The organism is Bacillus sp. ISL-57 (assembly GCF_018613135.1).
GTDB classification, from domain to species: Bacteria; Bacillota; Bacilli; order Bacillales; family DSM-1321; genus Peribacillus; species Peribacillus frigoritolerans.
The window spans coordinates 57,672-115,342 of the sequence record NZ_JAGGQV010000020.1; the positions used below are offsets into that span (position 1 = coordinate 57,672).

At 36.7% G+C, this 57,671-nt stretch carries 43 protein-coding genes and 6 pseudogenes (1 of these 49 only partly in view); 17 read left to right on the forward strand and 32 right to left on the reverse strand.

Annotated features, from left to right (window positions below):
* The 7 genes and pseudogenes from abc-f to J7I90_RS22695 all read right to left on the reverse strand — a co-directional run.
* Positions 1 to 1,510: the 5' portion of a ribosomal protection-like ABC-F family protein gene (abc-f, locus tag J7I90_RS22665; RefSeq protein ID WP_214773863.1), read on the reverse strand. Its footprint begins 119 nt before the window's first position; 1,510 of the gene's 1,629 nt are visible here — the first part of the coding sequence; its start codon is at positions 1,508 to 1,510; its stop codon lies beyond the left edge, outside the window.
* Between the two features lie 455 nt (positions 1,511 to 1,965).
* Positions 1,966 to 2,835 carry a cation diffusion facilitator family transporter gene (locus J7I90_RS22670; protein WP_214773864.1) on the reverse strand — a complete coding sequence of 290 codons (870 nt, stop codon included), beginning with the start codon at positions 2,833 to 2,835 and terminating at the stop codon, positions 1,966 to 1,968.
* A gap of 177 nt (positions 2,836 to 3,012) precedes the next feature.
* Positions 3,013 to 4,041 (reverse strand): sensor histidine kinase, encoded by a 1,029-nt coding sequence (locus tag J7I90_RS22675; protein WP_214773865.1) that lies wholly within the window; start codon positions 4,039 to 4,041, stop codon positions 3,013 to 3,015.
* Positions 4,038 to 4,707, reverse strand: a pseudogene (locus J7I90_RS22680) (response regulator transcription factor). Before J7I90_RS22680 ends, J7I90_RS22675 begins: the two are co-directional and overlap by 4 nt.
* A gap of 18 nt (positions 4,708 to 4,725) precedes the next feature.
* The gene (locus tag J7I90_RS22685; protein ID WP_214773866.1) at positions 4,726 to 5,691 is read right to left on the reverse strand and encodes an alpha/beta fold hydrolase; all 966 of its coding nucleotides are present in this window, start codon (positions 5,689 to 5,691) and stop codon (positions 4,726 to 4,728) included.
* A 160-nt stretch (positions 5,692 to 5,851) separates the two neighbouring features.
* Positions 5,852 to 6,403 (reverse strand): dihydrofolate reductase family protein, encoded by a 552-nt coding sequence (locus J7I90_RS22690; protein ID WP_214773867.1) that lies wholly within the window; start codon positions 6,401 to 6,403, stop codon positions 5,852 to 5,854.
* A gap of 72 nt (positions 6,404 to 6,475) precedes the next feature.
* On the reverse strand, positions 6,476 to 7,351 hold the full coding sequence (locus tag J7I90_RS22695; RefSeq protein WP_251025429.1) for an aminoglycoside 6-adenylyltransferase: 876 nt from the start codon (positions 7,349 to 7,351) through the stop codon (positions 6,476 to 6,478).
* A gap of 176 nt (positions 7,352 to 7,527) precedes the next feature.
* Here J7I90_RS22695 and J7I90_RS22700 point away from each other — a divergent pair, with 176 nt between their 5' ends.
* Complete coding sequence (locus J7I90_RS22700; RefSeq protein ID WP_214773868.1) at positions 7,528 to 7,854, forward strand: antibiotic biosynthesis monooxygenase family protein; 327 nt, start codon at positions 7,528 to 7,530, stop codon at positions 7,852 to 7,854.
* A 539-nt stretch (positions 7,855 to 8,393) separates the two neighbouring features.
* On the opposite strand, the gene J7I90_RS22705 is transcribed toward J7I90_RS22700, so the two are convergent.
* Positions 8,394 to 8,951, reverse strand: a complete 558-nt coding sequence (locus tag J7I90_RS22705; protein WP_214773869.1) for a GNAT family N-acetyltransferase — start codon at positions 8,949 to 8,951, stop codon at positions 8,394 to 8,396.
* Between the two features lie 148 nt (positions 8,952 to 9,099).
* The gene (locus J7I90_RS22710) at positions 9,100 to 9,849 is read right to left on the reverse strand and encodes a class I SAM-dependent methyltransferase (protein ID WP_214773870.1); all 750 of its coding nucleotides are present in this window, start codon (positions 9,847 to 9,849) and stop codon (positions 9,100 to 9,102) included.
* A 433-nt stretch (positions 9,850 to 10,282) separates the two neighbouring features.
* On the opposite strand from J7I90_RS22710, the gene J7I90_RS22715 reads away from it, so the two are divergent.
* The gene (locus J7I90_RS22715) at positions 10,283 to 12,073 is read left to right on the forward strand and encodes a laminin G domain-containing metallophosphoesterase family protein (RefSeq protein WP_214773871.1); all 1,791 of its coding nucleotides are present in this window, start codon (positions 10,283 to 10,285) and stop codon (positions 12,071 to 12,073) included.
* A gap of 154 nt (positions 12,074 to 12,227) precedes the next feature.
* Here the strand turns inward: J7I90_RS22715 and J7I90_RS22720 are convergent, their stop codons facing one another.
* The 4 genes from J7I90_RS22720 to J7I90_RS22735 form a co-directional block, all read right to left on the reverse strand.
* Positions 12,228 to 13,124 carry a DMT family transporter gene (locus J7I90_RS22720; protein ID WP_214773872.1) on the reverse strand — a complete coding sequence of 299 codons (897 nt, stop codon included), beginning with the start codon at positions 13,122 to 13,124 and terminating at the stop codon, positions 12,228 to 12,230.
* 695 nt (positions 13,125 to 13,819) lie between these two features.
* Positions 13,820 to 14,644 (reverse strand): ABC transporter permease, encoded by an 825-nt coding sequence (locus J7I90_RS22725; protein WP_034313037.1) that lies wholly within the window; start codon positions 14,642 to 14,644, stop codon positions 13,820 to 13,822.
* 21 nt (positions 14,645 to 14,665) lie between these two features.
* Positions 14,666 to 15,481, reverse strand: coding sequence for an ABC transporter ATP-binding protein (locus J7I90_RS22730; protein ID WP_214773873.1), 816 nt, complete (start codon positions 15,479 to 15,481; stop codon positions 14,666 to 14,668).
* A 28-nt stretch (positions 15,482 to 15,509) separates the two neighbouring features.
* The gene (locus J7I90_RS22735; RefSeq protein ID WP_214773874.1) at positions 15,510 to 16,571 is read right to left on the reverse strand and encodes an ABC transporter substrate-binding protein; all 1,062 of its coding nucleotides are present in this window, start codon (positions 16,569 to 16,571) and stop codon (positions 15,510 to 15,512) included.
* A gap of 847 nt (positions 16,572 to 17,418) precedes the next feature.
* Here J7I90_RS22735 and J7I90_RS22740 point away from each other — a divergent pair.
* Positions 17,419 to 18,636 (forward strand): cytochrome P450, encoded by a 1,218-nt coding sequence (locus tag J7I90_RS22740; protein ID WP_214773875.1) that lies wholly within the window; start codon positions 17,419 to 17,421, stop codon positions 18,634 to 18,636.
* A gap of 315 nt (positions 18,637 to 18,951) precedes the next feature.
* Here J7I90_RS22740 and gloA2 read toward each other — a convergent pair.
* A pseudogene (gene gloA2 / locus J7I90_RS22745) lies at positions 18,952 to 19,325 on the reverse strand (SMU1112c/YaeR family gloxylase I-like metalloprotein).
* 514 nt (positions 19,326 to 19,839) lie between these two features.
* Here gloA2 and yyaC point away from each other — a divergent pair.
* Complete coding sequence (gene yyaC, locus J7I90_RS22750; protein WP_098186968.1) at positions 19,840 to 20,373, forward strand: spore protease YyaC; 534 nt, start codon at positions 19,840 to 19,842, stop codon at positions 20,371 to 20,373.
* 93 nt (positions 20,374 to 20,466) lie between these two features.
* On the opposite strand, the gene J7I90_RS22755 is transcribed toward yyaC, so the two are convergent.
* The gene (locus tag J7I90_RS22755; protein ID WP_214773933.1) at positions 20,467 to 21,777 is read right to left on the reverse strand and encodes a CitMHS family transporter; all 1,311 of its coding nucleotides are present in this window, start codon (positions 21,775 to 21,777) and stop codon (positions 20,467 to 20,469) included.
* 253 nt (positions 21,778 to 22,030) lie between these two features.
* Entirely contained in the window at positions 22,031 to 22,894 is an 864-nt protein-coding gene (locus J7I90_RS22760; RefSeq protein WP_214773876.1) for a LysR family transcriptional regulator, read from the reverse strand.
* 149 nt (positions 22,895 to 23,043) lie between these two features.
* On the opposite strand from J7I90_RS22760, the gene J7I90_RS22765 reads away from it, so the two are divergent.
* Both J7I90_RS22765 and J7I90_RS22770 read left to right on the forward strand, forming a co-directional pair.
* Positions 23,044 to 24,171, forward strand: a complete 1,128-nt coding sequence (locus J7I90_RS22765; RefSeq protein ID WP_214773877.1) for a 2-methylaconitate cis-trans isomerase PrpF family protein — start codon at positions 23,044 to 23,046, stop codon at positions 24,169 to 24,171.
* A gap of 58 nt (positions 24,172 to 24,229) precedes the next feature.
* Positions 24,230 to 24,376: a hypothetical protein gene (locus J7I90_RS22770; RefSeq protein ID WP_164468794.1), complete on the forward strand. Its 147-nt coding sequence runs from the start codon at positions 24,230 to 24,232 to the stop codon at positions 24,374 to 24,376.
* Positions 24,377 to 25,020: 644 nt separating this feature from the next.
* On the opposite strand, the gene tcuA is transcribed toward J7I90_RS22770, so the two are convergent.
* The gene (tcuA, locus tag J7I90_RS22775) at positions 25,021 to 26,532 is read right to left on the reverse strand and encodes an FAD-dependent tricarballylate dehydrogenase TcuA (RefSeq protein WP_214773878.1); all 1,512 of its coding nucleotides are present in this window, start codon (positions 26,530 to 26,532) and stop codon (positions 25,021 to 25,023) included.
* Between the two features lie 268 nt (positions 26,533 to 26,800).
* Between tcuA and J7I90_RS22780 the strand changes: the two genes are divergently transcribed.
* The 3 genes from J7I90_RS22780 to J7I90_RS22790 all read left to right on the forward strand — a co-directional run bounded on the left by J7I90_RS22780 (position 26,801) and on the right by J7I90_RS22790 (position 30,559).
* On the forward strand, positions 26,801 to 27,661 hold the full coding sequence (locus tag J7I90_RS22780; RefSeq protein WP_214773879.1) for a LysR family transcriptional regulator: 861 nt from the start codon (positions 26,801 to 26,803) through the stop codon (positions 27,659 to 27,661).
* A 47-nt stretch (positions 27,662 to 27,708) separates the two neighbouring features.
* Positions 27,709 to 28,833, forward strand: coding sequence for an AbrB family transcriptional regulator (locus J7I90_RS22785; RefSeq protein ID WP_214773880.1), 1,125 nt, complete (start codon positions 27,709 to 27,711; stop codon positions 28,831 to 28,833).
* A gap of 403 nt (positions 28,834 to 29,236) precedes the next feature.
* Positions 29,237 to 30,559, forward strand: a complete 1,323-nt coding sequence (locus J7I90_RS22790; protein ID WP_214773881.1) for a CitMHS family transporter — start codon at positions 29,237 to 29,239, stop codon at positions 30,557 to 30,559.
* A 446-nt stretch (positions 30,560 to 31,005) separates the two neighbouring features.
* Here the strand turns inward: J7I90_RS22790 and J7I90_RS22795 are convergent, their stop codons facing one another.
* Positions 31,006 to 31,203 (reverse strand): hypothetical protein, encoded by a 198-nt coding sequence (locus tag J7I90_RS22795; protein ID WP_214773882.1) that lies wholly within the window; start codon positions 31,201 to 31,203, stop codon positions 31,006 to 31,008.
* Between the two features lie 842 nt (positions 31,204 to 32,045).
* Between J7I90_RS22795 and J7I90_RS22800 the strand changes: the two genes are divergently transcribed.
* A complete protein-coding gene (locus J7I90_RS22800) occupies positions 32,046 to 34,451 on the forward strand; it encodes a M14 family metallopeptidase (RefSeq protein ID WP_214773883.1) in 2,406 nt (801 codons plus the stop codon).
* 224 nt (positions 34,452 to 34,675) lie between these two features.
* Positions 34,676 to 34,924, forward strand: a pseudogene (locus J7I90_RS22805) (tyrosine-type recombinase/integrase); the annotation flags it as partial.
* A 422-nt stretch (positions 34,925 to 35,346) separates the two neighbouring features.
* Here J7I90_RS22805 and J7I90_RS22810 read toward each other — a convergent pair.
* Positions 35,347 to 36,165 carry an ABC transporter ATP-binding protein gene (locus J7I90_RS22810; protein ID WP_214773884.1) on the reverse strand — a complete coding sequence of 273 codons (819 nt, stop codon included), beginning with the start codon at positions 36,163 to 36,165 and terminating at the stop codon, positions 35,347 to 35,349.
* A gap of 427 nt (positions 36,166 to 36,592) precedes the next feature.
* Positions 36,593 to 38,644: a helix-turn-helix domain-containing protein gene (locus J7I90_RS22815; RefSeq protein WP_214773885.1), complete on the reverse strand. Its 2,052-nt coding sequence runs from the start codon at positions 38,642 to 38,644 to the stop codon at positions 36,593 to 36,595.
* 136 nt (positions 38,645 to 38,780) lie between these two features.
* On the opposite strand from J7I90_RS22815, the gene J7I90_RS22820 reads away from it, so the two are divergent.
* A complete protein-coding gene (locus tag J7I90_RS22820; RefSeq protein ID WP_214773886.1) occupies positions 38,781 to 40,010 on the forward strand; it encodes an MFS transporter in 1,230 nt (409 codons plus the stop codon).
* A gap of 12 nt (positions 40,011 to 40,022) precedes the next feature.
* Positions 40,023 to 41,477, forward strand: coding sequence for a M20 family metallopeptidase (locus J7I90_RS22825; RefSeq protein WP_251025431.1), 1,455 nt, complete (start codon positions 40,023 to 40,025; stop codon positions 41,475 to 41,477).
* 775 nt (positions 41,478 to 42,252) lie between these two features.
* On the opposite strand, the gene J7I90_RS22830 is transcribed toward J7I90_RS22825, so the two are convergent.
* The 4 genes and pseudogenes from J7I90_RS22830 to J7I90_RS28185 form a co-directional block, all read right to left on the reverse strand.
* Positions 42,253 to 43,947: a PPC domain-containing protein gene (locus tag J7I90_RS22830; protein ID WP_214773888.1), complete on the reverse strand. Its 1,695-nt coding sequence runs from the start codon at positions 43,945 to 43,947 to the stop codon at positions 42,253 to 42,255.
* A 180-nt stretch (positions 43,948 to 44,127) separates the two neighbouring features.
* Positions 44,128 to 44,670 (reverse strand): coiled-coil domain-containing protein, encoded by a 543-nt coding sequence (locus J7I90_RS22835; RefSeq protein ID WP_214773889.1) that lies wholly within the window; start codon positions 44,668 to 44,670, stop codon positions 44,128 to 44,130.
* Positions 44,667 to 44,840 (reverse strand): hypothetical protein, encoded by a 174-nt coding sequence (locus tag J7I90_RS22840; RefSeq protein WP_214773890.1) that lies wholly within the window; start codon positions 44,838 to 44,840, stop codon positions 44,667 to 44,669. The genes J7I90_RS22835 and J7I90_RS22840 overlap by 4 nt, the downstream gene beginning before the upstream one ends.
* A 209-nt stretch (positions 44,841 to 45,049) precedes the next feature.
* A pseudogene (locus J7I90_RS28185) lies at positions 45,050 to 45,282 on the reverse strand (flagellin); the annotation flags it as partial.
* A gap of 283 nt (positions 45,283 to 45,565) precedes the next feature.
* Here J7I90_RS28185 and J7I90_RS22850 point away from each other — a divergent pair.
* Positions 45,566 to 45,814 carry a hypothetical protein gene (locus tag J7I90_RS22850; protein ID WP_214773892.1) on the forward strand — a complete coding sequence of 83 codons (249 nt, stop codon included), beginning with the start codon at positions 45,566 to 45,568 and terminating at the stop codon, positions 45,812 to 45,814.
* A 199-nt stretch (positions 45,815 to 46,013) separates the two neighbouring features.
* Here the strand turns inward: J7I90_RS22850 and J7I90_RS22855 are convergent, their stop codons facing one another.
* Positions 46,014 to 46,238, reverse strand: a complete 225-nt coding sequence (locus J7I90_RS22855) for a hypothetical protein (protein ID WP_214773893.1) — start codon at positions 46,236 to 46,238, stop codon at positions 46,014 to 46,016.
* Positions 46,239 to 46,306: 68 nt separating this feature from the next.
* Here J7I90_RS22855 and J7I90_RS22860 point away from each other — a divergent pair.
* Positions 46,307 to 46,632 (forward strand): annotated as a pseudogene (locus tag J7I90_RS22860) (IS110 family transposase); the annotation flags it as partial.
* 155 nt (positions 46,633 to 46,787) lie between these two features.
* Here the strand turns inward: J7I90_RS22860 and J7I90_RS22865 are convergent.
* On the reverse strand, positions 46,788 to 48,539 hold the full coding sequence (locus J7I90_RS22865; RefSeq protein ID WP_214773894.1) for an AAA family ATPase: 1,752 nt from the start codon (positions 48,537 to 48,539) through the stop codon (positions 46,788 to 46,790).
* 611 nt (positions 48,540 to 49,150) lie between these two features.
* Between J7I90_RS22865 and J7I90_RS22870 the strand changes: the two are divergent.
* Positions 49,151 to 50,252: pseudogene (locus J7I90_RS22870) on the forward strand (IS3 family transposase).
* 145 nt (positions 50,253 to 50,397) lie between these two features.
* Here J7I90_RS22870 and J7I90_RS22875 read toward each other — a convergent pair.
* From J7I90_RS22875 to J7I90_RS22885, 3 genes are all read right to left on the reverse strand, one after another.
* Positions 50,398 to 50,718 carry a helix-turn-helix domain-containing protein gene (locus J7I90_RS22875; protein WP_251025432.1) on the reverse strand — a complete coding sequence of 107 codons (321 nt, stop codon included), beginning with the start codon at positions 50,716 to 50,718 and terminating at the stop codon, positions 50,398 to 50,400.
* A gap of 903 nt (positions 50,719 to 51,621) precedes the next feature.
* Positions 51,622 to 52,434 (reverse strand): ribosomal-processing cysteine protease Prp, encoded by an 813-nt coding sequence (locus J7I90_RS22880; protein ID WP_214773895.1) that lies wholly within the window; start codon positions 52,432 to 52,434, stop codon positions 51,622 to 51,624.
* The gene (locus J7I90_RS22885) at positions 52,424 to 52,957 is read right to left on the reverse strand and encodes a hypothetical protein (protein WP_214773896.1); all 534 of its coding nucleotides are present in this window, start codon (positions 52,955 to 52,957) and stop codon (positions 52,424 to 52,426) included. The genes J7I90_RS22880 and J7I90_RS22885 overlap by 11 nt, the downstream gene beginning before the upstream one ends.
* A 154-nt stretch (positions 52,958 to 53,111) precedes the next feature.
* Between J7I90_RS22885 and J7I90_RS22890 the strand changes: the two genes are divergently transcribed.
* Complete coding sequence (locus J7I90_RS22890; protein WP_311315223.1) at positions 53,112 to 53,285, forward strand: JAB domain-containing protein; 174 nt, start codon at positions 53,112 to 53,114, stop codon at positions 53,283 to 53,285.
* A 1,563-nt stretch (positions 53,286 to 54,848) separates the two neighbouring features.
* On the opposite strand, the gene J7I90_RS22895 is transcribed toward J7I90_RS22890, so the two are convergent.
* From J7I90_RS22895 to J7I90_RS22905, 3 genes are all read right to left on the reverse strand, one after another.
* Positions 54,849 to 55,196, reverse strand: coding sequence for a hypothetical protein (locus tag J7I90_RS22895; RefSeq protein ID WP_214773897.1), 348 nt, complete (start codon positions 55,194 to 55,196; stop codon positions 54,849 to 54,851).
* Positions 55,165 to 55,455 (reverse strand): hypothetical protein, encoded by a 291-nt coding sequence (locus tag J7I90_RS22900; RefSeq protein ID WP_214773898.1) that lies wholly within the window; start codon positions 55,453 to 55,455, stop codon positions 55,165 to 55,167. Before J7I90_RS22900 ends, J7I90_RS22895 begins: the two co-directional genes overlap by 32 nt.
* 575 nt (positions 55,456 to 56,030) lie before the next feature.
* Entirely contained in the window at positions 56,031 to 57,443 is a 1,413-nt protein-coding gene (locus J7I90_RS22905; protein ID WP_214773899.1) for a DHA2 family efflux MFS transporter permease subunit, read from the reverse strand.
* Between the last annotated feature and the right edge of the window lie 228 nt (positions 57,444 to 57,671).

Consider the following 57,671-nt stretch of genomic DNA (forward strand, 5'->3'; position numbering starts at 1 on the left):
CAATCATAAGAAGTTCAGCCTGTTTATCTTGATGATCATCCTTGCTTGTTGCCGTTTTAGTTGCTTCCTGATTGATGGCAATTACTCTCGAAGGTTCATTTTCAAATGAAAGTGAATGTGTTGCAAGCGATTGGATCAATGAACGATCATGAGTCACAAAAACGATCGTTCCTGGATATGCTTTTAACACTTCGGTTAAAGCCTCTTTAGTATGAATATCCAGGTAATTTGTAGGTTCATCCAAAACCAGTACATTATAGTTTCCCAAAAAAACTTTGGCTAGGGAAGCCCTGACTTTTTCCCCACCGCTTAAAAGTGATACTTGTTTGTGAACGTCATTTCCTTTAAAAGCTAATCGTGATAATAGTGTACGAATAAAGGCTTGATTGTAGGGACTGTCCTCCAATATATTTTCGAGAACCGTTTTATTTTCATTTAAATTTTCTTGTTGTTGGGCAAAAAATCCAATCTTTGCTGGCATCGCGACATATAAATCTGGGTGCCTTTCCACTATCTTTTTCAATAATGTCGTTTTTCCTGAACCATTTTGACCATTGATCGCGAGTCTGCAAGCTAAGGGGACATCTCCGAAAATATGTTGTTTCAGCACCCGTGACCCGACTTTCAGGGAACAGCCATTAAATCGAATGACCCTTTTGCTATGCAAAGATGGAAATTCTGAAATATCAAAGATGATGGGGGGATCTTCCCTCGGTTTTTCTTTTTTTGCTAATTTTTCGATTCGAGTTTCGATCGCTTCAGCAGAACGGTTCAATTTCGCCTTCTGTTTCCCGGAGCTCCGTTTATGCAGCCTTGCTTCTGAATTACCCATTCGTTTAGGGGCTTTCCTAATTGAATCGGATTTGGCTTGGAGGTTTTGTGCAGCCTGTTTCAACCGGTTCTTTTCGCGGGTATACTCTTCATATTGCTTATTTTCATTTTTTGTTTTTGCCTGCTTTTGTTCTATATACGCTTCGTAATTCCCTTCATATACCGTTACCTTGCCTTGCTCAACTTCCCATATTGTTGTACATAGATGATTCAAGAATGCTTTATCATGTGAAGTAAGCAAAATAGCGCCATTAAAAGATTTTAAATCCTTTTCCAATTGTTCAATTCCGGATATATCCAAATGGCTGGTAGGTTCATCCGCTATCAATACATCCGCATTGGAAGAAAGGGCTGCGGCGATTTTTCTTCGGGTTCGTTCACCGCCGCTTATGATTTCTTGATTCTCATCGGGCAGTTTCCATATGCTCGTTAATACCCCGCTTATTTCTTGTTCAGTTTCTTCCATCTGCGGGATATAGCTGACTGTTCCATAGCTCTCGATATGACCGGAATCGGGTTCCCTCACTCCCGCTAGTATAGAAAGCAGGGTCGTTTTACCCTCTCCATTCCTGCCAACCAAACCAACACGGTCATGACTGTAAAGATGAAGTGTATCAACAGAAAGAACTTCACGGCTTCCGTAGCTTTTCTTTAAATCATTCGCTTTTAAAAATAACATAAAAAAATCCCCCTCCATTTTTCTAGAGAGAGATCGCCTGTTACTAAATTAATATACATAAACCAAATATACCTCATCTGATTGGATATCAGAAAAAGTAGTTGTATATGAATTAGTACCTATAAACGAACAGACGAATCCCATCTCTAAACATAATCATTAAAAATCTCACATGGGTATCTAAAAAGATTCTTGTTCAAATGAAAAAATGAATTCACTTTACTTACCGATAAATTCGGTAAGCAAACAAAGTGACGGCTTATTTGCATTGAACATATCTAACCGATTACACCCATTGAAATTGATTCAAGATTTACTGTTTATTTGATAAGATTACTGCTTCATTTTATAAGGTACCTTTTCCTTCCAATGTAATGAATCAATGATTGCATATTATTCATATGTTTGTAAAGCAGATTTATACCTTTTTTGTTCATTCATAATGAAAGAGAGGGTTAATTGGGCTCTACATGGACATGAACATCATACACTCCATGTTCTTTCATCATCACTTTTTCTACATGAGTCGCTATATCATGTGCTTCTTTAATATCCAAGGTGGAATTGACAAGGATCACAACATCAATCACTTCATTGTTCCCGTAATTTCTTCCTTTAATTTCTTTTATCCCCTTGACTCCATCCACATTTGTAATTACATCCTTATATAGATGAATTTTATTTTCATCAAAACCGTCAGAAAGTTCATGCGAGGCTTGACTGAATATGTCCCAGGCTGTTTTGCATATTAATAATCCAACAATGATGGCAGTAAGGGGATCAAGCCAAGGCATGTTTAATTGGGAGCCGAAAATCCCTATAGCTGTTCCTATACTTACCCAAGCATCGGAAATATTATCTTTCGAAGCTGCCATAACGGCTTTACTGTTAATTTTCATAGCAAGCTTTTTATTATATCGGTATACAAAATACATGGCTATTGCTGATAAAACACCTACATACCCGGCAATAATGTCAGGTGATTCCTTTCCACCTTTAAGCATGGAAGCAACAGCATCTATCAATACTTGTACACCAACAGCAAACATGATGAATGAAGCTACCATTGATGCAATCGTTTCACTCTTCCAATGACCATAACCATGATCTTTATCGGGGGGTCTTTGAGCTAGCCTTAAACCGATCAGTACGGCAATTGACGCGATAATATCAGTCGTGTTGTTCAACCCATCCGCTTTTAAAGCCGCTGAGTCGCTTATGTATCCGATAGCCAGCTTCATGATTGATAGACAAATATAAGCAATAATACTGATGATTGCACCACGTTCGCCTAATTTGAGGTCATTATATTTTTGTTCTTCCATTCAACTTCCCCCCACAATTAAGTACCTGAATATAATATCAACTTAAAAATGGGTGGGTCTATAGCAACCTTTTTGTATCTCTTTATATAAGTAAGTGATAGGTAACTATGTTGCATAAGGCAAACTGTCTGAAAAGAATGATATTGATGAGTCCCTGATTAAAATCCCCAGATGTCATCACCGCAAAATAACTTCATTCAAATGAGATTCATATGCATTTTCGACTGTAAAACTAAATAAAGTTCCGCTTTCATTGGATTCCAAATTATATTTTATATGTAGTGTCTTATCTATATCCTCAATTATTTTTAAGCCAAGTCCCTTACTTTTACTTTCGATATCAAAACCAATTCCATTATCCTTGATACTGACCACATTATTTTCAATGGTTATCACAAGTTTATCAGCCTTCGAATGGTTTAAGACATTTTGGAAGACGTTATCGAATAACCTTTGCAGCCACAAGTCATTACTCATCCATTCCAACTCTCCAATTAAAGGATGATATATTAATTCAATACCATGCATGTTATACAAATAGCCCCATTTTTTAACCATCATTTCTAATAAAGCCTGCATATTCACTTTATCATTCAAGATATAGGAATTATCGAGCGTATCTGTGGATTGAATATTATATTCATTTGTTAATTCGGAAATATAATTTATTTGTTGATATAGTGATTGTAATAGTGGAGCTTGTTCCGTATATTGGCCTTCTAAATAAAATAATTGTAATCTTACTGCTGTTAAAGGTGTATTGATGTCATGCCTTAATTTATTCAAGAGTTCCTTTTTCATTTCCTCTTGTTGCTTTAGTTCCAATTCCCGATAGGTCGTTCTTTCAATTAGTAAGTTCACCGATTCAGTTAATTCCCCAATTTCATCTTTGCTATTAACCTCTAACTTATTCGGAATCTCCTCATCACTAGCTAAATTCCTGATGGTTTCATTCAATATATTTATTTTATTCAATAGCGAGTTAATAGATTTGGAAAATAAGAAGGCTAACAATAATAGTGATAAAATGAATACTCCCAGCATTGTAGGATATGCAAAAGATTCATGAAAAGGAATGTCACTATTATTGGATTTAAAGGCCATATCATAAATTAGTGACATAAGGATACTGATCATCAGCAATATAAATGGCACGCTTATAACGGCAATAAATAACAATAGCCGGTATTTTTTCTTTAACTTCATTTCTTTATATAGGTATTCAATCTATACCCTTCTCCATATATATTTTGGATGATTTCACCTGTGTTATCATTGATTTTAGTTCTAACTTTTTTTATATGTACATTCATGATATTTTGATTCCTATCTTCGAGCTGCCATAAATATTCAAAGAAATGTTCTTTCGTTAAAATCCGATCCCTATTTTCATATAAATAGAAAAAAATTTTACGCTCTATCGCAGTAAAAACCACTTCATTATGCAAGTCATTATTGAATACCTTCTTATGTTCGGCATCAATATATAAATGTTTGATTTGTGCGAAAGTACCATATTGATTTTCCAGCAACTTCTCCATTCTTAGTAATAGCTCCCTGGGATCAAAAGGCTTAGTCATATAATCCTCACCAATTTTCAAACCTTGAAGTTTGCTATCCATATCATTTCGGGCAGATAGAAAAATGACTGGAATATTCAATCCTAGACTTTTTAGTTTCTTTAATTTGATAGCCATCATCTCCTGGCAGCATAACGTCCATAATGACTAAATCGATATCATGGATGATATCGATAATATCTTTTCCTTCTTTCACCCAACGTACATTGTATTCTTCGCGTTGCAAAATTTTTTTCAGTAAATCACCAATCATCCAATCATCTTCAACAATTAAAATATTATATCTTTTCATCACATAGCCTTTCTTTATTCATTTGATAAATTCCATGGAAAGATCATATATTTCATCGGGCGCGTATAAATAAATGCTGTGCGTCCCTTTCAGTTTTATTACATCCGCTTTTATTAGTTTTTCTGCAAAAACCTCATAATCTTCGTTTTTTTGTTTTGTATATTTTGAATTTTCATTTTCATCGGCTATCGCATCTAAAAATAAAATGGGTGTATCTTTTGGTATTGGCAAGTTAACTGATTTTTCACCATTATTGTAACTCTGTAAAAGTTCTTGCTCCATATCATCATTAAAAAACTGTTTATAAGATAGTGTTTTATACATTTCCTTCTCATGGTCAGTCAAAAATGATTGCCGGATCACTTCGGGATTATAAACAGCAGAAGGTACAAGACGGTGCAAACCCATTTTCGTTAAAAGATTCACTCCTCTTACTGTCAATGAATCAATCATGCCCATTTTATGAGTCACATATTGGTGCGGTAAACCAATATCCAAAGCAATAAATCCCTTTACTTCACTAGGGTATTTTTGTGCCCAGTAAATAGCCTCAATACCTGATATCGAGTGTGGAACCAAAATATAAGGAGGTTTATTTCCACTTTCCATTAACGATTTCCTGCTTTGTTCCAATATTGTATCGATATCCCTATCATCATGAAAAACATCACTGTATCCATATCCAGCTCTTTCAATGACTGCAATCTTATTTTCTTTTGCAAACTTACTATATAATCCTTTCAATTCATAAACAGGAGCAGCAATTCCGGAACCGGACATAAAAACGTAAGTATCCTCACCGCTGCCTTCCGTATATACATTAATTTCTTTTTCATTAAAATCAACGGGTGTTCCTTCACTAATTAATGATGATTCCTTTCCCTTTTGATAATTATGGTAAATAAAAACAGCTATCGTTACAAATAAGATGATAGCAAAGAAGGTAAAAAATATATTCTTTGATACTTTTACTATTTTTCTCATATAGAAAACTCCTTTCAAGTTATACTGAAAGGATATATGTTAAAAATAAATTTCTAATAAATTTTCTTTGTATATTTTCACTAAGAAAAGTTTAACTTTCAATGTCCAATGAATTTCATTAGGAAAAGGCCGCGCCAAAGCAGCCCTAACTACCATATTCCTACGCATAAATAATATTATATGTGGGTTTAAGCACTCCGTTTGGATATTGTTTCATTTCAACTAAATCCAATTTTAGACTTGGCTTAAGACTGCCGAAAAGAGGGATGCCTTCTCCGATTATGACTGGATTCACTTTTAGCACCAATTGATCAATGAGTTTATGTTTCAATAACGTTCCAGCCAACTCTCCGCCCCCGCAAAGCCATAGCTTTCCGTCACTTTGCCGCTTGAGGTTTTCAATAAACGCAACGGCGTCACCTTCGATAAGTTCTACCTCCTCATTCGATTCAAACTGAAGGGAGTTCGAAAATATATAATGTTTCAAACCCTTATAACCTGGTTCACCCGGTTTGGCTCCGAATTGAAATCCAAATTCATATGTTTTACTACCCATCAACACCGCTTCATAATGCTGAATATCGGATAAAAAGTCCGGGACATGCTCTCCTTCAAATAAGAAAAAAGAATGATTGATATCCCCTTCCAACATTGCTTGGTCGGCAATGAAATTATCCAGTGAAACTGCTACATGATATACCAATTCTGCCACTTAGCATCCCTCCAAAATTGATTACACATTTTACGCGAACAAAGAGTATGCCATAACCGATTGTAAAAGGTATCAGATAGCCATATCGATTATTCTTTTGATATGGTCTTCATTTGTTTCGACACCCAATTGAGTACATAAGCATTCATTTAGTCTGAGGAATTCCGGAATCATACGTCTCAGCATCTTAATAATTTCATTTGAATTACGGCCACAATCCCAACTTTCCAACAGGAATAATTGCTTTCCAGCTAATTTACTTCTACTGCCCTCGATTTTTGTCCATGCTCCATAGGGGACATCCATATGCTCTTCCATTTCCATATACCAACCAGACACAATCAGCCAACGTATCCTATCAAGATTGGACAGTGCATATAACATTTCTCTTCTCATAACGGCCCTGTAGGTTTCATGGACAAAAGCAAGCAGCTTTCCTCTCCAATGCTCAACTTCATCGGGTGTAGGTTTATACACTTTCTTTGCCGATTCCTTAATAACAGGACTGATAATATTAATAGGATCATAGATTACTTCTACCTCTTTTAACCAGATGGAGGGAACAATTTCATCAGGTGCATGATACCAGCTATCCACTTTCACAAAGGTATTATAATGGGTGACGACATACGGTGAATGAGGATTGCAGTCTTCGTGAAATGAAACATCTCCCCAATTATTGGCTCGATCCCTTTTTCCCTTTAAAAATTCTGCTTTACGTTTTGGAATTACAATGGTGTGCAAATCTATATCGGAGTAGTGATCATCGTTTCCTTTTGCTATTGAACCAGCTATGTAAATAGCCAAAACATCAGGATCTGCCGTTAAATCTTTTAATGCTTTTTCCAAAATAATATCGCGTTGTTTCGGTAAAAATGCATCTCTTTCTATATGTTTGCTAACGAATCCCGCACACAAGACCATCTCCTTTTTTTGTAAAGCCGTCAAAGTAATATATATTCGTTAATTAGAATAAAATCCCTTTAGCAGTATCCCGTTTCATATATATACTGCTTCTCACCGCATTGTTTTCTTTGCTGAGTACCCGCTTTACCAGGCATCTATCCAAACATTTTCCGATATGATATTATTTTGAATATTAAGTTAAAAGGAGGCGTCATTTCATGTTTTTTGCAAATACCCCCGAACCGCCCTATTACGCTTGCATTTTCACTTCCCAAAGAAGCGATAAGGATGCCGCAAGCTATAATTCAACCGCTGAATTCATGGATGAACTTGCCGCTCAACAAGATGGTTATTTAGGAATCGAAAGCGTGAGAGATCAAAACGGGTTAGGAATTACCGTATCCTATTGGAAGTCCTTGGATGCCATAAAGCTTTGGAAGGAAAATGCCGCTCACAAAAAGGCACAAGAAAAAGGTATGAAAGATTGGTACTCGTCATACACTACCCGAATTTGTAAGGTTGAAAAAGATCATACAAGCAAATAATGACTAGTTTTAAAAACGTTCTAACCGCAAGTGACTTTGGAATCTGCCAGTTACTCTCCAGGAGTAAGGGTAAATATCATTAATCTAATAAGTGTTTCATAAAACAGTAAAAACCCATAATGGAAACGAGTTTTAAACATGGTTTGGGATGAACAGCCTAAATTGTAAAATAACTCTAGTTGATTGGAATGGAAGGGTACGAGACTCCTGCGGGAAAAGCGAGGCCAAGGGAGACCCCACAGGCGCAAAGAGCGCCGAGGAGGCTCCCGGACCACCCGCGGAAAGCGAGTGCCTGGAATGGAAATCAACGTTCAAATTTACAAACCCTTAAAAAGTGAAAGTGTTTTTTTATGGGTGAAATTCATAAATTTTAGTTCTAGTTTTCCATTGAGTTGTCTTCAGCATGAGACCTCTAAAACCCCAATTGGTAACCATCCCCGCAGTAAAATCGTAAAAGGGCTTCGCGATGAGTGCATTCCGAAATCCACTTTTTGTCGACAAACAGGGACGCTTCTTAAATGATCTTCACAATGAATTAATTAAAAGGAAATGCCGTTAAGATCTTCTTTTATGAGTGAATACATGTATAAATCATCGAATTTGCCACGGGTATATTCATAATGCCTAAGAAGTCCTTCTCTTCTAAATCCTTGTTTTTCCACTAGTTTTTGGGATGGGTGATTATCAGGTTCAATTAAAGCTTCAATCCTTTCCAGGTGAAAGTGGCGATAACCATACATAACAACGGCTTCCAATGTTTCACTCGCAATGCCTTTTCCCCAATGGTCTTTACTTAATTCATATCCAATTTCAGCACGATGGTGTTTGGTTACCATATTCAGAAAACCACAACTTCCTATAACCTTACCGGAATCTTTTAATGTAATTCCCCATCTAATTCCCGAACCTTTTTCGAATATAGATTCATACCACTTAATTTCATCCCATACATCATTTACTGTCTCGAATGGGTCTAACCCCATTGGCTTCACCACATCTGTATCAGATAGATATTTGAACATGTCACCCGCATCTTCCAGTGTTACTTCCCTTAATATCAATCGTTTGGTTTCAATGACCGGAAATACCTTCTCCATTCAATTTCCCTCCTCCAAACTCCCATTTCCATATTTAACTATTTAATCATTGCCTAATTAAAGTCGATAATCAACGCTTCAATTGCATAGAAAATTATGATGGTAAATAAAAAGGCGTCCCTACTTTCGTAGAAACGCCTTTTTTCGTTTACTTCATTATTTTCGGTTCCTTTACTGCTGAGATCATTAAAAACATGGGCCTTCGATTTTCATCTTTCATTTCAGTAACACTTTTTAACATGTCATCAGAAGGCATCGGTTCCTTTACTGCCTTTATGCTGAAACCAGCACCAATCAAGTCATTCATATATGTTGAAATCGTTCGATGATACTTTACTACGTTTTCGGTTAAGAAGGTTGTTTCTCTCACACCTTCGTACTGATAGTTGTCAACTGGCCAATGCAGATGATTGCCGTGATCATCGTCATACCAAGCTTGTTCGTTGCGAGAAGTAAAGATTGGATGTTCAACCGAGAAAACAAAAGTGCCTCCAGGCTTTAAACAATCATGGACCTTTTTGCAGATTGCCTCATATGACTCAATGTAATGAAAAGCCAATGAACTGATAACCACATCAAATTCAGAGCCGGGAAAATCGATATTTTCAATCGGCATTTTCATATAAGAAATACAAGGGTCATCCGTTTTTTCACGTGCTCTTTGAAGCATATTGTCGGAAATATCCACACCAATGACGGAACTTGCCTGTTGCTCTCGGGCAAATCGGCAATGCCAGCCGAAACCGCAGCCCAAATCAAGTACCGTTTTATTACGCAGATTTGGCATTAGCTCCTTTAATACATGCCATTCTCCGGCAGCTTCGAGCCCTTTCACTGATCGCGGCATTTGCTCATACGCAGAAAAGAAATTTGCATCATCATATTTGTTTTGTTTCATAACTCATACATCTCCTATAATTCAAGATAGCCTCCTAAGATTAATACCACATCTATTACAGGAGGCTACCTATCTCCTTCTCACCATTTTTTTCACCTCATTATCTTGATGGATCACTGTCCTAATACTAACACATTGCTTGTCTTCCTACCCTCCCACCTAAAGAACAAAATACTTCAAATTAGTTGTTATCCTTGATTTCAAATCGTAGGCATTAGGCCTTATCTCCTATTGTCTTTTTTAGTAATAAGTCTTTTTTACTCATCCTTAATAAGTTATCGAGAAGATAAGCAAACTATACCTTATTGCAGCTTATACGGAATCTCCCCTACCTAGGCTTATTCCTCAAAAATTACCCAGGTAGTAAGAAAAGAATACATGTTTAACCATTATTCTTAATTTGCTTAGTCTAATTTAAAGGGGTGAATATTTTATGAGAATGAAAAAAGCATTTATAGGTCTCTCACTCTTATGTATGATTGTTCCTGGTATTGCCAAGTCAGCCGATTCTTTAAATTCCGTTGCTGATGATCGGAGCAGTATCGTTGCAAATTGGAAATTCACAAAACAACATGTTAAAAGCGGTTCAATCGATAAAGGTAATTTAATTATTGAAGATACAACCAAACAAGGAAATGATTTAGAGTTAGTGACGATAGGAGACCCTGCATCACCCGAATTAAAAAATATGTTGAGATGGTCTAAAGAAGATTATTATGCTCAAGATAAAGTTAATAGCTTGAAATTCGCCAATTACGAAAACGCCCCTGCAGGAAGATATTTTAAAACCAAAAAGGATGCACCTATCAATTTGGAGAATTTCGATAGGGGGTTTACCATTGAAGCGGTATTTAAGATGCCAATGAAACCCAAAAGTGACATGGGGCTTTTTTCAAGACAAGGACAGGCGGCAGATCTTAATAAAATGGAAGGTGAGAAAAAAATCCTTTCTGCTTTATCTATATCCAGTGATCAAAAATTGCACTGGACAAGCCATCCATCTAATTTAAACTATAATGTAAGCAATTGGTCTCGATCTTTAAATGCTGGTGAATGGTACCATTTGGCAGTCGTTAATGATGGTAGCACGACGACTCTAACTTTAAATGGCGTTAGTGATTATGGAGAATCAGAAAGGGTCATAGGTATTGCAGCATTAAAAGGTAAAGGCTGGAATATCGGTGCAACAGAGTGGGGAAATAAGTTGGATGCGCTTTTCGCAGGTAATATCCAGGAAATACGAATTGCCAATAAGGCATTAACTGAAAAAGAATGGCTAGTACAGGATGCTCGTGATGATGAACCATTTGAAGGATCAAACAAGTCCTTCCCCATTCTAACGAATAAGAAGAATTATAATTTCCTCTTTATTCCAGATACCCAGAAATATTCAAGCCAAAATCCTGAGATTTTCAATAGCCAAATGAACTGGATATCCAATAACACCAAGAAGAACAATATTATCATGAATACATTTGTTGGGGACATTGTCGATAGTGATTCAGAAAAACAATGGCAGAATTCACTCAGAGCCATTTCCCTTTTGGATAAAAAGGAAATTCCATATATGATGGCGGCTGGGAATCATGACTATGCTGCCGGAGATCCTTTTTTAACACATTATGGGCCACAGCGTTTTATGAATAAAAAATACTATAAGGGGTCAGCTCCCTCTGGGTATAGCTCATATGCAATCGCTAAGGCAGGGAGTTATGAATACTTAGTTTTAATCGTGGATATGAAAAACCTCCATAAGGACTTGGAATGGTCAAAAAAAGTTCTGGAACGGCATAAAGATAAACCGACAATCCTCGTCTCTCATGATATTATTTTTCCGAAAGTTAAAGATGATAAAACCATTGCCGCCGATTCGTCCAATGGCCGGCTGATATGGAATGAACTAGTAAAGAACCATAATCAAGTGTTCATGACGGTTAATGGACATTTTTATGGGATAGCGCATCGGGTAAAACAAAACTCAGCAGGAAATGATGTCATTCAAATGCTGGTCAATTACCAAACGAATTATCGAGGGGGAAATGGCTGGCTAAGACTTGTAGAATTTGATGAAAAGAAAAATGTATTATTATTCCGTACTTATTCCCCATATGTCGATGGAATGACTAGGAAAGAAAAGTCCTATATTGATTATAAATTTTTAACAGGTGAAAATAATTCATTTAAATTGAATTGGGACTTTAAACATAGATTTAATTTCAGGTAAGGAACAGGGCGGAATAATCCAATTCCCCAGGTGTATTTGATTAACCTCATCAACCTGGGTGAATTCCTTTAATGGGGCTGCCCTCCTATGTTGGGTCGTCCAGGACGGATAGACGTCCATTCGTGATGATCCGGGATGCTGCTTTTTTTCTAGTTCATGCTGCTTTTTTCACCATTGATTTATACTTTCCGAAACCATTAACGACAAGGACCCCCAATATCGCAATACTGCCGCCAATGACTGAAAGGGTACTAGGTACTTCCTGAAGCCAAACCCAAGCGACGAAAATGGCAATTACAGGTTCTATGTACAACAAACTAGAAACGGAACTGGCTTTTCCTAATGATAAAGCGATTGCCCAAGTTACATAACCGATGGCCGCAGGGAAAATACCAACAAAAATCGCAGATAAATGACCTTCCAAAGTTGCATGTTGAATTTCTTGAAATAGCCCAGGAAAAAATATAAAAAAGGGTATTGTACCAATCCATGTGAAGTATGCTGTCAATTCAATCGGATTATAACGGCTAAACAGTGGCTTTTGGAAAACAAAAAACACCGCAGAAGCAATAGCTGACATCAATACTAAAAAAGCTCCTTCAGAAATATTCAGGGAAGGTCCTGCGGTACCTAATGTTATTAAGGTGATCCCTGTGAATCCAATTCCTAAACCAATCCATCCGTATAGTCCGAGGCGTTCTTTTAAAACGAACGCAGCAATGATCGCGATGAAGACAGGTGCCGAACCGATCAGCATTCCTGCCGTACCCGCCGAAACCGTTTGTTCACCGAATGTCACCCCGATATGGTAAATACTAATGCCAATAAATGCAAGAATCGAAATCCTCAACAAATCCTCTTTTTTCGGGAGTCGAAATTTCACCCCAGGCCAGAGAGCATAAAGGATAAAAACCCCTGATGCTATAAGATAACGAACAAGTACCAAATGACCGGCTGAATATCCGCCATGCAAGCTTGCACGAATAGCAGCGAATGTAGAGCCCCAAATAATAACTGTAATAGATGCCAATAAAAATGCCTTTGTGTTCAAAACCTATTCCTCCCAACCATTCCCTATAAACTGAAGGTATCATGGATACGTGAGAACTTCAATAAATTTTCTATCACGCTGTGAAGTATCACAGTAAAATAAAAGTTAAAACAAAGTTGATTGGAGCGGGTGTGCGAGACTCTTGCGGGAAAAGCGTGTCCAGGCGAGACTTTGCAGGCACAAAGGCTCCGAAGGGCGGACCGCATGGGAAAAGGGGGTGCCTGGAGGCAACGTTCAAAATGTACAACCATAAAAACTGCTGAATTTTTCAACAAGACAAGATTACCCTTAATGTTTTTTCACTGAAATCCTTATTGATTTAAGAAATATGCGACACTCCTGCCGAATTACTGGCTAGCCGAGACACCTCAGACGCTTGCGTCGAGGAGGCTTGGCAGACAGTCGGCGGAAAGGGAACGGATTTCTGAAATCAACTGGAACGTTTTTTAATAAAAAAACCGCAGACAAACCCGATTTCCATTGGGATTGACTACAGTTTAGTTGATTGGAATGGAAGGTACGAGACTCCTGCGGGAGAAGCGAGGCCAAGGGAGACCCCACAGGCGCAAAGAGCGCCGAGGAGGCTCCCGGACCGCCCGCGGAAAGCGAGTGCCTGGAATGGAAATCAACGTTCAAACCGCAGACAAACTTGATTTTCATTGAGTTTGGCTACAGTCTGCATAATTAATTTTTGATTAACTATTTTCTGGTTTCCAAGATGAAAAACGTCTTTCAATAATGCCTAATAATGAAGTAAGAATGATTCCCGTAATCGTTATGACCAACACGCCAACAAACATGCGATCTGTTTGTAGATTTTGACCATTGCTTGTCAATTGGTATCCGATACCAGCTGTCGAAGCGAATAATTCACCTACAACCACTGCAATTAATCCTTGACCTATACCTAAGCGAATACCGTTTAAAAGGAATGGTACAGTCGAAGGCAATGCAATGGTTTTAAAAATTTGAAATTCACTTGCACTAAATGTCCTGGCTGCTTTTATTAAGTTTTGATCTAATGTTAACATAGCCTTTTGAGCGCTCATCACTATTGGAAAGAAGGCCATCAAAAATACGATAACTATTTTGGATGCTGGTCCTATTCCGAATGCGATGATGATCACTGGTAATAGGGCGACTTTAGGAGTTACATATAGTCCTGAAATGAAAGGGTTAACCACTGCATTAAAGGTAGAGTTCCAACCTGATAACACACCTATTGGGATTCCAATAAGTATGGCTAAAACAAAGCCTGAAACAAATTCGTAACCACTTACCTTCATATTTTCCCAAAAGGAAACTTCTTGGACCATTAAAACTGCCGCTTGTGCAATTTCAATTGGTGAGCTTATGAACAATGGATTTATCCATTCATTTTGAGAGGCAGTTTCCCAAAGCAACAGGAATAGTAAAACAGAAGCAACACTGATAAAAAATGACTTTTTTTCTTTTTTCATTTTCTTCGCCTTTTTTATCTTTTGCTTTGATTGTGTAAGTTCTATCGTACCCTTCGTCATAATGTTCTCCTTTCACATTAATTATTTCTCTTTATTATCGAAACCTTGTTTAGAAGACTCCTGTTCAATAATGGACCAAATATGATCTACAAACTCTAAAAATTCCGGGCTGCGTTTCACATGGAGATCTCTTGGTCTAGGTATATCAACATCAACAACCTCCACTACACGTCCTGGTCTTGCCCCAAAAACAAAAACTCTATCAGCTAAAAATACCGCTTCATCAATTTGGTGTGTAATGAAAAGACTTGTCTTTTTTGTCTCATCCCATATTCTAAGTAACTCACCTTGCATAAATTCCCTAGTTTGTGCGTCCAATGCCGAAAATGGTTCATCCAATAATATTAATGATGGGTTTACCGTTAATGCCCGAGCCAAGTTTACCCGTTGCTGCATCCCCCCTGACAATTCATGTGGATAATGATTTTCATAACCTTTTAAACCGACCATTTCAATAAATTCTTTGGCCTCTTTCTTTTTCTCTGCGGTTATTTGCTTTAACAGTTCAACTCCATAAAGAACATTTTCCAAAACAGTTCTCCAAGGTAAAAGACTCGGGTTTTGAAAAACCATTGCCCTGTCCTTGCCGGGACCATCAATTTTTTGCTGATCTAATAGAATTTCTCCCTTACTTGGCTTTAGCAATCCAACTACAGTATTTAAAAAAGTGGTTTTTCCACAGCCGCTCGGCCCAACAATACATATAAATTCACCATCTTTAATGTTTAAATTTATATTCTGCAGGGCCATCACTTCTGCACCAGTTTTGTTATTTACGTAAGTAACGTCTAAAAAACGAGTAGATAATTTAAAGTTTTCCAGTTGTGCATTTTCCATCTTACCTATCATCTCCTTTCCATTCTAATTATTTTTTAAAAGCCTTTTCTATATAACTATTTGTCCAAATAACATCTTCAGTTGTATCCTGTTTAGTAGAAACGCCTGATATCTTGCCAAATTCAACTAATGGATCCTGGGCATTATCCCAAGCTTCTTGATTCATTTCTCCATAGCCTTTAAAAGTGTTTTTCAATCCGATTAGTGATTCCTCTAGGATATCAACATCAATTCCATCAAAATAAGATTCGATTGATTCGGCTGCCTCTCTTGGATTATTACGTGTGAATTCCATACCTTTCCCTATTGCCCGAACTACTTTCAAAGATGTTTCCTGATTTTTTTCTAAATATTCCTTTTTAGCAAAAACGGCTTCCCAGACCATATTCCCATACATTGGCTCTTCACTTGTATTAATTACAATCTCGCCAACATCTTTACTTTCCGCCTGTAAACCCATTGGAGGCGATGCTATACCACCGTCAACAATCCCCTCCTGCATACCGCCAATCTTCGATCCATCTCCAGCCAATTTGACGGTTTTAAGCGTATCGGGGTCAACACCATGCTTTTGCATTAAATAGCGTGTGTATACGTCTCCAGAATCACCGACAAGGTTTGTACCGATAGTTGCGCCGTTCAATGAAGCCACTCTATCTTCAAACGATGAGTCTTTAGAAACATTCTTTTTCTTTTGATATTGTTTAGAGAGAGTAATTTGATAGGTTAGCGCCGAATTTAAAGATTGAATTGCCAATAAATCTTCACCTTTGTCAAGAGGAGTAAACATACTTCGAGGACCTGAGACTGCAAACTGAGCTTCACCTGATAATACAGAAGCGATGACTTGTGCTCCTCCACCACCAGATACAATCTCAGCTTCAATTCCTTCTTTTTCAAAAAATCCTTGCTCAATGGCTACATACAATGGGGCTACTGACAATAACCGTGCCGGTTCCGTAAAAGTAAGCTTAACCGCTTTTCCTCCCGAATTCCCTTTGTTTTCTTTAGTTGTTTCGTCACTTGTACCGCATGCAGATACTACTAACACCAAACAAAGCAGAACGAACGCCATATTATTCTTAAACATATTCCTTACCCCCTAAATCAAATATTTTTTACACTTCATTCACTAACTAACTATATTCCTCCTCTAATTAAGTTTTATATACAAAACAAAATTTCATATACATATCAATTCTAAATCAGCTGTCCCGATTGGGTCAATTATATTTTTTTGAAAATTTAGATAATTAGGCAGATTACTGTACAAAAAAAACACTCATTTAAAATCATGAGTGCTCTTTAACTCTTGAGATACAATTTTCTGCTTCTGTAAAAATAACTCTGTTGCATCATCAAGATAAGAAGCGATGCCATCTACCTGCTTCATATTGTTAAGATCCATAAATCCGACAAATCTGTTCTTCAATATTCTGCTTACATCCGGGAGTGAATTAGATACAACTCAATCAAGGGGAAATTAAATTAAGGGAAGGTCCACACCAACTGCCAAGGCTAATGATTATATCATAAGATCCTTTTATATCTTGTAATTTCCATTCAGTCATCCTCTATACTAATTTCCTAAATCGCTTGATTATATCATCCATTTCAAAGGCAAGATGCTTAGGCCCTCTTGCACCATGGGATAAGTTGGACAATTGGGGCTATAAGGAAGAGAGAACAATTCCAGCTGATACTCCCCTCCGACCACTTGGGGTACCGGTATGACCTTAAACGAGAAACTATGAATTCAAAAGAGTTTTTCAATAGTGGTGAATCAAATAAACCGAGTCATTACTTTCTTCTCATTGAAAAATATCTCAATTTATGTCAATTGAAACCAAATTATGAGTTTGTTATCTTAGTTAATGAACCGGTTCATGACTAGTTTATGTAAGAATATTAGTCACAATAAAAGGAGAGATGAAACCATGACACAAGAACGTAAATCAACAAGCACAGTGGAGCAGTATGCAAATCTCATCCCCATGAGCGAAATTGCTTCGAACGCAGATCAATTATTTCCTTTTCCAATCTTTAATAGTTTACGACAAAATACTCCTGTAAGGTACGACGAGTCTCGAAGCTGCTGGGATGTGTTTCGATATGAGGACGTTCATTATATTCTAAAAAATCCAAAACTGTTTTCTTCGGAACGAGGGTCTGGAACTCTTCAAGGAAGCATTTTGACAATGGACCCTCCTAGACACACAAAAATGAGAAATTTAGTGAACAAGGCATTCACTCCTAAAGCAGTGAAAGATTTAAAAAATAAAATTGAAGAGGTGACACTTTACCTGCTCGATCAAGTAAATGAGAAGGGGACTATGGACCTCGTTCATAACCTTGCTGGTCCGTTGCCTGTCATAATAATTGCCGAATTATTGGGGGTCCCTGCCAAGGATCGGGATCTTTTTAAAACCTATTCTGATGTTCTCGTGGCAGGCGCCAAAGATAATTCAAATGAAGCCTTTCAAATAATGGCACAGAAACGTAAGGAAGGAAGTGAGTTTCTTAGAGAATATTTCAAAAAAATAATTTTAGAGAGAAAAGTTAATCCTGAAGAAGATTTAATTTCGCTATTATTAGCAGCAAAAATTGATGGGGAAAAATTAACAGAAGAAGAGGTACTATCTTTCTGTGTTTTATTATTAGTTGCGGGAAATGAAACAACAACTAATTTGATTACAAATGCCGTACGCTATATGACAGAAGATAAAATCATTCAAGAACAAGCTAGGACAAATCTTCCTTTAATACCAAAATTGGTAGAAGAAACACTACGCTTTTATCCTCCAATACAGGCAATTGGCCGTGTTGCAAAGGAACAAGTCAAAGTTGGGGGCAAAACAATCCAAAAGGGGGAACAAGTAATTTGCTGGGTCGCTTCGGCAAACCGGGATGAACAAAAGTTTGAAGAACCTAATCGGTTCACATTAGAAAGGAAATTAAATCCTCATTTGAGTTTCGGGTTTGGCATTCATTTTTGTTTAGGTGCCCCGCTTGCACGTCTAGAAGCAGAAGTAGCTCTCGTGACACTATTAAGTACATTTGCAAAATTGGAAGGTGTACAAGGAACTGAGCTGGAGGCGATTCCAAGTCCGTTCGTTTTTGGAGTGAAAAGACTTCCTTTAAAATTCACAAGATAATGAGCCTTGCTGCCTAAGAATATAAACGAACATAGATTAGGTAATGAAAAAGGGAGTATATTAAATTAAGACCTCTTAAAATTGATTATTCGTAAAGCATTTGTCTCAGAAGATATTAAATCCTACATTTATCCAATTATTAAAAATTAAAATGTACTAGGTTGATAAAAACTTAATATATAATTCGGAATTTATGACATAAAAATTACAGAAACAAAAATGGAAATCACAAAATGAGTTCCATTTTTGTTTTGAGTACTTCTTTGTTTTAGGGCACCTTCATGAAAGACTTTTCTTATCAAAATATACATAACCCTACTGCAAATAATACTTTCCATATATTTCAAGAGGTAAATCATCCAGATCACAAAAAAAGGTAAACCTTTTTCCTGTTAACTCATCAACACGGATAGGTTCGACTGGAATGTTTTCTTTTTCTAAATCTTCAATCGCTCGATTAATATCTTCCACTTCAAAAGCAAGATGTCTAAGCCCTCTTGCTTCAGGATAACTGGACGATTTGGTCTATCAGGAAATGAGAACAATTCAAGCTAAATTCCCCCTCCGACCATTAAATCCAATTTATACGACTGCCTATCTGACCGATATGTCTCCTTCACGATATCACACCCTAATTTTTCATAATCGGAACAAATTATTGCTACATGATGTATTTTTTTTACCTTCATTTCTTACCTCCCTAAGAGCATTGGTTAGTTTTAAAAATCATTTTAACAAAGTTATCCATTAATAAAAACTTAGTTTTCACTGCTTCCTTCGGAATATACTGCACCATACTGGTACATCCATTTTCCTTTCACCTGGATATAGGTCTATACAAAGGGCGTATAATATAAGTTAATCTAAAAAAACGTATAATAAAAAAGGAGCCTTCCCCTCCTACTCTCTAGATCAATAATATAGATTCCTAGAACGCTGATTATGTTAATTAACTTTGTATATTGGTGTACTTGGTTGTAGTTTAAAATAAAGTCGTTACGTTTTCTAGTTGTAAACCAACTCCCACTTCCTCGCCAAATAAATTAAAGGGGATGTTTTGAATTACTGCCATTTTTCAGAGTGTTAACTATCATTCTCTAGCATATGCTTATATTTACATGCATGATATCCTTTTTGTTCGTATAATAGGACACAGGGGAATTAAGATGAGTCTAATTTACAAGAAGAGGAGCAATTTGTTCTGTGGAAACAAAAGGCGAAGAAATAAACTGCTTAGCATTAAAAGTCAAAGAGATTATTCAATCTTCTGGATGTCAAAATGAAGATGTAATCTTTCTGTGCATTGGTTCAGACCGATCAGTTGGGGATTCATTAGGCCCTTTAGTCGGGACAATGCTTAAAGAACATACGGTGCCTTATCGTGTTTACGGTACTTTGGAAAATCCCGTTCATGCATTTAATTTAAAAGACACATTGAAAAAAATAAAAAAACAATTCAAAAAGCCTCTTATTTTTAGTGTGGATGCTTGTTTAGGGAATCAAAACCAGGTCGGTTATGTTTTTTTGAAGGATGGACCTCTTGTCCCTGGGAAAGCTTTAAAAAAAGTATTGCCGGAAGTTGGAGATTATCATATTACAGGAATGGTCAATTATATAGATCCGCTGCCAACGATGCAATTTTTAAATGATACTCGTCTATACACGGTTATGAACCTTGCGAAAACAATCGTAAAAATAATTACTCAAGCTAGCGGCGAAACTTCTGGAATTAAATAAAAGAATGGGCTGTGCCAAAACCACTAATAATAATTGGTTTTGGCACAGCCCTACTTTGTTTAAGTTCGAAGAATTTATTAGATAACATTGTACTTAAATAATAGCCCCTGTCAAGATAGCAACAATGATAAGGACTAATGAACAAATTAGAGCCCATTTAAATGCATACCGCTGTAGTTCCCCGATATCTGTTTTTACCATCCCTACCAGTAAAAGAGTCGATGCCACGAGTGGACTTAAGAAATGTACAGGCTGGCCCAGTACGGAAGCTCTGGCAATTTCTAAAGGACTCACCCCATAAGCTTCTCCTGCTTCGGCAAGAATTGGCAAAACACCAAAGTAGTAAGCATCATTGGATAAAACGAACGTAAATGGCATGCTGGTGAACGCAACGACCATCGGTAAAAAAGAGCCTAAAGAATCCGGAATGATGGCCACTAATGAATTTGCAATGGCATCTACCATTTTCGTTCCGGAAAAGATCCCTGTGAAAATACCAGCCGCAAATACTAGTGTGACGACGGTAATAGCATTTCCTGCATGTGACACGATTCGCTCTTTTTGCTGTTCTAGATTAGGGTAATTAATGATTGAAGCAAGCACAAATCCGATTAGAAACAACACAGGTACCGGCACTAAGCCCATTACAAGAATGACCATAACCGTGAGCGTCAACGAAAGATTGACCCATATTAATTTAGGGCGCTTTAAATCGTCTTGTATGGCGGAAGCTACCGCTGCTTCAGCCAGAGCTCCTTTCATTTCAGGTGCAGCTTTGATATGAACAACACCAAGCCTTTTGCGCTCTTTTTTCCCAAGTACGTAAGCGGTAAAAAGAATAGCTGCAATACCTGCGAATAGTGTTGGGATAATCGGAACAAAGAATTCATTTGCATCCAGACCTAGAGATGCTATTGCTCTTGTTGCAGGCCCTCCCCAAGGAGTCATGCCACTCATAATACTTACAGCCAGCATAGAAATAGTGGCAAGAATAAGTGGATTCATACCAAGGCGTAAGTAAAGAGGCAGCATAGCGGAAATCGTAATCATATGAGTCGTGGTACCATCACCATCTAAGGCAACGGTCATTGCGATTACTGCTGTACCTAACGCTATTTTTACCGGATCCCCTTTTACGATTTTCAACATGGTTTTAATGAGTGGATCAAATAATCCAGCGTCAATCAGAACTCCGAAAAACAAAATAGCGAACAATAGCAAAGCGGCTGAAGGTGCGACAACCTTTATTCCATCGAGCATCATATCTCCGAGCTCTGGACCAAATCCGCCAATTAATGCAAAGATAATTGGAATGACCACTAGAGAATTAACAGGTGATAACCGTTTAGACATGATTAAATAAGTGAAGACAACGACCATTGAAATTCCAAGTAACGTAAGAATATGAATTCCCTCCCATTAAAGAAACCGCTTACAAACCAAATGAAAAAGTTTGAATAGTTAAAAAATATTATATAATATCTTCTGGTTCCCAGTTGCTTTATTTTCTATTTTTAGAATAGTTCATATCATCAAATAAGTGAAATACATATTTTTTTTACTTTTTCGAAAAAAAAACTTATAATCCATTTTGTATTAAATTAAGAAATCCAAAAAAGCACTATGAAATTTTCAATGATTTCATAGTGCTTTTTCGTTAAAGATTGGAATTTTTATTCAAGAAATCAATAAAGTTTTTCACAGTAGAGAGTTTTAATGAATCCTGGTTATACATTAACCATGTATTTCTTAATACCGGCTTCCCATTTTTGTAGGATAACCCGTATGTATGCAAATTATCTGAAGGCTGCAGGCATATTTCCGGCAGAATGGAAACACCAAGATCATTTTTGACCATCTCCTTGCACGTCTCCTGCCGATCCGTTTCCATAGTTACAAATGGTGGCTCCGGGAATCTATCATGCCACCAGCCATTTATTAAGTTTTTTAAAGAACTGTCGGTCTTATAATTTATGAATGGAAGTTCCGGCAAATTATCCAAGTCTACCTCTTTCTTAGAAATTAAACAAAGTCTTTCTTTATGCAGTAATGATTTGATTCCATACCATTCATAATTTCCACGCAGTATGCCTAATTGAACACTAGAGGAATCCAGAAGATGCATGATTTCAGTACTCCACCCTGTATTCACATTAAATTGTACATAAGGATATTGTGTTGAAAACTTTTTCAATATTTCTGGTAGTTTATATTGGGCAAAGTTGCTGGAAACGCCAAGCCTTAACGTTCCTCTTACCTCATTTTTCATATTCAGCATATAATCTTTCGTTTTTTGCAACTTTTTCACCATTTCTTCCGCATAGCCCGCTAAATGTATCCCTTCTGAAGTGAACTCAATGCCTCCTTTTATTTTGAAAAATAGGTTTGTGCTAAATTCTTTTTCTAAATTTTTTAGCCGGTACGTTAGCGCCGGCTGCGATATATATAAACGCTCTGCGGCACGGCTAATGTTTTTTTCTTCATATAGTACCCTTATCGCAATCCAATCTTTTTCGTCCACTTAACCATCTCCCGATTTTTGGATTATAAGTTTTTTTATCATTTTTACTTAAAAAATATGTATTTTACTTATGAATGAACTTATCATACTATATTTTCAAAGGAACCGGTAGTGCTATAAATATTGATTTGAGAAAAGGTGGTTATACAATGAAAGTACCTGTAGTTGTAATGCGCGGCGGGACAAGTAAAGGTGTGTTCCTTAACTTTGAACATATGCCTTCGAATCGCTCACTCTGGGAAGATTTCTTACTTGACGTGATGGGCAGTCCGGATCGGAGACAGATCGATGGTCTTGGAGGAGCGAATTCATTGACAAGTAAAGCAGCGATCATCAAAAAATCAGAATCACCGGAATTCGATGTGGAATATACATTTGCGCAGATCAGCATCGATAATCAAATGGTTGATTTTAAAGGAAATTGTGGGAATATTTCATCTGCTGTAGGACCTTACGCAATTGAGCAAGGATTAGTCCCTATACAAGAACCTGTTACAACGGTGAAAATTTTTAACACCAATACACAAAAACTGATTATTGCAGAAGTTGAGGTTGAAAATGGACAAGTGAAAAAAGAAGGCAGCTGCTCAATTCCAGGCGTGCCTGGTAAAGGATCACCAATCTATCTTTCTTTTACTCGTGCTGAAGGAGCAGTTACAGGAAAACTATTCCCTACAGGAAATCCAATTGACATGATTAAAACGAAGGATCGGCTTATTCAAGTTTCAATCATTGATGTTGCCAATCCACTTGTTTTTGTAAGGGCACAGGATATTGGTCTAAACGGAAGCGAATTGCCCACTGATTATTCACAGGAAAAATTAAATGAGCTAGAAGAAATCCGGTCGATTGCAGCTGAAATGTGTCAATTTTCCGATAAGAAATCAGCAACTGTCAAATCTCCTGCTGTTCCTAAAATGACCCTAATTGCTCCTCCTATGGATTACGTAGATCTAAATGGATCGGAAAGAAAAGCGTCAGAGATGGATTTGATGATCCGAATGATGTCGATGCAAAAGCCCCATCAAGCGCTTGCTATTACAGGGGCCATCTGTGCAACAGCAGGGGCTTACTTACAGGAAACGGTTTTATCTGAGATGGTGAACATTAAACAGGAAATTTTTCGATTAGCCCACCCGGCAGGGATCATGGAAACAAAAGTTGATTTTTTGGCAGGACACATACGCGCTATTAAAGTGGTACGTACAGCGAGAATCATATTAGAGGGATATGTGTACACGAAAAAAAATTACGAGCTTTCCTATCAATTAGCTTGATTTGAATTGATTTGCAAATTACAGCAAAAAAAATTATCTATCACTTGGAGGCTTTTCAATGTGGGTCATCACTGTCTTTTTAAAAGGAAATATTAAAATTTTTGAATTTGACACAGAAAAAGAAGCGAAAGAACTATTCAAAAATATGAAAGGCACTAAAATTCTTTCCGAAATAGTTTACTTCAATGATCCTTGTTTTGTATAAGTGAGTTTTCAATAGAGCCCAGACTATAATGTATCTCCAACTAACCGATGCCTACAAAATTCAATTATAAACTAGGATTGAGAATAGATGAAAATTTTCCGGGGGGAGCGCTCACCCTTATACTACAAGTTAGGATATACTGAATCCAGATTTTCATGGTTACTGGGTATTTAACCAAAAAGAAAACTAATTGTTTTCTATCATCCTTGTTACAGGGAAAAATACCCACAAACCAACCCATTATTTATTGAATGGTATCCTTTTTCACTGGCTCAATTTTAGCATCAATCGGAGCATAGGAAGAACAGCTATATAAATATATATCATACAAAATAGTTGATATCTGGTAACTGTTGATAAATCAGCGCTGACTTCATGCGCGATAGTGCCCATCTGATCGATTCAGATGGTGCTAAAATAGAAGAAAAATCATATTGTCTGGCCATCTAGACGATTAAAGTATACTCTAAAACTCATATCCCTATATGATATGAGTTTTAGTCAATGCATAAAGACTTTTAATATTTGAAGTACAAAACAGCCAAGAACTTTTTTAAGCCTTGGCTGTTTTTCATTCTTCTATTTAATGTAGCCCTAGATTTTTCGAACAAATTCTTATCTAATTAACTATGCAAGGAGAAGACTCAATGATTATTGACCGCTTCAACCTTTTCTTGAATATAGTGGGCTGCGGATGAACCAGCTAATTTTCCAAAGACCGCTCCAGACATTAACCCGGATCCACCAGGATAGTTTTCATAAAAAATCCCCCCAATCATTTCACCAGCCGCAAAGAGACCTTTTATCGGTTGTTCTTCTTTGTTTAACACATGACCTGTTGCATTTACATGCAAACCGCCGAACGAGAAGGTGATTCCGCACGTTACAGGGAAAGCGTAGAATGGACCTTGCTCTATTCGAAGTGCCCAGTTGGATTTAGGAGGGGTAATTCCTTTCGTTCCTTTGCCATCTTTCTCTGCGGGTCTATACTCGCCATCTTGTACCGCACTGTTATACTCTTCGATCGTTTTAAGGAATTGTGTTTGATTGACCGGCAGTAAACTAGCCAACTCTCCAAGCGTATCTGCTTTATAAAAAGTCGCTTCTTCAAGGTCATATTCTTTACGCAGCATCGGGCGTACCTGTGCATCATAAATTTGATATGCCACATGTCCAGGCTGTTTTAATACCTCACGGCCATATTTGGCATAAGTGTAATTTCGCAAATCTGCTCCTTCATCAACAAACCGTTTTCCTTCATTATTAAGCATGACGCTGTACGGATAAGAATGCTTTTTAAAAATATCTCCCGGCTTCGTGAAATCCCCTACTTTTGGCGCATTATAATCTGTACCAATAGAATGACATCCAGACCACTGCCCAAATTTTTGAGCCCCTACTGCCATAGCCATGGAAATGCCGTCTCCTGTGTTGAACTCGGTTCCACGAACAATAGCCGCTTCCCATTCTTCACCAATGTTTTCACTTCTCATTTTCTTATTGGCTTCAAAGCCGCCACAAGCCAAAATCACACCGGATGTCTGAACCGTCACTATTGTATGATCCTTCTCAACTACGACACCAGATATTGTGTTATTCTCTGATACGAGCTCCACAGCACGTGAATCGTACCAAACGTCGATGCCAATTTCTTCTGTCCGCGCAAAGAGCCGTCTCATTAAGCCAACGCCTTTATCTTCCGTTTTGATAGGCAGTCCCCCCCAGAAAATGCGCTTGCCAGCTTGTACAAAAGATTGATTTTCATAATTCAATTCAAATTTTATTCCCTGATCACGCATCCACGCAATTGTTTCATACGATCTAGAAACCAGCTGTTTTGCTAACTCAGGATTACTTTGTCCGCCTGTTACCCGCATTAAATCATTGTAATAGTCGGATTCCGTGTATTCAGGCATTACAATTAACTCGGATTCTTCATCTGTTAATTCAGGTATTATATTTCTGATTGCGTCTAAATTATTGTATGCCACACGAATGGCTCCATCCGTGAAGAAAGAGTTCCCTCCACGCTTTTCCACAGGTCCCCGTTCTAATACAAGAACTCTAGCACCTCCCTCTTTTGCTGAGATTGCGGCACATAAAGCTGCATTTCCTGCCCCTACTACAACTACATCATAATTTCGTGTATTCGACATCTATACCCCTCCTGATAAGTAGTGATAACGCTTCATGTAAATAATAAGTGATAATAATGAATAAAAATAATATTGTTTTTTTATTCATTGCCATAGAAAAAATTTATGAAAGAATGCTGGCAACGCAAAACTATAGTGAGTCTATTGATTTACATAAAAAGATAGATTTCTTTTTTCAATAGTTGTATTATACTTTTAGAAATCAAATAAATTATCATTTTTTATAATTACCCATAAATATTTTTTATGGTTAAAGGAGAAAAATTTTATGGATGAAAAAGACTGGCTTATATTAATTACTCTTTACGAAGAAAGGAATATAACAAAAGCAGCACAACGACTATTTCTTTCTCAGCCAGCTTTATCCTATCGTATAAAACAGCTGGAGAAAGAATTCAAAACAAATTTAATCTCTAGAGGCAAAAGAGGTGTCGAGTTTACAGTTGAAGGGGAATACCTCGTACAATATTCGAAAAATATGCGTAAGCAATTAGGAGCTGCAAAAGAACATATTTCAAATTTGGATAAAAAGGTAAAAGGAACTTTGCGCTTGGGTGTATCTGGCTTGTTTGCCCGATATAAACTACCAGTATTATTAAAAGAATTTCTAACCCTATATCCAGAGGTTGAAATCAGTTTGAAAACTGGATGGAGTTCTCAAATTCATCAGATGCTTCAAAAAGAAGAAGCACACCTCGGGATCGTTAGAGGTCCTTACAAATGGCAGGAAAATAAAGTGTTGTTTCAAGAAGAAAAGATTTGCATTGCCTCCAGTAAAAAAATTGAATTAAAAGAACTTCCTTTTCTTCCTAGAGTTAATTATCAGACAGACCAATCGTTAAGAAATACTATTGAAAACTGGTGGCAGGAAACATTTGCGGTACCACCTAAGATTTCAATGGAGGTAGATCGGATTGAAACATGTAAGGAACTGGTTCTTAATGGTTTAGGATATGCCATTTTACCAGAAATCTGTATTAAAGATGATGAACCACTGTATACTTTCCCCATTGTATTAAGCGATAATAGCTTTTTGCTTAGAGAAACTTGGGTTTTTTACCGAGATGTGACTATGGATTTGGCCCAAGTAAAAGCATTTATTGATTTTCTTAATGATTCTAAACAATAGAAATAAGACGAATCGAAATAAAACTAGTACAAAGGAAGAGAATTAACATGAAAAAGTGGGATTTAAATGATGCAAGCAAGACAATCCAATTTTCAGCTGCACTTCTAACTGCTTTTATTGGAGGCAGCCTTTTCTCTCTTATCAGGTTGCCAATCCCCTGGCTTCTAGGTCCAATGGCTGCCCTATTAATTGCATCACGTTTCAAAAACGTTAAATTAATTTGGCCCGTTTCGATGAGAAATACTGGATTAATTATTGTAGGTTATTCAATTGGCATCTCTTTTACCAAGAGCTCACTGTCTGACATGATTAGTCACCTTCCCTCAATGTTGATCCTTACAACCTTAATTGTCCTTGTGTGTGTATGTTCAGCTTTTGTTATGTCAAAATATTCCGGCATTGACTATCCTACCTCCTTAACAAGTAGTATACCTGGAGGTTTGTCACAAATTGTTGTGTTTGCAGAAGAAATGAAAGGTATTGATATTACGACCGTAACCTTTTTCCATGTTACAAGAGTGATCATGGTTGTTTTCTTAGTTCCCCTTTTAATTTTCAGTCCCATTTTTGCAGCGAATCGTACCAATGATTCCTCTAATATAATGGATAACGTTATTCCAGAGTGGAGTGATTTATTTCCTCTGATCTTTCTGTTCGCGCTTATTTGTTTTCTCGCAGCAAGAATAGGTAAAATATTCAAATTACCAGCTCCTTACTTTTTAGGACCAGTAATTGTTACTGCTGCAATAGGTCTTTTAGGTTTGCAGGGACCACCACTTCCTCCTTCACTTCTTGATATATCTCAATTTATGGTTGGCGGTTATATCGGTTTACTATTAAAACCGGAACAACTTGACAACAAAAGAAAAACCTTATTATTTGCTTTGATGAACGGACTGATTTTGATCTGCGCAACAATGTTTTTTAGTTTTCTACTGACCCATTATTATGATTTATCGGCTATTACGGGTTTTTTAAGTTTAGCCCCTGGTGGAATGGATCAAATGGGAATCATTGCACAAGAAGTAAATGCTGATGTATCTACTGTTACCAGCTATCAACTATTTCGGATGGCTTTTATTTATGCCGCAGTGCCTCCATTACTAAGATTGGTATTAAAATTAAGTTTAAGAAAAAAAGACAAGATCAGTAACGTTAAAACTAAATGTTAATTAAAAAAGGAGAGAGCTTTGCTCAAGGACACTGAAAAAGTCTGATTTATAAAGAAAAGAAGGTCATCATTCACAATATTAAGATGATGACCTTCTTTTTAAATACTAAAAATAGCATTAAATTTTTAAAAATTTCTTTATTGTATCACTTATCCTTTGGCTTTCTTTGCTCTCTTCCCTCCAATCTTTTTTTTAAGAATAAATTATTTTGATACCATCACAAAAAAAATATGTATTTAACTTATTGTTCTCCCTGTATTACCTTTAATTAAGAAAAGCGCATAAGCATAATGTAAAACTTATTAATCTACCAGTTAATTTTTTATGAAGAGTCACGAAATTAATTCTTAGTCATCCAGAGATCAATTGAAAGCGCTTTCGAAATTTGGGAGGGGATTTATTAATGTTTCTTACAATTTTAGGCATCTCCATGGTTACCGTTTTTACCTATTTAATTATGTCCAAACGTTTATCACCCATTGTTGCTTTAACTTTAGTTCCGATCGTTTTTGCTGTAGTTGGTGGTTTTGGAAGCAAAATTGGCACTATGATGATGGAAGGCATTAAGCTAGTCGCTCCTTCTGCAGCTCTATTATTATTCGCCATATTGTTTTTTGGCATTATGATAGATACGGGCTTATTTGATCCACTTATCAAAAAGTTATTAGAAGTTGTCAAGGGAGATCCTGTCAAAATTTCGATGGGTACCACAATTCTTGCATTACTTGTGGCCCTAGATGGAGACGGTACAACAACGTATATCATTACTGTTTCAGCTATGTATCCACTTTATAAACGAATCGGTATGAATCCATTGGTTTTAGCCACTGTAGCCATGCTGGCTTTAAGTGTTATGAGTGGTATGACCCCCTGGGGAGGACCTGCTACCCGAGCAATAGCAGTATTGGGACTTGATGCATCCGAATTTTTTGTTCCACTTATTCCTACCATGCTCGGTGGTGCTCTTTGGGTTATTTTCGTAGCATTTATTTTAGGGAAAAGAGAACGTAAACGACTTGGTGTAATACACATAGAAGAGTTCAAAAATGAAATAGCTGCTACTGTTGAAAATGAAGCCACTGAAACATTTCCTCATATTGACATTAAACGTCCTCGTTTTTTGTGGGTTAACTTATTAATTGTGGTAGGCATTATGGTCATGCTTATTATGGGATTGGTTCCTTCCCCCATTTTATTTTTGGTCGGTTTCGCTATAGCTTTAATGGTTAACTACCCCAATCTGGAAATGCAAAAAAGACGTATCTTAGCACATTCTGGAAACGCTTTAATTGTTGTTCTATTAGTTTTTGCGGCAGGAGTATTTGCAGGAATCTTTTCCGGTACAAAAATGGTTGATGCTATTGCTAATGGACTGGTTGCGATAATACCTGCTTCATTAGGACAGTTTTTTCCTGTCATTGTTGGCATTACAAGTATGCCATTCACTTTTGTTTTATCGAATGATGCCTATTATTTTGGAGTTCTCCCTATTCTTGCAGAAGCAGCATCAGCCTATGGTATTAGCCCATTGGAAATTGCTCGTGCTTCTATATTGGGACAACCCGCTCATTTAATGAGTCCACTTGTTGCATCAACCATTTTATTAGTTGGCATGGTTGATAAAGACCTTGGAGAATATCAGAAATTCGCATACAAATGGGCCATCTTCACAACGTTAATCTTAACAGTATTAGCTATTATTAGTGGTGCTATTTCTTTTATGTAATTTATAAAAGTCCTTGTACACTTGTTTGCAAGGACTTTTGTGGCTTTTTTCAGCTAGATGGTTTTTTGATGCAACTTTGTTGTTAGGTAAAGTTCTATGATTGAAACCATGAAATAAGATTGGAAAACTGAAGTAATTACTGATATTATGTGGATTTATTGGATTAAAGAATGTAAATATTTTTATCATTCATTATGTTAATGTAAAGCATGGCCTTCCTTGACTTACCAAGTTCCATTTCTTTTTAAACCGTTCCACAAAACGCTCATTGATATAAGTACGGACAAACTGGTCCTTTTTCCAAATCGATGTCTTTTCTAAAAAGGCTGTTTTCACATACTTTGTTGCTATTTACCAGGTAGTGAGTTGTGGTTGATTTCCCCTCCAGATGCTCGCTTTCCTTGGTGCGGGCGGTGAGCCTCCTCGGCGTAAACGCCTGTGGGGTCTCACCTGTCCCGTTGCTCCCGCAGGAGTCTCGCACTTCCGCTCCAATCAACCTTAAATGGTTTCGTTTTAAAAACAACAATCTTTACGAAAAGAGCCTCTAAAAAAAACACCCGCTTAAGGCGTTGATCCTCAGGCAAGTTGGACCATGCCTGGTTCGCCTCCTCTTCCAGTGAACTTTCAATCTTTCTCTGGATCACCATCGCTTGATAATAATAAAAAAGAGAATATATGGTAATCTACTAGAGTTCAATAGATTCTCATGCATTCTCATGTAATAGACTATATTCGGTTTTTTAATAGCAGATTCTGCTTCTGTGCGGTTGTTACTTGCTTGTAGCACTTTTACCATAGTAATAGCCACCATTTCCATGGTTGCAATTTTTACGGTCAATTGCTGAATGTGATTTTTTACTATGAGATTTTTATTTATGGCGGCAGTTTTTGCAGACTTTGATGGTTTGGTTTGTTTCAGTTTTGTGCGGGTAGAGAAGCTTTACTCCTGTTCTTTCACACAGTGGGCATGTCCCTCTGCCATTTGAAGGCAAGTGGCTGATTGATTTTCCTCGGTTTCTTTTTGCCATTCCCCATCATTCCTATTCATAATAATTCTTGTTTCTTTATTAAATGTTGGACTGGCACAAAGGTTGATAGGCATTTGATGGTTTTTAACAATAGAGCCGCAATTCACATGGAATATATTACAACTTTCCTTTTACAAAATTAAACAAACAGCAACAATATTAAACAATATTAAACAATTAAAACAGTTGATTACCAATATACAGTTTATAGGAATTATAATGAAATAAAATCCAGTAATTTTGTACTCCTAAAATTACTGGATTTCGTGTGGCGCAGTACTTTTTAAATAGGAAAAACAGTCTAAAATTCAATCTTCTAAAATAAAGTATTATATTTTCTCAATAAAATTTTTGTAGAGCGGATTTTTAACTGCCCCTGATTTTACGACAAGATATTAAGTACATTCAACTTACAATAAGCTTGTATTAAAATTTTTAGCATTTTGGGGGTGCAGTTTTTGACAAAACAGAAAAAGCAGAAATGGAAAAGGAATTTAGTGGTGATGACTGCCATAACCGGACTAGGGTTCTCTACATTTTATACAGGCCTAAGTATTCCGGTTGCAGCGGTCGAACAACCTGACCAGCCGATTCCTAAGAAAGAATCGGTCTCAATTGTTCAACTTGTCGTACCAAATGATAAGGCAAAGGACAAGCTTCTTGAGCTTGGAATTGACCTTACCCACAGAATCGAAGCACACGACGGAGTCTATGAAGTGGATGCCGTTGTCACACCAACAGAAATTGCCATGTTAAAGACCTTTGGCATCAATGTAAAAGAGACCCTGATCACCGAAAATCAATGGAGGACACGCGTGGCAGAGCGGCAATCTACTGTCCAGCTGCAAGCCAGTCTGGCAGCTTCCGAGGATACACTTAAAGTCCTTAGGGCAAACCATTTTACAAATCAATCAGGCACCTTCCTATATCTCGAAGTAAAATCAAGCGCCGGTGCGGCTGCTAGCACAGCACTTAAAGCAACTTGGACCGAGAACGGTGAGGAAAAATCTGCTACGCTTTCTAGATTGGTAGATTACGGTGAATATTTATATCACTATTTGCTTTTACCAGTTAGCGCCATTCCTTCATCCGTTAAAATTGAAAGTAATCTTGGAGGAACAGCTACGAGCACCATTACTGAATGGTTAGGGAAAGAGCCGAAACATCCAAAAACAGATTATGTTACGGATTTTGTTGACCACTATATGGCACCAAATGAATTATATGAACGTGCCGAAAAACTTTCAAAAGAATTCCCTAACTTGGTAGAAATCATTGATATGCCAAATAAAACAAATGGTTACAGACGTCTTGCCCAAGCAACTATCGGCGGCACGACCAATCTCGCAGTTGTTGTTTCCTCAAAAGCATGGGGACATGAAGGCGGGAATGATGTATCGGTAGAATTCAAGAATCCGGAAACCAATAATGCACCACTAAAAGTGACTGTGGATGGTACCAAGATTTTTGTGGATTTAGCTACTGATTCGTCAGGAAAGGCAACAAGTACTGCCGCACAAGTGGTTAAAGCACTGAATGAGAATGCTAGCCAACTTGTCACTGCGACTACATACCGCGGTAATACTGGTGCTGGTGTTGTCGCACCAACCACAAATGCTGCGATATTAACTGACGGCTTGAAAGCTGGGGCAGACGTTTCCCGTGATCCTTTCACAGTAAAAGCGATCCGAATCGGCAAGCATCGTGACGGTTCTAAACCAGGTGTTCTTGGATATGCTCAGGAGCATGCCCGTGAATGGGTGACCCCACTCGTAACAATCGAAACGGCGGAAAGACTACTGCGAAACTATAGTCAAGATAGTGAGACAAGAAAGCTTGTTGATAATCTTGATATATTCCTTGTACCTTCAGTAAACCCTGATGGTGCTAATTACAGCTTAAATGATTACAATATGCAACGTAAAAATATGACCAATCACTGTGGTCCCACTGCCTCTGATCCCGGGTACCGTAATAATTGGGGAGTTGACCTTAACCGCAACCATTCTGTTGGTTCCGTTTTTGATGGCTATATTGGCGGAGGTACAAGTTGCACGGGAGATACTTACGCTGGACCAGCTGAAAATTCTGAGCCTGAAGGAAGAAACCTTGTCTGGCTTGCCGACAAAAACCCAAATATTAAGTTTGCAATGAATATTCATAGTTATGGCGGCTACTTCATGTGGTCCCCTGGTGCTTACGATTCAAAACGTACAACACTGCCACGCCCATCAGCTGGTGAAGAAGCGTTTTACTGGGCAGCTTCTGATAACATCTTAAATGATATTCAAGACCACCGCGGAACGGTCATTCTACCTAGTCGTACAGGTCCAATTCCTGACGTACTATACTCTGCTGCAGGTAACTCTGCGGACTACCTATGGTATGAAAAGGGGATTTATGCCTGGAACTTCGAAGTAGGGGCAGATTTATGGAATAAGGATACAAAAAGATGGCAGGCAGTTGGATTCCAGCCAGCCTTTGCAGAAGGTCATGAAGAAGCAATGGAATTTGCCAATGGGTTGATTGGCTTAATGAAAGTAGCCTACAACAGTGCAAAAGACCATCAGCCGCCTTCCTCAAAAGCTACACCTGGAAACGGTAAATACACAGGTCCGGTTGATGTTAAGATTGAAACAAGTGAGCCAGCCACGATTTATTATACGCTTGACGGCAGCCGCCCAACCTTCCAATCAGCTAAAATTAAATTAAGCGGCACCCGTGAATTTGCAGAAACATTAAAAATTGAAAAGACTACAACCATCAATTATTTCACTGTGGACGCCGCAGGAAACATTGAGAAAAACTACAATCCACTTAGTAATGGGAAAAACTATAATTCTGTAACGCTTACAATAAAATAACAGTTTGCAAGGGGTTGGCCTTACGGGGTCAACTCCTTTTTCATTGGTACATTTGAACTGATAGACTTTCTATTATATTGGGCCTTCTTTTTATATTTCAGCCTCTATAAAATCAACAAGTACAAATTATCGCACTTTTTAACTGTAATTATATAGAAATACCCTGGTTGCCAAATTTTTAAAACAGGCTCCTTCTTGAGAGAATGGGCATCCACAATGAAGAAAAAGTTATTGAGACCCGGCTAAAAAGACTTCTAAAAAAGCAGAAATAGAAAAGAACATTACTCCACACTCATTTAGACATTCGCAAACTTCATTATTGATTGAAACTGGAGTCGGCATTAAAGAAATACAACAGCGACTTGGACATACAGATATTAATACTACAATGAATATCTATGCTTACATGAGCCAATATGGAAGAAAAGGCCTCCCAACAGTTTAGCAAATTCATGAAAGACCTTCTCCTATAGTTAGCTTTTTTGTCACAGGTTGCCGTGTTTTAAAAAAAACGAGGACAAGAATAGCATATTATCATTCTAGACGTTGATATAACAAGGTTTTAACCGCTTATTACATCATGACGCCCATATTTCCACTAATTTGTAACATGTTTAACGTAAGTTAACACATGCTAACTAACCCGCGTGATTATGCGTTTTTTATGACTTTTAATGTAACAGCTTTAACTCAATTTAATGGAGTAACACAGGGGGACGTCTCCCTTATAGAGACACCTACCATTCTACATATTAGGATATATTAAGATGCCCTAACGAATTATTATGCCTTACTAAATCAAGTTATTTAATTAGGCCTCCATGGAAATGAGTCTATATTCACCTTGTAGTTTTACCATTACGAATGCTTAACTTTACTCTTCAGCATACTAGGTTTATTTTTTCTCAGAAAATAACAGGGATTTAATCCGGATCCAGGGACGCTCATTCTCCCATTCTACTTTGACTGGGACACAAAAGGTCTTTTCCAAAAATGATTCGGTTAATACGTCCCTTTTTTCTCCTTTACCCATAACGTTCCCCGAATGGATTAACATAGCATGGGTTATAGATGGTACGATTTCTTCAATATGATGTGTAACATATAAAATGGTTGGGCCGTTCGGTGCAGCAGTCATATCTTCAATAGATGCTAACAGCTTTTCTTTAGAGTAAATATCCAGTCCATTGCAAGGCTCATCTAAGATTAATAATTGCGGTGAAGACATGAGGGCCCTTGCAATCATTACTTTTCTTTTTTCACCTTGAGAGAGTGTGTGGATAAATTGGTTAGACAAAAATTTGATTCTGAATTGGTCAAGTAATGCTTTTGCTTTGTTTACATCATCCTCTGTAATTTCCTCATATAATCCAATTGAAGCAAATTTTCCGCTTAAAACTACTTCAAGTGCTGTATCATTTGGGCGTGACTGATATTCCTGATCTAATGAGGAACTGACCCAGCCGATGGATTTCCGCAGTTCAGGAATATTCGTTTTTCCAAAAAGATTTCCTAAAACGGACACTTCACCACTATTCGGCCATTGATAACCTGTAATCATTTTTAAAAGAGATGTTTTCCCTGATCCATTTAGACCTAGAAGTGCCCAATGTTCCCCTTTTTTGACCTCCCATGAGACCCCATTCAATAACAGCTTTCCATTTCGCTTCCAGATAATATTTTTAAGTGAAATGATGCTTTTCGTTCGACTCACTTTTTCTCCTCCTTAAGGTATTAAAGCCTTTTACAAACGGTTTTCCCCATGTACAAAATTTTTAAAGTGTTTGCTTGGTCCCTTGCTACGTTAGTAGACAAGAACCAATGTCCCCTAGCAATCAGGGTTAGGGGGAAAACAATTTAACTGAATAATGTAATTATACCGACATTTTAACATTTTAATATATAGGTTCTATCTTATAGAGCTCCAATTTGTAGCAGATAAGTAGATTAGTGATTCTTCAAAAGTCTTGTTGGCTACAGCAGAGACAGTAAAAGGAGAACTATTTACAATGATCGAAGTTTGCAGAATTGCAAGGTATTACCCGCCATAATTCAAGTAACACTTTACCCCGTTTGCTGCAAAAGCGAAAGTTCTCTTAACTGCACAGCTTAACAAACTGTTAATGGCAATATTGCGGTAGTCAGGTTAGTGAGACGATTGAATTTCTTAAATAACATGCAAGTTGAACTTTTAAAATGTCTTCTGGATTTGAAAAGGAGATTTGAAGCTTTTCTTCAATCCTTTTTAGCCTTTGATATAAAGTATTAACATGGATATGCAAATTTTTGGCTGTTTGTGTAGCTTGACGGTCGTTCTCCATATAGGCAAGCAGGGTTTGTTCTAAATCCAAAGTACCGTCTTTTTCAGATTGGAGGGGATTAAAAACTTCATTTACAAAAGAGTTCAAGTCATCAATGGGTTGGTGAATAAAAAGATGATTTATGCCAATATCCTGATAATTCATGATACTTTTAAGCTGCCTCGAGATCAAAAAAGAAAGGGCTTTATCCGCTTCAGAGTAACTTTTTGCTATATTATTCATACTTGGATAGCAGGTACCCATCCCTATTTTTAGCGATTCTTCATGCACATTAATCCAGTTGGAATGAATAAGCGCTAATTTCCTTTTAACATAATCTTGATCTGCAAAGTTATTAAATTGGCATACCAAGTTCACTTTATTTCCATAACCAAAAACGATTGAAACAAATATTCCTAAATGCTTTTTAATTTGGGCAATAAGTTTGTGCATTTGCATATTAACAAAATGGAAATCTGCATGTGGATGTAGGTGAATTACGATTGCCATATAATAGGGATGATCATTAATTCTAAGCTCAATGGCCTTCTTTCGTATCAGGTTATATTCTTGGCTCTGAATAAAATCATTAAATAGATCATTTGTTTTTTGATAAAAAGAATCCACTAATGTTTGTTTTCTGATAATCTCTAATGCAATTACTGAGCTTGCCTGTTCAATAATCATTTTGTTTAAAGGAAAAAGGTCATCTTCCTCCATTTCTACGGCCATTATTCCAATGGGTACATCGATAGCAATAATAGGGTGAATATACAATGACTGACTATTATAAGACTCAGTAAAAAAAGATTGAGTTGGTAATTTTGTATTTATCTTTATCAGCTCTGAAGGAAGCTCCACTTTCCATGGGGTTGGACTTGAATATAATTGATCATCTGTTAAGTCTACTATCATTAATGGATGGTTTATCATCTTTTTTATTTCATTTGCGATTTTTTGTAAACCTTTACTTTGAAGAGACAGTTTTATTAAAGAATTGTGTATGGTATCTCGTTGAATTAAAAGGTCATTTTGTTTTTTTAGATTTTGGTATAGATTCGAATTTCTTAAGACAATAGAAACCTGATCGGAAAAACTTTCTAACAGTTGTTGATCATCTTTCGTTAAAAGCGGATAAGTACCATTTTGGTAGACGATCAAAACACATAAAGTACTCTCCTCAACCTTTATTGTCACTGAAATAATGGATTGTAAATCATCAAATTGGACAGAGTTATACAAATGAAAAAGATTACCTGGTGAAATATTAGAGGATTCTGAGAGAATTCCCTCTATATTTGTAAGAATAAAAGATTTATTATCTTTAAAGGTTTTCCCGATAATTCCCTCCCCAACCCTCATTCTCATTTTTCCAATTTCTTCATTAGGACCGCCTGTCCATGCTTTAGGAAAAAGCACGTCTAAGCTTGGTTCGTATATCCATAGAACACCCATATTAGCTACAGGTATAACAGATAAGGCATTTTCTAATATTTTTTTTAACAAGTCATCTAAATCTTCGTGTACGGATATATCACGGATGCTCTCCATCATTTTGTTCCTGATATATTTTTCTCTATCTAGCATGACTTGCAAGTAATGTAAATCAATTATCGGTTTAATTTTTTGCTTGCTGTCAATTTTTAATACGGATGATTTGCTTAGCCTGAGGACTATAGTTGTATGATTGGCATAATGATAGTAAATATCGGTGTAATTTTCATGGGTGTGAATATTTTCACTTGAAAATCTTTCTGGTATGGGTGTTTCTTTGTCAAAATGATGAGATAAAACCAATGAAAAATCTAATCCTTTTAGGCTTTGCCACAGCTGAAAATGTGAAAGGCAACAGTCTCCCACTAAAAATTGTTTGATTTTCATCAATGTTTCCACTTTATACATCCTCCATAGGAATATGTAGACCTCCACATAGTTTATGTAATTATTATATAGAATCAAACATTGTTTGAATAGTTAGAATTTTTATATAATAATACAGAATTCAACTAATTTCGCTAGGAGGAATTATATGGTATCTAAATTGTCGCAGAACTGGAAGTATGTCATTATCATCTTGTTATTTTTAGGATGGTCAATCGGAAACTTTGATCGATTTTTTATGAATTATGCGATTTTAGGTATTTCAGAGGATCTACATTTAAGTGCCTCCCAGACTGGAATTGTTTTAAGCAGCTTTTTTGCGGGTTATGCCTTAATGCAAATTCCCGGTGGGTGGCTCGCAGATCGGTTTGGTTTCCGAAAAATCATTATCATGGCTGTTTTTGCTTGGTCCGTCTTCACGATTTTGTCGGGAATGGCGTGGTCCTTCATGTCCTTAATCCTCATTCGATTTCTTTTTGGACTTGGGGAAGGCAGCTTTTTTCCATCTGCGTCAAAAGGTATTGCGAGTTGGTTTCCACAAAATGAACGTAGCCGTGCCATGTCCTTCATGCTCACTTCTGGGACAATTATGGGGGTAATAACACCAATAATAGGTACCCAGTCCATGCAAAGTATCGGTTGGAGAACAATCTTTTATATTGCGGGTGCCATTGGTATTATATTTGCCTTCCTCTATGTATTTTTCATAAAAGAGCGGAAAGATTCAACTGTAGGAAAAAGTGAAAACCCTTCAAAAAATAAAGCACCCTTAAGAGAAGTTTTAAAAACTCCGATTATCTGGAATTTGTTCATCGCCTATTTTGCCATTTATGCTGTGCAATGGGGATTAATGGCGTGGATGCCAACTTATTTAGTAGCGGAACGCCATCTCGACTTAACATCAGTCGGGTATATTTCAGCTATTCCAGCGTTTGCAGGAATTATTGCAATGATTGTAAGCGGCTATATTTTGGATAAATTACCTGAAGGGAAAGATAAGGTAATTGCAGCTGTATTTGCAGTATTAACGGCGGTTTTTCTATATTTAATGGCTTATGCACCAAATATAGCAATGTTTGCTGTCTATCAGAGTGTTGTTACTGTATTCATGTCGTTTAATATTATTCTGATCATCTCAGCTCCATTAAAAATGCTGTCTGAAGAGGTTGTAGGTACCGCAAATGGGTTCATTAATACTGGAGCCCAATTCGCTGGGGTTCTTACTCCGATGTTAATAGGATTTTTAGTCGACGCTTTTGACGGTTCTTATACAGTTGCTTTTATAATGCTGATTATGTTTGCTCTATTGTGTGCGGGATCTTTATTTTTAATTCGCACGAAGAATGAGGTTCCTTCTTTCGAAAATAATGCAATTTAGGAGATGGAAAAATTGACTACTCTATCAGAAAAAATTACAAATTTAATAGATAATAAACGCACAAAGTTTACACAGCTAAGTGATCAAATATGGGAGTTTGCAGAAACCAGATTTGAGGAATTCCGTTCAGCTGATTTGCTTAGCGAAGCAATGGAAAAAGAAGGGTTTGCTGTAAAAAAGGGAATAGCTAGTCTTGAAACAGGTTTTATCGCCTCATATGGATCTGGTCATCCGGTCATTGCGATTCTCGGGGAATATGATGCCTTGGCAGGGCTAAGTCAACAAGCACGCAGCAGTATATCTAAGCCCATTATTAAAAATGGAAATGGCCATGGCTGTGGACATAATTTGCTGGGAGTAGGTTCCTTAGCAGCAGCTATTGCGGTTAAGGATTATTTGATGGAAAATAAGCTTGGTGGAACCGTAAAATATTTTGGCTGTCCAGCAGAAGAAAGTGGATACGGGAAAACCTTTATGGCAAGAGACGGTCTTTTTAAAGATGTTGACGCTGCCCTCTCATGGCATCCTTCAACAATGAATGCTGTCATGAACTCCACTGCCAATGCGGTCATCCATGCACACTTTAAATTTAAAGGGAGAAGTGCCCATGCCGCTGCATCACCACATTTAGGAAGAAGTGCTTTAGATGCAGTCGAACTAATGAATGTTGGAGTCAATTATTTGAGAGAACACATGATTGATGAAGCTCGAATTCATTATGCTGTGACCAATACAGGAGGATTGGCTCCAAACGTCGTTCAGGCTGAGGCGGAAGTGACATACTTAATCCGTGCACCGAAACCAGATCAGGTAAAAGAGCTTTATGACAGGGTAGTTAACTGTTCCCGCGGTGCGGCACTTATGACGCAAACGAAGGTTGATTTCGAAATTCAAGGTTCCTGCCATAATTTAATTCCTAATATGACCCTTGAAAAAGTGATGCACCATTATATGCAGGAAATAGGAGCTCCTCTTGCTACTGAACAGGATATAAACTATGCAAAAACAATCTATGATACGTTGAATGACGAGGAGAAGCGTGCGGCAGCTTTACAAGTTGGGAAACAAGGAGCTTCTCAATTAGCAGAACGACCTATTGCCGACTTTATCGTTCCTTTTTCAGAAAAAGAAACATTTATGGGAGGGTCTACAGATGTTGCCGATGTTAGCTGGAATGTTCCAACCGCACAATGTGTTACTTCCACCTGGGCATTTGGAACACCCTTTCATACTTGGCAGGCCGTCGCGCAAGGTAAAGAAAGCTACGCCCATGACGCCATGTTATTAGCTGGAAAAGCAATGGCATGTACCGCTATTTCAGCTCTTGAAAACCCAGAATTACTTGATAATGCTAAAAAAGAATTAGCTGAAAGACTCGACGGGGAAACTTATACAACCCTAATTCCAAAAGACCTTACCCCTCCGAAAAATAAACAAAAGGATATCAAACAAAAATTGTTTAATTGATAGTTTGATCAATGAAAAATAAAAATATCATTTAGATGCATTACGGGAACCATAAGTAAAGGTGTTGCTTGTAAAAATAAATAAGCCTACTCGAGAGTGATCTCGAATAGGCTTATTCCAAATTAAATTAAATGACTAAAATAATGGTTTCCCACTATTCGCCCCCTATTAATTCAATTCATGTTATTTAGATTTTTTATAGTGGGTAATCTATGTAGTCTTTGCTATCTCCACCGTAAAATATTGTGAAATTTGAATTTATTCAATATATTTAAATCTACTCTTTTGAAGAATTTTCATAAGAATATATAGACCTCACATCATAGTTTGAGATTTATCGAGTTTATATAAGATAAATTATAGGAAGTTAATAGCACATAAAAAAATCCGTCTCAAAATGACAAGTAATCTTTTTGTAGTGAGACAGAATAAAAAAATTCAAGAAACGTACACAATTAAAAATACCATTTCACATAACGTTCACACTTGTTCATTTGTATTATATAGGTACTCCTTATTTTGATATCTGAATACGATTGTCCAGGACCAGTCGCATTCAGAAAAAAACATCTAAGCTTAATCCCTTTGAGGTTTTTTTATTGATCTCATTGCAACGAGTATTCTTATGTTTTGAGACGAAAAAAATGAGTTAATCCATAATTCCAATACAAATTTACCACCCTATTTAAGAATGACTAATTCCCTTCTTTATACTAAAAAGACGGCACTCAATTTGAGTGCCGCCCCCTTTTCTTTAATTATACTGTGTAAACTCTTATTCTGCCTTGAATGTTTTCTTCACTTTGTCGCTTTCATTCATTCCAGGGCGTGTCACTGTTACATAAGCAGAACCTGAGCCCTTACCTAACTGCTTAACCGTGATGGTTGCAGAGGAAGAATTGGATGTTTTACTAGATAGATACTTCCCGGAGGATGAATAGAGTTTTACAACATCGCTTTTTTTCAATCCCTTGACTATTACTGTATCTGACTTACCCTTATTATTCTTAATCGTAATATTGGAAGCGCTTGGCTTAGGTGTCTTCGGTTCTGCTTTAAACGATACCTTTACTCTAGAACTCTCAAGCATTCCGCTTTTGGTGTTTGACACATAGATAAAACCGGCATTCTTTCCTAATTGTTTGATACTAAAAGTTGTAGAGGAACCTGAAGCTGGTTTAGATGTAGCAAATATCTTTCCTTTCGAATCGAACAACTTCACTACATCACCTTTAGCCAGAGCACTCACTTTCACGCTATCTGATTTGCCTACATAATTTGTTATTTGTACCGACTTACTGCTAATAGACGGCGTTTGAACTTTTACAGCCAGTTGGTATTTATTATTACCAGTGTTTCTATAATCATCCACCGATATATAGTACCGCCCTGCAGGAAGGGAATACCTCATCGATTCTATACCTTTTGCAAACTGGTCATCCTTCGTATTAAAGGATCCCAATTCATCACCGTTTGAATTATAGAGGCTCATATCCCAACTAACAGATGGCTTCCTTCCCATCTCCAGAGATACACTTGATGGTTTTGATAGGGAAAACGTAAAATAATCAGTGTCACTGAAATCTTGGAGATTCCCATAATAGTTTTTGCCCACCCCAATACTGTTTGCCTGATGGGCGTTGTCATTGAATTCTTTTTCATAGGTAGTTGACTTTGCAAACTTCACGATAAAGGTATAAGGCTGGTAAGTTGAATTATAATGCCAATCGTTTCTAATATGGATTAAGTACTCTCCTTTAGGTAGCCCGACCGTCCGTTCCGTCGGTTTTGTGACGTTCGAAGAATCATCTGTCGTAAATTCACTAAGCACTTCACCCTCTAAAGTTAAAATACTCGTATTCCATTGGATACCAGTTTTTTGGCTCATATTGAGAGTGACAGCACCACTTTCAGGAAGGGTTAATCTATAATAATCCTCATCATCATATTTTTGAATTTCGCCTAAGTAAGGTGTATTTAGTTTAATTTTATTTGCTGTACTTGAACTATCGTTGAATTCGTATTCCATATTTGCATTTTCTGCAAAATTAACAGAAAAATAATAGATTTCGTTATAAGAATTCCAATCATCCATTATATGTACGTAATAAGTACCAGCTGGCAATCCTACTTTCCTTGCCGTCACACCCATGGCTTTAGAGCTGTTATCTGTTGCTCCATCTGTAAACACATATCCATTAGCGTCTAGGATTTCAAAACCCCATGAATATCCCGAATAGTTATTCATGTTAAAGGTGACCTGACCCGGTTTTGTCAGCGTGAATTTCCAATAATCTTCATAATCTCCATTTTCATTAATGATTGCCTGATTAACAGCATTTACATTAATCGGCTTTGCTGCTTGCAGGGAATCCTGTCCAACGTTTGCTGAAACCTTCAAGGCTCCGCTAACCAAGATGAGACATAGCACCCCCAAAAAAGCACTGGCTGCCATTAAGTATTTTTTCATTGTTAAATTCCTCCTATGACATTTTTACTAGAATATTATTCTACCATGTTTCACAAATAATCTTACCAATTTTTTTATCTATTGGAATTTTTTTATCTAGATGTCAATCGTACTTAAGCTTTTGATTCCTCTACGTAAAGAACGGTTGAGACAAAAAAGGAATTTTACTAATTCAGATTCTTATTTTTGTATTTCTTCTGTTGATGGTGTATCTGCTTTATCTATAGTGATATCTATTGCATCCACTTCTTCTTTAGTCATTGGTTCAGCAGATTCAGTTTTATTTTTCACTTTTTCAACCTCTTTACCATGTTTCTCCACTTCTTTATTAGCCTTTTCAATTTCTTTTTCCAGCTCAGCGACTAATTTATCAGCTTGCTTAGCCTTTTCTTCCGCATATTTTAGTTTAGCATTCAAGTTTTTAATTGTATTGTTAGCTGTAGCAAGCTCTTTAACCTTTGCATCATATTCTGCTGTTTTGATAGCCGACTGATCCTTAGTGGCCTGGTGGTTAGCTGTTTCAGTGTTTAATTTGGTTTCTAAGGCTGCGATTTGCTTACTTAAATCTGACATTTGATTATTCAGTTCAGTAATTTTATTGTTTAGAGCTACTTTTTGAGCTTCTAGATCAGCCTTTTGTTTCTGTAGATCAGCATTTTCACCTTCTAGATTAGCGATAGAAGCATTTGCTAATCCAATTTCATGATTAGCATTAGCTCTCAAAGAATTGATCTTCTCTTTAAATGTACCAATTGTACTAATCGATCTTCAAAATCTTTAACATCCTTTGTAGCGCCATCTAGAATAGGAGATCCTGTGAAGGTTAATCCTAAGCCCACTAATCCAACTGTAGAACCTCCGATGATAATTCCTGCAATTTCACTTGAACCCATTTTAAATTTCCCCCTGTTAGTTATGTTTTTTTATGGTTAAGTTTTCACCAGTTTTTTAAATAATTTAGAAGCGCAAAAAAAAGACCATGACAGTTAATCACAGGTCCTTGTTATCTATAATATTTAATTTTCACAGGAGCCCTTACCTCCTTAAAAGATAACACAAAAATGCTGGTAGGATAACCACCAGGCCTTTAATTGTATAGATATTAACGTAGTAATTGAAGATCTCCCCTGCGGTTGCTGGTTTGTGCGCGAGCATTGCTTGAGCAGCTTGAGATAGAATAGAATTCTTAGTTTGCTCAACCATGATCTTGGCCATATCGGTGTCACGAATACGTGATTCTGCAGCTGTTAGATTCTCAGAAGAAGTGCTCAAGTTATTGATAGTGTGCTCTAAACGGTTTTGGTTCGCACCTAATTTAGAACGTTCTGCGGATACTGTTGTAAGCACATTTTCAATCGCTTTGATTGAATCAGATTCAGATTTTTGATCAGAGATATTGATACCTTTTGTAGCATCAGCAACTAATGTAGTTGAAGTTGTTGTATCCCCACCTACAGTAGCAGCTTGTGTAAGATCTCCACCAGCTTTTGCAGTAGCAACTACTGTACCCTTTTCTTGAACTGTTAATTGCATCTAATACATCTTGTTGTTTAGCTGTAATTTCTCCTTTAGAAGTAGCATCAGCACCAGCAGCTTGTGCTAGAGAGGAGGAACTTTTATGACAGAGAAAAAAATTAAGTGTTTTATTAAAGGTTTAGGACTTATTCTTCTAGTAAGTTATGTTTCACAAGGCGGAGTTACATTAGGGATGCCTGAAGATTTCATTCAAAATACCCTTACAATGGTTAGCGATGTAGTTCGTGACCATTATGCATTTGTAGGTTTACGCCTATTAGACAAAAGAGATAAAAAACCACCAAATAAGCCGACTCGATGTGTCGGCATTCCACTTGAAGGGGGAGAATGAATGCAAATTGACGAAGTTGCTCCAATGAAACACTGTTCTTTAGCGCGAGCTATTAACCGAGCACCATCTTGATCGATAAGCTAGACCCTTAATTCTGCATATAGTTCACTTTCTCAAAGCGGCTACCACCCAATTTATATTGGGTGGTTTTGGTTTTTAACAACAAAAAAAGCTCTCATAAGAGGACCCCTAAAAAACTTTATAAAGTAAATGTTCCAGACAATGCTTCATTGAGTAGATCTGTTTGGACGAGCTGGATAAACTTCTTTCGCTGTTCTTCCATAATCACCAGTAATTCCGCTTCTGTGGCGCAATTCAACTGAGGTAAGTACTCTATATTAATCTCCCGATGATTGGGCTCAACATTTAAATAATCAATACTCCACGTTTTTTCACGATGTACGACTCTTTCAGCAGCAGCCATAATAGCATATAAACTATATAAGCCTTCAAAGTATTTAGGGGCCCCGCTTAATAACAAGCGAAGCTATGTTATTAATTATTGTTAACCCACTCATTTCTTATCGTACGGAGAGCTCTAGTTTACGCAAAGTAAAGACAGATATAATTGATGCACGTCACCTCTGCGTGCTGTACTATAAAGAGGATTTAGAGCCTTATAAAAAACGCGGGGTTCAATTCTTAAACCTTCGTAACCTTACAAGACAACACGAAAATATAACAGGGATTTAGTATAAACAAAACTACAGTTTCAAGCCGTGCTTGATCAAGTTTCCCCTGAATATAGAGGGGTTTATGGAGACTTATATTCGGTTTTTTCTTTGCTTACTTTATTAGAATTTCCTACTTCTGAAGACAATGGCGAATACGCAGGCAGTGAAACTTATGGCTGCCTTTATACTTGAAAATAATTCAATACATAAAAAAGCGACGCCTTTTAATCATCACTAATTTGTATAGGCTCCAATTTATAAGAAATGTTAACACTTAGTCCTAAAAGTTATTATTAGACTTATAAAAGCTTCTCAAGATCTACATCATCACTTTCAATAGTCATTAGTTCCTTCTTATTTGGTTTTTGTAAGGATACAATACGACTTGATTGGAAGGAAGTTACTTTTTCATAAGTATTCCGAACGAAACGGCCATTACCGAACTGTTTATCTCTAGATTGATATTTTATTTGGAATAGTTCACTTAGTTTAAATAATGCCTCTTCTGTTGTTTCGTATTGACCATGTTTACACATTAATTTTAGTATTTCTATCATCTCATCTGGGGAATAATCTTTAAATTCTATATAGGTAGGAAATCTTGATTCTAAACCTGGGTTTGACGAAATAAATTCTTGCATATTGTCTGTATACCCGGCAACAATCACAATAAGATCATCTTTATAATCTTCCATTCTTTTTAATAAGACATCAATAGCTTGTTTACCAAAATCATTAGCTCCGCCCTCGGCTAATGCATAGGCTTCATCAATAAATAAAACGCCACCCAATGCGCTTTGTATTATTTTCTCAGTTTTTTCTTCTGTATCACCTATAAAACGGCCAATAAAACCAGCCCTATCCATTTCAATCATATGTCCTTTTGATAAAACTCCAAGAGAAGCATATATTCTTGCTATTAAGCGTGCAACCGTTGTTTTACCGGTTCCAGGATTTCCTGTAAACACTAGATGCCGGCTCCTAGGTTGAACTTTTAGCCCAGCTTTTTCACGTAATTGAGCTGCCTTAATTTCCTTAACTAGATTTCCCACTTCAGTTTTTACATCAGGTAAACCGATCATTTCCTCTAACTCGTCTATGGGGTCCGTCAGTAATGATGGATCTTTTTTTGTGCTATTAAGTTTTATATTAAACTGTTGGCTTGCATTACTATTATAATTGGCACTATTTAACACAGAGTTTTTAGCACTTTTAGGTTTGTAACTAAATTGATTTGTTCTACCAGTTGAATTTAAATGAGGTTCGTCTGATTTTAATGTTTTAATTAAACTTTTAAAGTTTATTGTAAGTGATAGGATATAGACTATTGTAACTAACAAAGAGAAAGTTAATAACCATTGATTCCCGTTCCAGTGATTAAAAGCTTGAAGTGAGTCAGAGTAGGTATAAATTACATCTCTTTTCTTATGTGCAAAATAAAAGGCATAAAATAATACGGAGGTTATCCCAGCCAAAAAGCTGTTTATTTTAGCTTTATTACCCTCATTATTAACAACATATTCTGAGGACTTCATAAGATATAAAAAAGCGAAGAAAAAGATAATAGCGGAAAATAAGTTCCAGTAACCAATTAACGTATAGTACTCTTCTAACCAATTAATTAAATTAAAACTTAAAGTAATGGAAAAGAAAAATGCCAAAATGAATGGTCTTACTAGATGACTAATCCTTTTATAGTCAACCATAAAGATAATAAAAGCAGTCGCTCCGGGAGCATATACTAATTCTCCAAATTGAATATTTGACATGGTTCGAAACATAATTAATGAATATCCAATTGATAAAGAAATAATAGCAGCATCTAATAGTTCTAAATAAGGTACCTTCTTAATAATGGATAATAGAATATAGGATATGAAAATAGATAACATGCCATTTAAAATATCTTGTGCAGGAGTAAATATATTTGGATAAAAATAAGGTAAACAAAATCTAAATTGCAACCCTATAAATAATGCTAAAAACCATGAAGGTGCATGATAAAAATCTCTAAGTCTTAATTTTTGTTTTATTGCTAACAGTGCGTTCATTCTTGTTTCCTCCTCTAGAAGTAAAGTTGTTATGTAATAGGGAAATAGGGAAAAAGGTTCTAATATTTATTTTTTCCAATTTAACTATAATTTAACACAGCTTATCTATCATAATACCCACTGATTTTTTTGACAATACTATATTAAAAGTCCTATATATAATGGTCTAGTATTTAAGGTTATCAATAACTAATGGGAATAGTTCTCAACAATTATATACCTTTCAATTCTGATCTCTCATAAACTTCTTAATTTTTAAAATCATATCTAAAACAAAAGCACCCAAGAATCATACTTAGGTCCTTTTGATAAAATAATTTTGAAGTAACAGTTCGGGTGGGGTTTGATTGACTATGGTCAATTGTGCTTGTCACGATGTATGTGGGCGAAACTACTTAATGCCGATCCATTTGATGAGATTCTGGACATAAACACCAACTTTAACTGATACTCCCTTATTTCTTCATCAAAGGGCAACCATTTTTTAATATAGCTAAGTTAAAACCCCATTCATTGTCCTTATTCCATATAATTGAATCGTCTACACTTATCTGGACAGAAGTTTAAAGGGAAGATACACTTAACTCACTACAGATAAGGGAGCACTCAAAATGACCAAGCGAGAACGCCATACGTTCACTTCCGAATTTAAACAACAGATCATTCAACTCTACCAAAAGGGGAAAAACCGAAAGGCTCTTATTGAAGAATATGAACTTACTCCTTCTTCTTTGGACCGGTGGATACAACAGAGTGAAAGCACAGGTTCTTTCAAAGAAAAAGATAACCGTTCTCCTGAGGAACAAGAACTTATTAAACTACGAAAAGAACTGAAGAAGTTACAGATGGAGAATGATATTTTAAAGCAAGCCGTGCTGATACTAGGACGAAAGTAAATGTTAAACGGAACAAAGATAAATACTCGGTATCAGCAATGTGTGGCGTCCTTGAGCTTTCACGGAGCATCTATTACTACGAAGCAAAAGAACGAACCTCAGAAGACGATGTCACAAACGCCATTTTTTTGATAAAAACCGTAAGGCGTACGGAACACGTAAGATAAGGTTGAATTAAAGAAAAGAGGCCTTACGGTCTCCAGAAGGCGAATTGGCCGAATCATGAAAGAACAGGGGCTTTTTTCCTCTTATACAATCGCTCAGTACAAACCGCAAAAGACCTCATGTAACGAATCAGTCCAGGCAAACGAATTAAATCGGGAATTTATACAAAAAGAAGAGAAAAAAGAAGTGGTAAGCGATTTATCATATGTCAAAAATAAATGGCATTACATATGTGTCTTTGTCGATCTCTTTAATCGTGAAATTATTGGATTTAGCGCAGGACTAACAAGGATGCGAAGCTTGTGGCAAGAGCGTTTGCATCTATCAAAGGGAACCTCCGTGATATTCAACTCTTCCTCAAAGATTGAGGGAATGAATTTAAAAACAAGCTGATTGACGAAACGTTAACCATATTTGAGATTGGTCGTTCACTAAGTATGAAAGGTTGCCCTTATGATAACGCTGTCGCGGAAGCGACCTTTAAAATCATTAAGACTGAGTTCGCCAATCAAACAACCTTCACAAGCTTAGATCAGCTAACACTCCAATTTGGAGACTATGTGAACTGGTTTAATAAGCTGCGAAAACAGGAACTTTAGGCTACGTAAGCCCTCTAGAGTTTAAGAAGTTATCCCTTAAAAAAGTTGTTTGATTTAGTGTTGACAATCCAAATACGTAATTCAGGCACCTTGCCTGAACGGAATTTTTGAAACAAGACAATATCTTGACTAGAATGATAATAATCAAATCGTTTTGGGCGTTAGGATGCAGATAGCTTTAGTAATCCAGCCGCCTCTTCATAGCCGTTTCAGATATGACATAAATCGTTCGCTTATCTCCAAAGATACTACCTCTGCTTTTATAACCCCCTCTTGTATATACTTATAGACACTTTGAACATACATTCCTAGTTTGTTTGCAAATTCAGTAGGCCTCATACCCGTAGGGTGTGAGTTCTTTTCATTCACAAATTGATCTACTTTCTCTTTTTCATACCGCGCCTCTCTATGAATTCGATGGGAATCCGCAATTTTAATAATTTTCTTTTGCTTGGCATAATGATAGACCGTTGCTTTGGAGACCCCCAGTAAATCGGCCACCTCTTGTTGTATATACATCCCCCCCTCCCTTACAGGGAAAATATCCTATGTGGTTGATAAGTGTCGCTTGTCCTGTTTACAATCCTAAGCAGGAGAAGACTAAAAAGGCTGCGGAACTGCTAGGTGAATGCAAGACCAAATATCGTGAAAAGGATTAATTGAAAAAGGAGAAAATTTTCTAGTCTTCTCCTTTCGTATGTGTGTAGAAATAAAAGTACACAATCTAAGCTTCTATCGCTTGGTAAGGCTAAATAAATGGTAGCTAAATCTCTGTAATAATTGCTAAAAATAGCTCTTTACATTAGGTTTATATTATATGTTATTTAATCTTAAAAATGAGTATTACAAAAGGAGCCTTAAAGCCCTACTCTATTATATATAGTCTGTTAAAAGCATTGATACTTATAGTTTTCTTATTGCAACTGTTCATTATCGTTCCGTTAGTCCAACGTTAATGAACAGTTGCAATCATATTATTAGAAACTACTATCTTAGTAACTTAGTTTATATATGGAAAATGGCGTAACTTTTGGAGCTACATAGCCGTCTCAAAAAAAATTATCAAATTCAATTTGCCGGCAAGGGATGACTTCAGTCCTACTTGTTGATTACCAAGCGTTCGATGAAGCGTTAAGTTCGTAGATTAATGGATTTGGGTCACTTTTCATATTGAAAACCGGCTCTTTTTTGTATTCAGATTTCTTAACGTTGAAAATCCGCGTTTTGCTGGCGGTACCCCATATACCGATAAAGTGCATTTCTTTACATTGTCTATTCTTTCAAGTACCTGCTTATTTGTTCTTGAATCACCGATACATTATATTATACGCTAAGTAATTCAATCAATAAAAGTCAGATTTCTTTTCGCTAAAGAAATGACTTTTTAGTTTTTCTTTTGTTACACCCTAGCCTTATTTATAACTAACTTTTAATTTCTAAATGAATACGGTGATCAAGACCTTTACTTTTCATCTCTCCAATTACCATTGCTATTTGAACTTCCATTGCATCCAATAGCGTATTAACCTTTTCATCAGCATTTTCGATATCTGGAATAATAAATCTTATAAAAGCAGGCCCACTCTCCAAAATATTAGCCTGTATATTAGTTAGTGCTATTATAGAATTAAAAGTTCCAATAAAAATTTGTGAAAAAACTGCATTGTAAATGTCAAAACCTTTTGGTGCAAGATTTAAATATCCACTTACTTGAAACCCATAAATTTGTTTAAATTGATTTTTATAAATAATAATATGCAAACCATCAGTCGAATGTATTCTTTCTATCGGAATCATTTCTTTCAATCCTTTTTTTATAACTGCAAAATAGGGGCTAATTCTCCCTATAATAACCATAAATAAAAAATCAATTTCCATACGTGAATGTTTCAACATATTTTTAAGGAGGATCTTATCGTCCCTTGAAGGAGTGGGAATATCCTCTGGGTGTGTATGCCATTCACCAAGATATATCCTTTCACAATTTGATTCTTTCCATGCTTCTTCAACAATCTTTTGAGCTTTTTTAACGTTTCTAACAAAATAAAAACGCCCAGATTTATCTTCTATAGAAGGTTCTGATATTTGGTCAATAATAATTATATCATTATAAACCTTACCTAATAAAATGCCTCCTGACTCATATTGTGTGTGATTGTATTGCTTATATTTGTCAAAAAACTTTATAACCTCTTCGGTAAATGCAATATATTTGTCTCCATACTTATATATCATTCTTTTCTGCACTTTCTTTATAAGTTTTTAAATAATTGTAGCGTGTTGAAAAATCAGTTGCACCCGCCCAGCGAGGTTCTAAGTATCTTTTATTTTTTCGTTGCTCTGTTAAATTACCTAGCCATGTAAACGTAATATTATCCTTCCTATCTTTTTCCCATTGTTGGCAAATAAATAACAATACATCAGTAGTAAATTTCTTTAATTCTAAAGCACCATACGGAACATAGGATGTGCTACAGCCCAGTTCTTTTTTTGTATATTGATTTCCATTTTTAAGTACTTGATATTTATACTTCCCTTTATCGAATAGCGAACTTATATTGATCCCACCGGTAGATTCAATCCATATTGCATGTCCAGCTGCCAAATAAGGTTCTACCCAAATATTTAATACTGGTGGAGTCATAACTCCTTTCAATTGTAGTTCATTAATTCTTTGCTCAATTGGTGCATTACTTATAGCAGATATTATTAAGTCATATGAATTTAATCCTTCTGGATATAACGTTAAAAATGACATAATGTCTTCAGTACATACATGAATTTGACTAGTAGGATAATGCCTGCTTAAATTTTTTTTAATCGCTTCCGTCTTTTTTTAATGACACAAAATCTTAAGTCTCTTATTCACGTTCATATCAAATTCCCATTTTTAGTATCATACATATATAAAAGTGGTAGATCATAACCATCTTTCATATGATCCTAAGCACTTAAATGAGGACATCCAAGTTACTAAACGACTTGCAGAAGCCGGAAAGTACCTAGCAATTGAAGTTCTTGATAGCTTGGTAGTAACTAATAATCCTAATAATTATATCTCTTTGAAAGAAAAGGGTTATCTATAAAAACAAACTTGCAGGAGAGAGGAAATCTTTCTTTTGACCAATAAAAACGTTTAAAGAAAATCTGGAAGTAATAGTAATGAAAAAAGAAGCACAGAAAAAGCAGTTAATGGATTTGCAAGTGTTACACCGGAGGAAGGTTACGCCCTGGTACTGAACTATTAAGGATTCATTGTTTGGAAAACTTTGAGGTTCCTGATCTAAAAATACAAAAAAAGAAAAATCTCTCGATTTGATGTTAATTTAGATGATTTCTTATAAGGTAGTGGTTAATAAATGGATAACGCGTCAGATTTTAAGTCTCATTTTCCTTCGGAAATTAGCAAAGATTTAAAGTCGTATCATTAATTATGCTTTGCTTCATAGTAGGTATTTCTATGTTAAAAGAATGAAAACAAGCTTGCAACCTGGTTACTGCACTCATTGTAAATCTAATTATATTGTAGAGTCAGATAAAAATTAAAAGCACAAAGAGGTTTGGAAATGTGAGAAATATACTTACAAAATCGTTTGGCCGGGGTAGAGGGAAAATGATTGATACGTATGAAAAGTCACTTGTGAATCCCTAACGATTACAGCGACTGGATACTATATATCAATTGATTATAGAGAAGATATGAGTGGAGAAACTTCTATACTACCAGTGACATGCTACCTTTTTGAGAATGGAAAAGCAACAATGGTGTACAGGACCCCTATATATCGGGAATTTCTGAAAATGGAGTTGTAAAGTATGAAAACGGTTTGAATTTCACGAGAAAGCCTTAGTTCATTAAGAACAATGATCTCATACTAATTGCAGAATTTGCCCAATAAAAAATAATAAGCCATTTCAATAACTTTTTTGATATGGTCCATTTGCTTCTATTTTAACTTTCTTACTAAGATACTTATTAAATCTAAAAAAATTCTGGTAATATACTTACCATCTTATTCATTATTTCATTAATCAGAATTCGACATTAAAAAAGCCGAGTTTCCCTACTCTAAGCAACATCGGCTTTGATATATTACATTAATTCCATTATAATACAAGTTTATTTTTTCTTCGATTCCTCCCATATTTATTTTATTATCGACGATAATTTTTACTCAACCCAATTACTAATTCCTTCTTGTTCAGCAAAATGTGTAATTTTTTCCAACAATTCGATAGGTAATTCAAAATAGTTTTTCTATTGGGACTTCGCAATATCAAAGTATCAGCATCGTGATGCATTTCTCCATTAGTTAAATACGGTAATATATCAGCAATACAAAACACCTCAGATATTAATGGCTTTTCCCCTGTCCTAACGTAGAGTAAGACAGTTTCATTTTGTTCTCTAACTCGAATGTTTTCTACTCCCCATATTTTCAAATAAATAGTCAATGAAGGGATAAAATACTACTTCGTTTTTTGGTACCTGAATCTCAACATAGCCTTTATAATCCAAAGTAGACTGGTGGATCGAGTATGATGGCTTTAAAGTATAAGTTTTCATTCCTTCTTCATACGTCAACCACTTTTGGATATTGGGTAGGTAAAAAACCAAATACATTTTCTTCATTACGAACCACACGTGCCTATGATATTTTGGACGAATGAATCCTTTGATACAAAGCAATGTCATTTTTTGAATCATAATATTCATATCTTTTTGGACGCTGAGTGAAAGTTGGTTTGAGTGACTTCTCTGCTTCCTGAAAGGCTGTTTCCGAAATTACATTCGTGATTCTTTCATCCCCATAAGGGACGGCCTCAGCTTTTATGGAACCATCTTGAATATACTTATAAACACTTTGTACAGAACTCCAATTTCTTTGCAACCTCATTGGGACAGTAGGGAAAGATTGCTTTTCTACTAACCGATCCACTTCCGCTTTTTCATAACGGGCCTCTTTATGTAATCGATGTGGGTCCAAAATTTTCATGATTTTCTTCTGCTTTCCGCAATAGTAGACCGTTGCCTTGGATCTCACCTAATAAATTCGCTACTTCCTTTTGTGTATACCATTCCACTTTATCCCCCTCCCATCCTTCTTGATTATTCGTTACTGTTATGGGAACATCCCGTTGTTTCCCATTTGTCAATTCCTCATGATACAAGACTGCTTCTACCTGGCCAAATTTCACACGATATTGGAGACGTAGGTGTTCAATCACTTCCAAAATCACGCCATCATTTCTCACTTAAATTGAGTGGATGTCTATCAGATTATGAAGAGTCTGGGCCATGAGCAGCTTTCCACTTCAGAGATATATTTGGAGAAAGTTTTTGAAAAAGAACGCCATGCGAATCATTTGTGGTTTGGGGAGTATATATAGAAGAATATCTTCATATCCAGCGGGGTTTTTGTGATTTTTGGCGCGCTCTCAAAAGATTCAGTTTCGAAAATGGCTTAAAGATTAAGGATTTGAAAAATAGTCCAGATTTAATATAAGATATATTAACACTTACATTTAATTCTTGTATGTTTTCTTCTTTTTATAAAGAAAGAAAATGAAAAAAGGAGGGAGAACAAATCATCTGGATGACTTGTTCTCCCTCCTTTTTAGAATCCCTTAGATAGGCATGACACTTCATTTATCCGTACAAACATTCAAAATGAAACCTGAGAATAAGCGGGTATTGGCGAGAAACTGAGGAAGTTCAATAAGGTGAGGAGCCTGGCGACGAAAAAAAGGAGATATAGTTTAAAAGAATCACAAGTAGATGAAATCTATATTGTGATTCTTTTCAAGCTTAAAAACTCATATTCAAATTTTTAATTCTTCTCCCCGAACTCTTTTCCTGCTGATCTTTGATCCTTTATTTTAAAAGAAATGAGGAAGCTAATTAACGAAAGTACAGCGATGACGATAAATGAGATTTGCGCGCCATACATATCAGGATGGACTATCTCGGGACGCTGCTGAGCATTTTCGGTAGCTGATGTCATCACAGTAACAAGGATTGCCGTACCTACAGATGCGGCAATCATTTTCATCGTATTATCCATTGCTGCACCATGGGCGATTAACCGTTTAGGCAGCTGGTTTAAGGCGGCCGTTGAAACAGGCATCATAACCATGGCTAATCCGAACATCCGTATACTGTACATGACCATTATAAATGTAAAACTTGTCGAAGGACCAACATCCATAAAAGTAAAGGATGAAGCGGTTATGAGAAGTAATCCGCCAATAACCAACCACCTGGCCCCCACCCGGTCAAAAATACGTCCAATGAACGGTGACATTATTCCGGTAATAAGTGCTCCAGGAAGTATGGCTAATCCAGCTTCAAATGCAGTAAATCCTCGCATGTTTTGCATATATAGCGGGATGAGCGTTTCGGCACCTATCAGACCCATAAAGGTAATGGCTCCAATAATGATAGCAATCGGGAATAATGAATACGTGAACACACGGAACTCCAGCATCGGATGCTTCAATCGCAATTGCCTGTTGATGAACCAAACAAGTGAAATTGTCCCAATGCCTAGGGATATGATGGTACTCTCGTCTGTCCAGCCATAATTACCAGCTGCTGTAAAACCATACAATAATCCACCGAAACCTACGGAAGATAAAACAATCGAAAGCACATCCACTTTTGGCCGTGTAACTTCTGTTACATTTTTTAAAGCGAAGAATGCAACTATGATATCAATAATAGCAATTGGAAGAATGATAAAGAATAACACCCTCCATGAGTAGGTCTCCGTAACCCAGCCAGATAAAGCGGGACCAATAGCCGGCGCGAAGGAAATGACCAGCCCGACCAGTCCCATGGCTGCACCCCGTTTATGAACAGGGAAAATCATTAGGAAGACTGTTTGCATTAACGGGAGCATAATTCCGGCTCCGCTCGACTGGATCATCCTTCCTAGCAGCAGCATTCCAAAATTAGGAGCTAGCCCCGCAACCAATGTACCAATAGCAAAAATCCCCATCGCGGAAAGGAAGAGCTGTCTGGTGGTAAAGCGCTCCAGTAAAAACGCGCTAACAGGGATCATGATCCCATTAACCAGCATAAAAACGGTTGTTAGCCACTGTGCACTATTTGCCGTAACACTCATTTCCTCCATTACAGGAGGAATGGCGGTAATCATTAATGTTTGATTCAAGATCGCAATGAATGTGCCCGCAAGCAAAAGAGCAACAATTGTTGACTGTTTACTTTTTGTTGAACTCAATTATGGTCCCCCTTTACGTTTTGGAAAAAAACATACTTTTGTAGATTACACGAATTTACATCAGATTTCCAGTAATTTGCTGTTAAAAATAAAAGCAATAAAGTCGGCAGTAAATCATTACTTCCCCTACAATTAAAAGGGGATTTTGTTTGAATAACAAGCTGCAATTGATGTCCTTATTGGCTTATTTAAGGAAGTACTATTGAGCCAGGCACATTATCACTCCCT

Coding starts and splice junctions, on each gene's coding strand:
- J7I90_RS22670 (WP_214773864.1), bottom strand. CDS start 2,835: ATGGAAGAACAAAAATATAATGACCTCAAATTAGGCGAACGTGGTGCA.
- J7I90_RS22675 (WP_214773865.1), bottom strand. CDS start 4,041: ATGAAGTTAAAGAAAAAATACCGGCTATTGTTATTTATTGCCGTTATA.
- J7I90_RS22685 (WP_214773866.1), bottom strand. CDS start 5,691: ATGAGAAAAATAGTAAAAGTATCAAAGAATATATTTTTTACCTTCTTT.
- J7I90_RS22700 (WP_214773868.1), top strand. CDS start 7,528: ATGTTTTTTGCAAATACCCCCGAACCGCCCTATTACGCTTGCATTTTC.
- J7I90_RS22705 (WP_214773869.1), bottom strand. CDS start 8,951: ATGGAGAAGGTATTTCCGGTCATTGAAACCAAACGATTGATATTAAGG.
- J7I90_RS22710 (WP_214773870.1), bottom strand. CDS start 9,849: ATGAAACAAAACAAATATGATGATGCAAATTTCTTTTCTGCGTATGAG.
- J7I90_RS22715 (WP_214773871.1), top strand. CDS start 10,283: ATGAGAATGAAAAAAGCATTTATAGGTCTCTCACTCTTATGTATGATT.
- J7I90_RS22725 (WP_034313037.1), bottom strand. CDS start 14,644: ATGACGAAGGGTACGATAGAACTTACACAATCAAAGCAAAAGATAAAA.
- J7I90_RS22730 (WP_214773873.1), bottom strand. CDS start 15,481: ATGGAAAATGCACAACTGGAAAACTTTAAATTATCTACTCGTTTTTTA.
- J7I90_RS22735 (WP_214773874.1), bottom strand. CDS start 16,571: ATGTTTAAGAATAATATGGCGTTCGTTCTGCTTTGTTTGGTGTTAGTA.
- J7I90_RS22740 (WP_214773875.1), top strand. CDS start 17,419: ATGACACAAGAACGTAAATCAACAAGCACAGTGGAGCAGTATGCAAAT.
- J7I90_RS22765 (WP_214773877.1), top strand. CDS start 23,044: ATGAAAGTACCTGTAGTTGTAATGCGCGGCGGGACAAGTAAAGGTGTG.
- J7I90_RS22770 (WP_164468794.1), top strand. CDS start 24,230: ATGTGGGTCATCACTGTCTTTTTAAAAGGAAATATTAAAATTTTTGAA.
- tcuA (WP_214773878.1), bottom strand. CDS start 26,532: ATGTCGAATACACGAAATTATGATGTAGTTGTAGTAGGGGCAGGAAAT.
- J7I90_RS22780 (WP_214773879.1), top strand. CDS start 26,801: ATGGATGAAAAAGACTGGCTTATATTAATTACTCTTTACGAAGAAAGG.
- J7I90_RS22785 (WP_214773880.1), top strand. CDS start 27,709: ATGAAAAAGTGGGATTTAAATGATGCAAGCAAGACAATCCAATTTTCA.
- J7I90_RS22790 (WP_214773881.1), top strand. CDS start 29,237: ATGTTTCTTACAATTTTAGGCATCTCCATGGTTACCGTTTTTACCTAT.
- J7I90_RS22820 (WP_214773886.1), top strand. CDS start 38,781: ATGGTATCTAAATTGTCGCAGAACTGGAAGTATGTCATTATCATCTTG.
- J7I90_RS22830 (WP_214773888.1), bottom strand. CDS start 43,947: ATGAAAAAATACTTAATGGCAGCCAGTGCTTTTTTGGGGGTGCTATGT.
- J7I90_RS22840 (WP_214773890.1), bottom strand. CDS start 44,840: ATGGGTTCAAGTGAAATTGCAGGAATTATCATCGGAGGTTCTACAGTT.
- J7I90_RS22850 (WP_214773892.1), top strand. CDS start 45,566: ATGACAGAGAAAAAAATTAAGTGTTTTATTAAAGGTTTAGGACTTATT.
- J7I90_RS22855 (WP_214773893.1), bottom strand. CDS start 46,238: ATGGCTGCTGCTGAAAGAGTCGTACATCGTGAAAAAACGTGGAGTATT.
- J7I90_RS22865 (WP_214773894.1), bottom strand. CDS start 48,539: ATGAACGCACTGTTAGCAATAAAACAAAAATTAAGACTTAGAGATTTT.
- J7I90_RS22875 (WP_251025432.1), bottom strand. CDS start 50,718: ATGTATATACAACAAGAGGTGGCCGATTTACTGGGGGTCTCCAAAGCA.
- J7I90_RS22880 (WP_214773895.1), bottom strand. CDS start 52,434: ATGATATATAAGTATGGAGACAAATATATTGCATTTACCGAAGAGGTT.
- J7I90_RS22885 (WP_214773896.1), bottom strand. CDS start 52,957: ATGTCATTTTTAACGTTATATCCAGAAGGATTAAATTCATATGACTTA.
- J7I90_RS22895 (WP_214773897.1), bottom strand. CDS start 55,196: ATGAAAATTTTGGACCCACATCGATTACATAAAGAGGCCCGTTATGAA.